This is a genomic window from Streptomyces sp. NPDC059169, assembly GCF_042755225.1.
In the GTDB taxonomy this organism is placed as follows: Bacteria; Actinomycetota; Actinomycetes; order Streptomycetales; family Streptomycetaceae; genus Streptomyces.
Genome location: NZ_JBHZCF010000004.1, coordinates 349,709 through 406,454, shown reverse-complemented (window position 1 = coordinate 406,454; position 56,746 = coordinate 349,709). Strand labels below are relative to the sequence as shown.

The window sequence follows — 56,746 nt, the reverse complement described above, 5'->3', positions numbered from 1 at the left end:
CGTACTTCAACGGACGAGGAACGACGTCGGCGAGCCCGGTCCCGCGCAGCGCCTCCAGCGCGGCCCGCTCCGGAGCGGTCACGTGCGTCATGCCGTCGAAGAAGGACGGATCCCACACGTCGTCGTCGGTCGGAGCGATGTTGTAGTCGCCGAGCACCGCGAACGGTCGCTCACCCACGGCGTCCTCGGCGACGGCTGCCTTCAGCGCCTCGAGCCACTCCAGCTTGTACGCGTAGTGGTCATGGGTGACCTCGCGGCCGTTGGGCACGTAGACCGACCACACGCGGACCGGGCCGCAGGTCGCGCTCAGCGCACGCGGCTCCTGGACACCGCCGTAGCCCGGGCCACCGGGAAGCCCCCTGACCACGTCCTCCAGGCCCACCCGCGAGACGACCGCCACGCCGTTCCACCTGCCGTCGGCGTTGACCGCGCTCTCGTAGCCGACCTCCTTGAGCGCGTCGACGGGGAACTGCTCCGCGGTGCACTTGGTCTCCTGGACGCACAGCACGTCGGTGCCGCTGCTCTCCAGCCACGCGAGCAGCCGCGGCAGCCGGGCGGTGATCGAATTGACGTTGAACGTGGCGATGCGCATGCGGCAAGCCTAACCGCGGGGTGTGACAGTCAGGGAAGGGTCACAGGTCCGTGCACTCTCCGGGCGCGAGCCTGCGGTGCTCCGCACCGCCCAGGTTGCCGATGTGGGTGTCGTAGATCGGGCGTGCGAGATCGGTCAGCAGCGCGTCGTGGATGTCGATCGCGCGCCGTGGGCCCACCTCGCGAACGTAGTCGATGACCTCGGAGACCTTGCTCCACGGGGCCATCACGGGGAGCATCAGCGTGTCCACGGGGGTGCCGGGCACCGTCAGCGCGTCGCCGGGGTGGAACACCGAACCGTCCACGAGGAAACCGACGTTGGTGATCCGCGGCAGCTCCGGGTGGATCACCGCGTGCAGCTCGCCGAACACCTGCACGGCGAAGCCGGCCGCCGTGAAGGCGTCGCCGTTCCCGACGGTGTGCACCCGGCCGGGGTAGGCCGTCGAGACCCGGTCGGCGACGCTCCGCAGCGTCCAGACCTCGACGGCCGGATCGGCTTCCAGGGCGGCCCGAAGCCGCGCCTCGTCGAAGTGGTCGGGGTGCTCGTGGGTGACGAGAACGGCGTCGGCACCGACCGCCGCGTCCACCTCGCTGAAGGCCCCGGGGTCGATGACGAGCGTCCGCCCGTCCTTCTCCAGCCTGATGCATGCGTGCGACTTCTTGGTCAGCTTCACTGGCGGCCTCCTCCGGTGTCTACCACGCCGCGCCCGCGGCCGGCGGGCTCCCCCGTGATCGCGACCCTACCGCCGACGGCGCCGGCGGCCGCCCGGACACCGGACCTCACTCCCGGGGCGTGGTCTCCTCGCGTATGACGGCCTGGGCGACGCGGAAGGCGGAGTTGGCTGCGGGGACGCCGCAGTAGACGGCAGCCTGGATCAGCACCTCTCGTATCTCTGCCGGGGTGAGCCCGTTGCGCAGGGCCGCCCGGGTGTGGAGGGCCAGCTCCTCCAGGTGCCCGCCCGAAACCAGGGCGGTGAGGGTGACGACGCTCCGGGTACGGCGGTCCAGGCCCTCACGGGCCCAGACCTCGCCCCACGCGTACCGGGTGACCAGCTCCTGGAAGCCCGTGGTGAAGTCATCGGCGGCCGCCATGGCCCGGTCGACGTGCGCGTCGCCCAGGACCTCGCGGCGGACCTTCATCCCTTCCTCGTACGGGTCCGGCCGGGTCACCCCGACCGCCCGGGGCTGTGCGGCGGCCGGGGCGATCTCAGCCGCCGGGGTGACCGGCACGGAGACGAGGGGCACCTGCGGGGCGGGGATCGCGTGGAGCGTGTCCTGCCACGCCAGGGAGAAGTGCCGCACGAGCAGATCCGTCACGGCCGCGGGCTGCTCGACGGGGGCGAGGTGCGAAGCGCCGGGCACCAGGGCGAGTCTCGCGTCGGGTATGCCCGCGACCAGGGTGCGGGCCTCGGCGGGCCCGGTGAGCTGGTCCTCGGAGCCGACCAGTACCAGGGTGGGGACGCCGACCCGCCCCAGATCGGCCCGTACGTCGAACGCGGCGAGCGCCTCACAGGCCGCGATGTAGCAACCGGGGTCGGTGGTCCGCACCATCTGGACGGCCCATTCGACGATCGCGGGCTGAGCGGCGGCGAAGGCGGGGGTGAACCAGTGCTCCGGCGCGCTGCGGGCCATCGGGTCGAGGCCGTTGGTGCGGACGATGACACCGCGCTGGCGGAACTCGTCGGCGGTGGCGAACCGGGGCGAGGCGGCGACCACCGCGAGCGAGGCCACGCGGTGCGGAAGCCGCAGGGCGAGGTCGATGCCGACTGCCGCGCCGATGGAGCAGCCGGCGAAACCGAAGCGCTGCACCCCCAGCGCATCGAGCGTGGTGACCAGGCGACCAGCGAGCTCGGACACCGCGTCGGCGGGGTGCGCGGGGGCGCCCCCGTGGCCGGGCAGGTCGAACCGCAGGACGCGCCACTGCCGGGACAACTCGGGTATCTGCCGGTCCCACATGTGCCAGGTGGTGCCGAGGGACGGCCCGAGGACGAGGACGGGTGCGTCGTCGGGGCCGTCGATCCGGTACTGCAAGGTCTTCGCGTGCGTCGGCATGTGCGTCTCACTCACCCGCTCCACAGTAGCGAGCGGAGGGGTCTGCTCCGGATCAGGGGGTCGCGGTCGAGACGACGAACACCACGGGCGAGGACGGGTCGGCCAGGTCCGCGGTGATGTCCTGGGTGGGCCGGGGATCGGCCTGTTTGTGGGTGGTGCCCGCCCAGGCCGCGCGGGCCCCGAAGGCCCAGCCGACGGTGTCGGCGTCTCGTGCGCTGATGGTGACCTCACTGGTCGTCAGCCTGGACCGGCTGGTGCCGACGTCTGCGAGGAAGGAGTCCAGTCCCGTGGCGGTGGTACGGAACTTGACGTACAGCCTGCTGGACTTCCAGTTGCTGGTCTCGTAGTAGGCGACCTCGGTGGCCCTGGCCGGGATCGGCACCTCGAAGACGCGGCGCTTCATCTTGGAGGGCCAGCCGTTCCGCAGTCCGGTGGCGGACGACTCGGCCTCCTTGTCCCGGCCGCTGTCCCTGCTCTGCTCCGCGGAGATCACCAGGTACCCCGCGGGGATGCCGATGAGCAGCACGATCACGATCGCCGTGAGCCAGCGGCGACGGATCATATGGCGCCGGTCCTCGGTCGGCGGCAGCGTCTCGTCCGGGGGCGTGGACTGTCGGGGCACGGTCATGTCGATGGGTCCTGGGGGGTGGTGCGGGTGATGGTGCCGGTACGGAGGGCCTGGGCATAGCGCTCGTACCTCTCGTAGCGCTCGACGCGACGGCGCTTGGCGCGCCGGAAGCGCCGGGCCACCAGCCGGGCCAGATCGGCAGCGCCGACCATACCGGCCTCCGGACCGAGCTGCGCCTTCGCGATGCTTGCCTCCGGCCGGTAGCCGCGGCCGGTGAGGTGCCGTCGGAAGGCGTCCCGGGCGGGGCCGATCAGCAGGTCGTCGGCGGCGCTCACACCGCCGCCGATGACGAAGCAGGAGGGGTCGAGGGCGGCCGCGAGGTTGGCGATGCCGACGCCGAGCCACTGGCCGATGTCCTGGAGCAATTCGACGCACATCGCGTCGCCCTCACGGGCCAGTTCGGTGATCAGCGGTCCGGTGATGTCGGGGATGTTCCCCTTGACCCGTTCGATGATGTTGTACGCCACCGGGGAGTCGGCGGCGGCCAGCTCGCGCGCCTCGCGGACCAGGGCGTTCCCCGAGCTGTACTGCTCCCAGCACCCGCGGTTGCCGCACGGACAGCGGTGCCCGCCGGGCACGACCTGCATATGACCGAACTCACCCGCGACGCCGTACTTGCCGCGCTTGACCTGGCCGTCCTCCAGGATGGCCCCGCCGATACCGGTCCCCAGCGTGATCATGACGAGGTGGTCCTCGCCGCGGCCCGCGCCGAAGCGCCACTCGGCCCAGGCTGCGGTATTGGCGTCGTTGTCGACCATGACGGGGACGGCGAGGCGGTTCTGCAGGGAGTCGCGCAGCGGTTCGTTTCGCCAGGCGAGGTGCGGCGCGAAGAGCACCTTGGACCGGTCTGCGTCGACCCAGCCGGCCGCGCCGATGCCCACGGCGTGCACGTCGTGCCGGTCGGAGAGGTCGAGCACCAGGTCGACGATGGTGTCCTCGACGACCTTCGGACTCTTGGACTTGTCGGGCGTCTCGGTGCGGACCTTCTCCAGGATGACGCCGTCCGCATCGACGACTCCGGCCATCACCTTCGTGCCGCCGATGTCGATGCCCACGGTCGGGACCCGGGGGGCGGTCAGGTGGGAGCGGCGCTCCCGGGTGCCGACGGTCCGCAGGACGGTGGCGCGGGCGGAGCCTCGATGGGCGAAGTCGCGGTACGTGCTCAAGGCGTCCCTGCGGGGTGTACGGGCGGTCCGGATCACCGGAGGCGGGCGGCGCCCGCCGAGCCCGATTCTGCCATCCGGGCAGCCGGCCGTCCCTTCGCGGCTACCGGCGCACGCCGGGCGCGCCGCGGGCGGCCCTCAGGCCGGGGCGTGGTCGTGACCGCTGCCGATGCCTTGGCGGTCGGGGATGAGCGCCGTCGCCCTGCGCACGGGGTCGGGGAAGGAACGCGCCACAGCTCCGTCCAGCAGACGCAGCTCCGTGTGCACGGCGGCGTGCTGCCGCTCGGGGAGTGCCGGGAGGAGGCCCTCCAGCAGGGCGCGCAGCCGTCGGCAGACCTGCAGGGAGCCGGCTCCGTACTCGCGGATCTCGGCCACGGCCAGCTGCAGGAAGTCCTCCCAGGCCCGTCCGGGGAGGACGAGTCTGGGCAGTCCGCGCTCGTCGTACAGGGTGTAGCTGCGGCTCAGCTCGAGCCTGCCGATGGTGTGCAGGAAGGCTTCGATGTGGTTGAGGACCTGCACGGCGGTCGTGGGGTCGTTCACGGCGGGCGACAGTGCCCTGATGGCGACGTCGACCAGGACGCGCAGGGCGTAGGCGGGATCTTGCTCGATGGTGCGCTCGATGCCGAGGGCGACGAGTCCCGCCAGAGCCCGGGGATCGGGGGGTGACGCCCCGTGCACCTCGATCAGGCGGGCCCCGGGGGGCACGAAGTCGCCGATCGGGTGCGCGAGCACCAGCAAGCAGTCGTGCCGCTCGGCGGCTGCCCTCAACCGCTCCACGTGGATGCCCTGGATCGCTCCGCCGCGCCCCGCACGGACCACGCTCACCTTCCCGCCGGGCGGCCGCTGTGCGGATTCCGCGCCGCGCAGTTCCCCCCGCGCGACCAGTGCGCTCCCCCGGGCGACCAGCCGCTCGCCCGCGCGCACCACCAGGGAGGCGATGGCCACCGGCCTGAGGTTGTGGATGAAGCGGTTCAGGTAGATCAGCAGGAGCACGAGGCTGACGGCGACCGCCGCACCGGCCGTGGTGATGCCGATGTCGGGCACGAAGTCCGTCTCGATGCTGCGCAGCAGGGAGAAGGCGAAGGCGAAGGTGCCCGTGAAGGTCGCGAGCACGGCCTTCTGCAGCCGGTCCCGGTACCACAGCCGCATGTAGCGGGGTGACAGCGTCCCCGTCGCCTGCTGGACGACGAGGATGCCGATGGTCACGACGAAGCCGAGGAGCGCGATCATGGCGCCGACGATGGAGCTGAGGATACTGCTCGCCGTCGCCGCGGAGTACTTCCAGCCCGACGGCGGGTCCACCGTCTCGTCGACCCACACGGCCGCATCGGCGAGGACCGTGCCGAGGACGATGCCGAGGAGCGGGACGATCCAGAGGCTCGCCTTGGCGTACTGCCGCAGTTGGAAGGCCGTCGCCCAGGACATCATCGCGTGCGCCCCCAGGTTCCGGTCGGGCGTTCTCCGTTCGCCTCCCACGCTAAGGCCGGGCAAGGTTATGCACGAATCATCATGAAAAGCCTGTAATGCACTGTTTGCTCGGCTCACGGCGGTGATACCCCGGGACCCGGGATGAAAGGGGCACGCGATGGGCGACTACGCACTCATCGAGGACCACGGACTGATCGGCGACCTACAGACCGCTGCGCTGGTCACCAACCACGGCACCGTCGACTGGTTCTGCTGCCCGCGTTTCGATTCGCCGAGCATCTTCGGCAGCCTCCTGGACAGCGAGAAGGGCGGCTACTTCAAGATCGCACCGACGGACGCGACGTACTCCACCAAGCAGTTGTACCTGCCGGACACCGCGGTGCTCGTCACCCGTTTCATGACGGAGGCGGGCGCCGGGGAGGTCGTCGACTTCATGCCGGTCACCGGGACGAAGGCCACCGACCGTCACCGTCTCGTACGGCTACTGCGGTGCGTACGGGGGAGCCTGCAGTTCCAGGTGGACATCGTTCCGCGTTTCAACTACGGCCGCACGCCACACGAGCTGCACTACACCGAGCACGGAGCCGTCTTCGTGACGGACGACCTGCAACTGACCGTCCACGCGGTCCGCGAGACGTCCGACGTACGGCTGGTCCCCAGCGACCTGGGCGACCACGACGTGCACTTCACCCTGACCCTCCAGGCGGGCCAGGAACGCGGCGTCATCATCGAGTCCGCCGCGGACGGCCCGCCGCGGCAGATCCACCACGCCGAGTACGTGGAGCTCTTCGACCAGACGGTGCAGTACTGGCGCAACTGGCTCGGCCAATCGGGTTACGCCGGCCGGTGGCGCGAAGCCGTGGAACGGTCGGCGGTGACGCTGAAGCTCATGACGTACGCACCGAGCGGTGCGCTGGTGGCGGCCCCGACCGCGGGGCTGCCCGAGCAGCTCGGTGGCGAACGCAACTGGGACTACCGGTTCACCTGGATCCGCGACGCCTCCTTCTCCGTGTACGCGCTGCTCGGACTCGGGTTCACCGAGGAGGCCGGCGCGTTCATCGGCTGGCTGCGCGACCGGGTGCACGAGGAGGCCGCGGGGACCGGCCGCGACTCCGGCCCGCTCAACATCATGTACCGGGTCGACGGCTCCTCCGACCTGTCCGAGGAGGTCCTCGACCACTGGGAGGGCTACCAAGGATCCAACCCGGTGCGCATCGGCAACGGCGCGGCGAGCCAGCTCCAACTGGACATCTACGGCGAGGCGCTGGACAGCATCTACTTCGCCCACCAGCGGGGCATCCAGCTGGACCACCGTGGCTGGACGTCGCTGCGGACCCTCCTCGACTGGCTCAGCGACCACTGGGACCAGGCCGAGGAGGGACTGTGGGAGACCCGGGGCGGACGCCAGGACTTCACCTACGGCCGGGTGATGTCCTGGGTCGCCTTCGACCGGGCGCTGCGGCTCGCGACGGCGAGCGGCCGCCCGTCCTCGCTCACCCGGTGGAACAGCGAGCGGGACAGGATCTACGAGCAGGTGATGACGCGTGGCTGGGACGCCAAGAGGCGGGCTTTCGTCCAGCACTACGGCAGCGACGTACTCGACTCGTCGCTGCTGCGGATGTCCACGGTCGGCTTCATCACCCCGGACGACCCGATGTGGACCTCCACGCTGAACGCGATGGACAAGGAGCTCGTAACGGACAGTCTGGTCTACCGCTACAACCCGGAGGCGTCACCCGACGGTCTGCGTGGCTCCGAAGGCACCTTCTCGCTCTGCACGTTCACCTACGTGGACGCGCTCGCACGGGCGGGTCGTCTGAACCAGTCGCGACTCGTGTTGGAGAAGATGCTGACGTACGCCAACCACCTCGGTCTGTACTCCGAGGAGATCGACCTGACCGGACGGCAACTGGGCAACTTCCCGCAGGCCTTCACCCACCTCGCCTTCATCGACACGGCGATCACGCTGGACGCCGCACTCAACAAGATCAAGACGAACGGGTCTCGGGAGGTCCGGGAGCTGTCCCGCATCGTCTGACGGCCGAGACCTCACCCCCCGGCCGGGAGGGGGGTCGCGGCGACCGGGGCGGGGCCGAGCGTCACGACCCTGTCCGCGGGTCCCGGGACCACGGGGCGTGCGCCGGTGACGGCCTCCAGCCGGCCGTCAGCGCCCACGACGAACAGGGCGTCGTGTCCGGCCGGGACGCCACCACCCGGCGCGGTCAGCATGAAGCGCGCCCCTTGCTCGTAGCGCAGGGCCAGGGCCTGCCGCACGAGGTCCCCGCCGAACAAGACGTCCCGGTCCGAGCAGTGGGCGACGGCGCCGGGGCTGTCCTCCGGCGGGCCGACCCGGTGGACCGGCCCGTCGACGCTGTCCTCGACCACGATCGAGAGCAGGGCGTTGAAGTCGTCGTCGTCCGTGAGCAGGAAGACGGCGGTCACGCCTTCCAGTTGCGCCCCCGGGGCCGTGGCCGTGGCCAAGAGCTCCCCCGGCGCCAGGGCGATCCCGGCCTCCGTGATGCGCTCGCGCTGTTCGTCGGGTCCGGCCCACATCAGCACGTCCAGACCCGCCGACTGGAGGCAGCTCCCGAGCGCCACGACCCAGGGTTCGCCGCCCACCAGCAGGGGCCTCGTCCGCGCCGACCGCACGACGCCGAGCCGCCGCGCCACGGGCACCGCCGTCAGCGCGTACACGACGACCGTGCCGACGATGACCAGGAAGGTGATCGGAAGGATCGCCGACGCACCGTCAAGGCCCGCACCGGCCAGGGTCCCGGAGAAGGCCGACGCGGTGGAGGCGGCGACAATGCCGCGCGGGGCCATCCAGCCGATGAACGCACGTTCCCCGCCGGCCAGTTCGCTCCTGGAGGTCGAGAGGAAGGCGACCAACGGACGCACGACCAGGACGAGCAGCGCAATGAGCACGAGCGACGGCAGCAGTACGGGCTTCACCGTCGACAGGGCGACACCGGCCGAGATGGACACGAACAGCAGACCGATGATCAATTGCACGAGGGTCTCGAAGAACGGCCGACGGGCTGGCATGTCGAGACCGCGCAGGTTGGCGACGGCCATGCCGGTGACGATCGCCGCGATCAGGCCCGTGTCGTCCCGCAGGACGTCGCAACAGGCCGATACGGCCACGACGGTAGCCAGCTGGGCCAGGGTACCGAGGGTCTCGCCGAGCCGCAGCGTATGCAGGGCGAGCCACAACAGCGCCGCGCCCACCACTCCGCCCGCCAGCCCGACGGCCGCACTGATGCAGAACTCCCCCAGGTGGAAGGCCCACCCGGCCTTGAAGTCACCGGACATGAGCGAGTGGAAGACCAGCGCCCCGAGGATGGCTCCCACCGGATCGACGAGCGTGCCCTCCCAGATGAGGACGCGCCGCACCTCCTCCGACGGCCGGATGTAGTCGAGGAGCGGCCCGACCACCGTCGGACCCGACACGACGAGGATGACGCCCAGCATCACGGCAACGGCGACCGGAACGCCGAACAGCACGGGCCCGACCCCGCAGACAGCAGCCCAGGTGATCGCTACCCCGAGCACCAGCAGCCTGCCGACCACCGCGCGCCTGCCGCGCGGCAGATGTCGAAGATCGAGGCCGAGACCGGCGTCGTAGAGGATCACCGCGACGGACAGCGAGACCAGCGAGGAGAAGTGCTCCGGCACCAGGTTGCCCGGCCGGACGACGTCGGTGAGCGCACCCGCGATGAACCCGGCGGGCAGGAGCACGATCAGCGCGGGGACGCGCAGCCGGTTCGCCAGGACCTGCGAGCCGACGGCGAGCGCCACGGTCAGGGCGATGCCCAGGAGGAACTCGTCGTCGGTCAGCACGGCTGCGGCCCGTCACTCACCGTCGGGCGGGCCCTCGGCGCCGGCCTGTCCCAGCTCCGCGTCGGAGAGGGATTCCAACTCGCCGTGCGTGTCCAGCCAGTACAGCAGGAAGACGGCGGGGCCCACGAGAATCACCGCGACGAGCGTGACGAAGGCGAGCCAGACCAGGGTCGTGGGATCGCCCGCGGCTTCCGACACCGTCAGCGACCTGGGGACGAGGTAGGGACGCTGGGCGACGCCCCACGCAATGACGGCTGCGGCAACCGCACCGACCGCGGTCGTACGGGCGCCCCGTCCGTCGGCCCCGAGCAGCAACCAGCCGGTGGCCACGGCGAACGCAGCCGCCACGATCACGAGCGCGAGCCCCGCACCACTGGTCAGCCCGCGCCACACGTGGGGGGCGTCGCCACGGGTGACGGCGAGCGCGGCCAACCCGAGCAGCACCGCGACGACGAGGCTCGCGAGGGCACGGACGCGGAAGTACCCGACGAGGTCGGGTGCGTCGAAGCGCGCCGCGTCCGAGGTGAGGAACACGGCCCCGAGGAATGCGGTGGCGCCGATCGTGAGCAGCCCGAAGAAGATGGAGGTCGGATTGGCCCAGACCTCGGCCGAGGCCTCCGTTCCCGGCGCCGCACGACCGGAGGCGACACCGCCGACCGCAGCCCCGAGGAAGAACGGGGTGAGCAGCGAGGCGACCGCGAAGAGGGCCCCGTACACACGGCGCCCGGCCACCCGGCGCATGGGCTTGCGCAGGGCGAATCCGGCTCCCCGGAGGACGAGGCCGACCGCGGCGAGCGCCAGCGGCAGCCACATCGCGGAGAACACCGTCTGGAACAGCACTGGGAATCCGGTCCACATGATGACCAGGATGAAGATCAGCCAGACGTTGTTGACCTCCCACACGGGCGCCATCGCGTGGTCGATCAACCAGCGGGGCCGCTTCCCGCGTTCCGCGCCGCCCGCGAAGAGGTCCCAGAAGCCCGCTCCGTAGTCGGTGCCGCCCGCACAGGCGTAGGCGGCGACCGCGAGCAGCAGGACGAAGGCGATGAGGTCCGCGGTCGTCACGGCGCACCCCCCTGGTCCGGTCCCCCGCGCCCGGAGGCCGTCGCTGCCGGAACACCGCTGTCCGGGGTCTTCGGGCGGGGCCCGTACGGGGTGTCCGTCTCCGGTCCTTCCACCGGGTGCCCCTTGGCCCGTTCGACGTCGGCGAGCCTCCAGCGCGTGCGCATCTTGAGCAGCAGCGCGAGGAACGAGCAGAAGATGACCACGTAGACGGCGATGACCAGGGCGAACATCGTCCACAGGGTGGAGGACCGGGTCGCGGTCACGGCCTCGGCGACGCGCATGTTCTGGTAGACGATCCACGGCTGGCGTCCCACCTCCGTGGCGATCCAGCCGCATTCGACCGCCGCGACCGAGGCCACGCCGGCGCACGCCGCGCCGCGGTAGAACCAGCGGGAGACCGGCATCCGGTGGCCCCGCAGGCGGTACCAGGCGTACCACAGCGCGAGGAGCAGCAGGAGCGAGCCCAGCACGACCATGATGTCGAAGGCCCAGTGGACGATGGTGGCCTGCATGGCGTTCGGCCGGTCCGAGGCGGGCACCGACGTCAGCCCGGTGACCTCGGTCGACGGGCTGAACCCGGCCAGGATCGAGTCGAACTGGGGGATCTTGATGCCGCCGGAGATGCTCCCGTCGGGGTGGAGCCGGCCGAAGATGTACTCCGGCACGTGGGTGTCCGTCTTCCAGACGATCTCCATGGCCGCGAACTTGATCGGCTGCTTGTGGAAGACCGACCGCGCGATGGCATCGCCGAGCACGAACTGCACGGGGGTGAGCACCGCGGCCAAGGCGAACGGGACGGTGAACCCGAGCCGGTGGTAGTGGTTCCTGCGGCCGCGGAGCCATCCGACGGCGTAGACGCCCGCCACGACGTATCCGGCCGTGAGGAACATCGCCACCACGAAGTGCCAGTACTCGGGCCCGAACATCGGCGTGAAGATCGCCTTCCAGACGTCGACGTCCACCGGGTTGCCCGCGTCATCAAGGGTGAATCCCCGAGGCGTGTTCATCCACGAGTTGGCGGCGATGATGCCGAACGCGCCGAGCAGCGCGGCCAGCGGCAGCGGCACGCCGAGCAGGAAGTGGGTGCGCGGCTTCAACCGCCGCCAGCCGTAGAGGTAGATGGCGATCAGGACGGCCTCGAGGAAGAACGCCCAGGCCTCGACGCCGAACCCGATGCCGAAGACGTCCCCCCACGTGCCCATGAGTCCCGGCCAGAGCAGGCCGAACTCGAAGGAGAGGACCGTGCCGGTCACCACGCCGACGGCGAACTGGATCGCCATCACGGCCGACCAGCGGCGGGCCAGCAGCAGCGCCACCGGATCCTTCGTCCGCAGACCGCGGTAATGCATGATCAGAGTGATCAGCGGAAGCGCGACCCCCATCGGCACCAGCAGGATGTGGGAGGCCAGGGTGAACGCCATGAGTTCCCTGGCGGGGAGCAGTTGCGCGGGGGCGTCGGCGAGCAGGTGGACCGAACTGTGCATGCGTGCCTTCGGTGGTCGGGGCCCTGGGGATGCGGACGCGGGTCAGCCGCCCGTGGCGAATCCCGGGAACAGCGTCATCCCCCCGTCGACGTAGAGGGTGGCCCCCACGACGTAGTCCATGAGGTCCGAGGCCAGGGCCACTGCGGCCTTGGCGATGTCCTCGGGCTCGCCCACCCGGCCGTAGGGAATGAGCCTCAACAGGTCCTTCTCTGCCTGTGGGGTCTCCCAGGCACTCGTGTTGATCGGGGTCTTGATGGCTCCCGGCCCGATGGCGTTCACCCTGATCTTCTTCGGCGCCAGTTCCTGGGCCAGGGTCTCCATGAGCATCTGCACGCCCCCCTTGGAGGAGGCGTAGTTCACGTGACCGGACCAAGGGACGATCTGGTGCACGGAGCTCATGCAGATGATCTTCCCCGCGGAGCACGACACCTCGGGGACCACGCCGCGGCGCAGGAACTCCTTGGTCGCTTCCCTGGCGCAGAGGAACTGGCCGGTGAGGTTGACGTCGAGCACCTTCTGCCACTGGGCGACCGTCATCTCGGGGAACGGCGCATCCCGCTGGAGCCCGGCATTGGCGACCATGATGTCGATGGTCCCGAACTCCGCGACCATGCGGTCGACCATCGCCACGACCTGGTCCTCCTGGGACACGTCAGCCTCGTAGGCCGCGGCACGCACGCCGAGCCCCGCGATCTCCTCGACGACCTGCTCTGCTGCTTCCGGCCCCGCGACGTAGTTCACCACCACATCGGCACCGGCACGGCCCAGAGCGATCGCGGTGGCTTTGCCGATACCGGAGTTGGCTCCAGTGACCAGGGCTTTCTGTCCTTTGAGCAGCGGGGGCACCGGGTACGACGCCGTGGCGGCCTGGGAATTCACGATGCCTCCTGGGTACGAGCCTCGGGTCCCGCGGGGCCGGAGCGAGTGGCGCTCGGCGGCCCGCGCGCCACGGAACCACCGCGAGACGTCGTGAGGCGGGGCAGCGCACGGGCCGTTGGTCCATTGGGCGGCCGATCTTCCCCCGGTCGGCTCAGCCTCGCAGTCGCTGGAGGATGTGGTCCCCGACACGCAAGGCGTTGGCCATGGCGGTGAGCGACGGATTGACCGCGCCGATGCTCGGGAAGAAGCTCGTGTCGACCACGTACAGGTTGTCGAGGTCGTGAGCCTTGCAGTTGACGTCCAGCGCGGAATGGGCGGGGTCCTCTCCGAAGCGCACCGTGCCGGCCTGGTGCGCGGTCGCCCCGATGGGCATGCCCTTGTGCAGGTAGATGCTGTGCGGGAGCAGATGGTGCTCGTGCATACCGAGACGGCCCAGCATGTGCTGCAGCTTGTGGCGGAGCCGGTTCAGCCCGGCGATGTTGTTCTTCTCGTCGAGGGCGAGGTGGATCCCGCCGTCCTTGTCGAGGGTGACGCGGTTGTCGGGTGCGGGGAGGTCCTCCCCGCAGAGCCAGAAGTCCACCGCGTGGTGCGCCAGCACCTCGAACGGCATGTTGGGTGACACGGCGCCGGCCCAGCGGGGGGCCTCGCCGTGGATCTGTTCGGCGTCCGACTTGCCGAGCATCTGGATGCCGCCCAGCGGATAGTCCCAGTCGTCGGCGCCGAGGTACCAGTCGTGCAGCGCGAGCGTCTTCTGGAACTGGGTGTCGTTGGGTTCCTTCGAAATCGCCATGAGGGCGAGGTTGTTGTGCCGCATGTAGTGGCGGCCGACGACGTCCGAGCTGTTGGCGAGCCCGCGCGGGTGCCGGTCGTTCGCCGAGGCCAGCAGCAGTACCGCGGAGTTGACGGCGCCGCAGGCGACGACGACGACGTCGGCGGAGAAGCGGGCCGGCGAGCCGTCGCCGACCTCGGCCACAACCGTGCTGACGGTGCGTCCGGTGGAGTCGGTTTCCAAACGCACCACGCGGGCGTTGGTGATCATCTCGACGTTGGCGTGCTCGAGTGCGGGTTCGACACAGATCACCTGGGCGTCCGACTTGCCGCGGACCAGGCAGGGGAAGCCGTCCACCCGGTTGCAGCGGATGCAGACGCTGGAGTGGGTGGCGCGCCCCACGGCGTCCTGCTGCAGATCGACGCCGATGGGGAGGTGGAAGGGGTGCAACCCCTGCTTCTCGAGATCGTCGCTCAACTGCTGGATGCGCGGCTCGTGCTCGACCGGCGGGTACGCGTACTGGCGGCTCGCGGGCCCCTCCGTGGGGTCCTCTCCGTGCCTGCCGTGGACGAGGTACAGGTGTTCGGCCTCGGTGTAGTACGGCTCCAGGTCCTCGTAGCGCAGCGGCCACGCGGGCGACAGGCCGTCGTGGTGGCGCAGTTCCCCGAAGTCCTCGGGGCGCAGCCGGAACAGGGCCGCTCCGTAGAACTTGGTGTTGCCGCCGACGTAGTAGTTGACCTCGGGCGGGAAGGAAGTACCGTGCCGGTCGAACCAGAACTCCGGAGCACGGTACTTGCCCTTGACGAAGACGGCGGTGGAGTCCCAGTTGTCGCGCTCCCTGGGCAGGAAGTCACCGCGTTCCAGCAGAAGAACCCTCTTGCCCGACGGTGCGAGCCGGTGGGCGAGGGTGCCTCCGCCCGCGCCGGTGCCGATGATGATGACGTCGTAGTGGGGGGAGTCGCCCACGGCAGCCACCGTCCTCACGGTTGCGGGCCCGGGTCCGCGCCGTCGGGCCGCCCCACCCACGGAAAACCACTGATCATGTCGAACATAACCGGGGTTCGGGTGCGCGGCGACCGGGGCCACCTTCCCGGGGCTCCGCCACCGTGCCCGTACCGCGGACCGCGGCACGGGGTCACAGCACGGCGATCGGGTTCACCGGGGAGCCGGTGGCCCTCGGGACCCGGAGCGGCGCGACCACGCACAGGAAGCTCCAGCGGCCCTCCCGTTCGCACACCGGAAGGAGCTCCTCGAACTGCAGGTAGTCCATCAGGTGCATGCCCATCGCTTGGACGGCGAGGACGTGCACGGGGAAGTCGACCCCGTGCACCGCGCTGGGCGCGGTGTCGTTGTTGCTGTCGCTGCCGAGCACCGCGACCTGCCGGTCGGCCAGGAATTCCATCGCCTCCGGGTGGAGGCCGGCTCGGGTCCGTGCGGCGTCCCAGGCCCCGCGTTCCCGACGGCGGCGACGGTGACCCACCCGGACCAGCAACAGGTCACCCGCACCGACGCGGACGCCCTGCCGTGCCTCGGCCGCGGCGAGTTCGGCTGCCGTGACCTGGTCACCGGGCTCGAGCCAGGGCACGCCACGCAGTCCGGGGACGTCCAGGAGCACCCCACGGCCCACGATGCCGTCCCGCACGAGATCGACGGTCAGTGCCGTGGCGCCCTCGGCCGTCACACTGCGCGCCGGTACGCCGTTGTAGAGGGCGCCGTCGTACAGCACATGGCAGAGCGCGTCGAGGTGGCTGTCCGCGTTCCCGTGCACGTTCATGGCGATGCGGTCGAGGGCGAAGTGCAGCCCGTCCGCGTCGACATCGGCGGCTGCCGGGCCCGTCATCCGGTGGGCCGCAGGATCCGGGCTGTCCGGGCCCTTCCGCAACTCCACGGGTGCCGCGAGCGACACGGACCGTCCCGACCTGACCTCGCGGGCCGCGGCCGCCACCCGGGCCGGTGTGATGTGGTTCAACGTACCGCGCCGGTCGTCCGGCGCCTGCCGGGACCTCTCACGCAAACGCTCGTAGAGGGCCCGGAATGCCTCCGGGGACATCCGCGCGCTCACGGCCGGCCCTGCTGCGTCGCCGCTGCCGGTTGCGGGTGCCGCTCCCGGGCCGGGACGCCGGGCCCCGGCGGGAGCAGTTCGGTGGTGATGAACGCGACGACCGCCGCGAGGATCACGACGGGCACCATGCTGATGCTGCCCAGCAGCATCACCACGAGCACCACGCTGCTGACCGGCAGCCGGAGCGCAGCGGCCGAAGCCGCCGCCATTCCGGCGGCCATCCCGGGGATGATGCCGAAGCCCGGGAGCGGCGCGACCAGCACTCCGGCCGCCGCACCGAGGAACAGGGTGGGGAAGACGGGGCCGCCGCGCAGGCCGGCGAGGCACAGGGCGAACGCGGCGCCCTTGAACACGAGGACGGCGATCAGTGCTCCGACCCCGAAAGCGTGGGGTGTCTCGGACAACTGCACCATCGTCGCCTGGCCCGAGGATGCGACGTCCTCCGGCGTCCTACCCGTGATCACCGTGTAGAGCGCCGCGCAGACCCCGGCGCCCAGCGCGCACAGAACGGTCGTACGGAAGGTCTTCGCCGCGACCAGGACGGCGAGGAACCGTCCCGCCGCGAAGACGTAGTGGACCAGGACGCCGATCACGAGGGCGATGAGCAGCGACCACACCACGTCACCGGCGTCCAGGCGGGGGAACGGCTGGGTCAGGTTCAGCCGGAGGCTCGCGGTGTCCAGCCCCGTCCAGCGGCCGAAGCCCGTGAACACCAGGGCCCCGACGCCGCTGGAGAGCAGGGCCGGCAGCATGATGGCGAAGAGTTGCGGTCCGCCCACCCCGACGACTTCCATCAACAGCACGGCGCCGATGAGCGGATTGCCGAAGATCGCCGCGATCGCCGCCGCGGCACCGGCCGAACCGAGCAGCACGATGCCCTGCGGGGTGGCTGGTGCCCGGGTGAGTTCGCGGAAGAGCAGTGCGAGGCCGCCGCCGAGGGCGATCAGGGGTGCCTCCGGGCCGAGGGTCGCACCGAGCGGCAGGCTCGCCAGCGCCGCGATGATCACGCCGGGCAGGGCCTTCGACGTGGCGCCGCCCGGCTGCAGGCCGTACGCGGGGACGTGCCCTCCCGCGCCCGGCAGGTGGATGACGACGAGAGCGACCACGACGCCCGCGACGGGGAGCAGCACCAGCGGCCACCACCAGGGCGGGACCGACCAACCGAGGGTTTCCGGCAGGGTCGCCCACATGAGATGTTCCAGTTGGTGCAGCGCGACGAGGAACCAGAAGGCGGCAAGCGACACGGGGATACCGACGAGGGCGCTGAGACCGAGCGACTTCAGATAGCCGGGACTGCGCAGCATGTCGCGCAGCCGGTCCGCCTCGGGGGGCTGCGTACCACCGGCGCCGGAGGCGGCCGAGCCGGCGGCCCGTGGCTTTGGCTGCGGCTGTGTCATGGAGGCTCGTCCCTTCGCGGCTCCCCGCATGCGGTGTCGGGCCTGGAGGCACCGTTCGCCGGCCTCGTGTCGGTGTCCCACTCCCGTGAAGCACCGGGGAGGGGCTCCGGTTCAGCCGAGCACCTTCCTCTTCTCGGCCGCGAACTCCTCTTCGGTGAGGATCCCCTGGTCCTTCAGCTCACCCAGCTCCTTGAGCTTGTCGATCTTGCTCGTCATCTCGTCCTCGGGTGTGAGCACGGTCTCGCTCGCCGCCGCGGCCTGCGGCTGCTGCGGCTGCGGCTGCGCGTCCGGCTGCTGCGCTTCCTGCTGCGCCCACCGGCCCTGCTGACGCCGCGACACGCGGTTGGACACCGCGGTGGCGGTCCCGGCGATGACGGCCGTGCGGGCAACACCACGGATGAGGCCTGGCATGGTCTTCTCCCAGTCGTGTGAAGGGGGCGTCCCTGGCGGTCGTGTGATGAGGGGGCGGCCCTCCTACCGGGACCGGTTCACGCCGCGGACGTCGTGCCCTGGTCCGTCATGCCTTCGACGGCGTCGAGTGACGCGAGCAGCGCCTGCACGGGAATGCGGCCGCCCGCGACCAGTTGCGCACCGCTGCGGCGCATCGCGCGTGCGAGCGGGGCGGCCCAGGTGTTCTCGTACACCAGGATCGCTGCCGAGTTGCCCGGCTCGATGACTGCCCCGGCCTCCTCCAGGTCGTCCGGGCCGAGCAGGCCGGAAGAGACCCCCTCGAAGACGGTCAGGTCGAGTTCCCCGTCACTCGCCTCGGACAACTCCATGACCGTGATGGATCCGTCGGTGTCCTTGCGGACGAAGAGCAGGTCGAGGATGCGGATGATGTTGCGGTCGACCAGATCGACCAACAGGGGGAACCCCTCCCCCGTCATACGGTTGCCGGGAAACTCCACGACCAGGTAGTCGACGGGTCCCATTTCTTCCACGTCATTGGCCATGACCACTCCTTGCCAGCGCGTCGGCGGTCCGGGGCGCCTTCCGTGGCCACGGCGCGGCCCCTCTGCGGACGCGCGGCCCCTGGAGTCATTGCAGCACTCGGTGGGAGGCTTCGCACCTTCGGCATCCGGCGGGGCGCCCCCGACCGGCGCGCCCCGCCGAACGGGTGAACGCGGCCGGGCGGAGGCTCAACTCGTCAGTTGGTAGATGCTGTTGCCGGTCAGCCACAGCCCCAGGAGGAGACAGCCGAGGACGATGGCCTGCTCCTGGTGGCGTTGCAGCCACGCCCGCAACCGCTTCAGGCGAACCTCGGCCGCCGCAGGCGCGAACACCATGTACAACTCGGCCGTCAGCAGGCTCGAGGTGGCGAGGAGACAGAAGCCGAACAGGGCCGCGTACGTCGCGACGTGGGACAGGTCGGCGTCGACGACCACGGTGGCCGCCGCGGCGACCGCACCCCAGGGCTGCAGGAGGACGGCGACGCCCGCCGCCGACCACGGCGACGCCCGGTCCATACGGGAGGTGATCGACGACGACTGCTTGGCGGGGTGCTTGTGCGGCACGCCGTGCCGGCGCTGCCGATGGGCCCCGTACAAGATCAGGCCGACCCCGATCAGCAGTTTCGCCGCGAGGGCGCCCGTCGAGGGCGGTGACCTCGGAGGTGGCGGATTGCCGCCGGTGAGCAGCAGCACCACGGCGATCACCGCCACCAGGCCGGCGAGCCAGGACAGGATGAAGGCGAGGCCCTTCCAGAGCCCCTTGTCCGTCGCCAGCACCAGGACGATGGCCATGATGGGCAGCGGGTAGAGCGTGATGGCCAAACCGATGAGGAGCAAGTCGAGGACCATGACGCTCCCCTCCGCAGGGTTTCCCGCCCCGACCCGGCGGCCGGGGTCGGGCGGCGCTCCGGTGCCGGTGCCCGTCGCCCGTCCATGGTCGCTCCCGGTGACCACGCCCCGCAAACACAGCGGACCTTCGAGCACACGACCGGCGGTACTCCGAGATGCCGGGGCTGGGTCCGTCCCCCACGCTGGGGTCCAGGGAAGGAGCACCGCCATGACGACCACCGTACGGGTGCCGCCGGCCGAGCTCGGTGCCCCGCGGGATCCGGGTGCCGCAGCGGTCCACTGATGCCGCCGTCCCCCGGGGGAACCGGATCACCGCCGCACCGCCGGGCATTCCTCCGCGCGTCGTGGTGGACGGCCTGGCTCGCGGCACGCCGTGACGGCGCACGCTCCTGGGCCGCACGCGCGGAGACCCGCTTCCCCGTCGTGACCCACCTGACAGCACGCATGATCACGGTCAACATCTTCGACTCCGCCACCCGACTGGCCGCCCAGTGCTTCCTGACCGCAGTCCCCCTGGTGTTCGTCGTGGGCTCCTTCGCGCCGCAGGCCGTACGGAGCCAGCTGATCAGCTCCGTGAAGGCGGTCTTCGGTATCACGGGTGCGACCGCGGAACAGTTGGAGGCGGTGTACAAGTCCACCGACGGGGGGCTGCGCGAGGTCACCGGCGTCGTCGGTGGCCTGATGGTGCTGCTTTCCGCCACCGCCGTCAGCCGAGCCATGCAACGGCTCTGCAAACGCGCCTGGTTGATCCCGCGGACCGGCGTGCGGATCGCCCCGTGGCGCTGGCTGGCATGGATCGTCGTCTGGCTGTGCGCCCTTATCGTGCAAGGTCCGGTCCGGGACGGATTCGGTGTCGGACTGTGGCTGGGGGTGCCGGTCACGCTGCTGACGCAGAGCGCGCTGTGGTGGTGGTCCCAACACCTGCTGCTCGGCCGGCTGGTCCCCTGGCTTCCGCTGCTGCCGGGGGCGTTGCTCACCGGCCTGGCCGCCACCGCGATGTCGGTCGGCAGCCGGTACTACATGCCCCGGGCGCTGGACCGCAGTCTGTCCGAGTACGGATCCCTCGGGCCGGTGTTCACCCTCCTGTCCTGGCTGATCGTGCTCTGCGTGACCATCGCCGTCGGGATCACCGTGGGCGCCGTCCTGGCGAAGGAACCCTGGCTGGCCCGGCGCCTCGGCACCCCCGAGCACCTCGGATCCGGCTCGCTGGGCCGTCCGGATCCGGGCGACTAGGACGGGCAACGGTGCCGGCGCAGGCGCCGGGTGGTTTCAGGGCTGCTTCCGCGTCGTTCGCCGTGGACGGTGCGGGCTTGGCGTCGGCGTCGGCGGGGTGACCGGTGTCAGCGGTCCTCCACCGGTGCCGGTCGGGGTGCGTCGGTTCCCGCCGGGTGTGAAGTCGACCGGACACCACAGCCACCTAGCACACGGCTCCCCGCAGTGGACGTCCGCCGCTCCGCAAGTCGGTGCATGTTCGGTGACCGCGGCTCGGCGGTAAGGCTGCCTGGTATCGACGTCCGATACCGAAGCCGATGAACTCTTCAGGAGGACGCATGTCACAGGCCGTCAACTCCCCCTCGTCCCGGCAGTCCTTCCGGCACCGCTCGGTGGACACCCCGGGTGGGCGCATCCATCTGGTGGAGCAGGGCACCGGTCCCTTGGTCCTGATGGTCCATGGGTTCCCCGAATCCTGGTACTCCTGGAGGAACCAGCTTCCGGTGCTCGCCGAGGCGGGGTACCGCGCTGTCGCCATCGACGTGCGCGGCTACGGACGGTCGTCCAAACCGGTCGAGCCGGCGGCGTACGGGATGTTGGCGCACGTCGCCGACAACGTGGCGGTGGTGAAGGCACTCGGCGCGGAGACCGCGGTGATCGTGGGCCACGACTGGGGTTCGCCCATCGCCGCCAACACCGCCCTGCTGCGTCCCGACCTCTTCAGCGCGGTGGCACTGCTCAGCGTGCCCTATTCGCCCCGCGGCGGGACCCGTCCCACGGATACCTTCGCCCGGCTCGGGGGGACCGAAGAGTTCTACATCAGCTACTTCCAGGAACCCGGCCGGGCGGAGGCGGAGATCGAACCGGACGTCCGTTCCTGGCTGGCGGGCTTCTACGCCGGGGCGTCGGGTGGTGCGGAGCCCCCTGCAGACGGCGGCTTCCGCCACTCCGTCGCTCCGGGAGGGCGGCTGTCCGACCGCTTTCCCCGTGGCCCGCTCCCGGCCTGGCTGACCGAGGAGGACCTCGACTTCTACACGGGCGAGTTCGAGCACGGGGGCCTGACCGGGCCGCTCAACCGCTACCGCAACGTCGACCGGGACTGGGTGGATCTCGCGGCCTGGGACGGGGCGCCCATCACCCAGCCCTCGCTGTTCATCGGCGGCGAGCACGACGGCCCGACCCTGTGGGCGGCGGACGCCATCAAGGCCTACCCCACCACGCTCCCCCGCCTGGTCTCCTCCCACATCCTCGACGGATGTGGCCATTGGCTCCAGCAGGAGCGGCCCGACGAGGTCAACGCACTCCTGGTCGACTGGTTGCAGGCGTTGCCGGGCACTCCTTCCCGGAGTCGGTGAACGGGGCCCGTCGGGGAGCCACGCCCCGGCCGGGCACCGCCGCGGGCGGAGCACCCACCGTCGGCGCCCGCCCCCCGAACGCCGCCGACGGCCGTGCGCTCTGCGGCGGCCCCGCCCGTGCGCAAGCGCCCCAGCTCATCGGGGCCGCCCGCGAGCAGCGGCGGCGCGGACGGCCGCCCCTGCCCGCGGCCCCGGACGACCGGTGCCTCAGGGGCGGGGGTGACCGGGCCGGCCGCCGTGGTCTCCGGGCAGGACACCGTTCTCCGCCGCCTTGAGTATGGCGTCGGCCTGCTCCTGGGTGAGCTTCTTCTCGGACACCGCCTTCTTGAGACGCTCCGACAGCCGCTTCTCGCGCTCCGCCTTGTGCTCCTGCTGCTTCTCGCTCCGGATCTTCTCCAGCGCGGTCTTCACCTTGTCCTCGGACACGCCCAGTTCCTTCGCAAGGGCGGCGGCGAGGTCGTCCTGCCGCTCCTCCAGACGGTCCTGCCTGTGCTCCCGGCGGTTTTCCCGCTGGTCCGCCTTGTCACCGGACGACGCGGTCGCCCCGGTCACGGTCGCCGAGCCGCTGTCCTCCGCCAGGGCCACGGCCGGGAACAACAACCCCACGCTCGCGACTCCTGCGAGGGCAAGGCCCACTCGGGCTCTCTTCGTCATCATCGAACTCTCCTCCGGATCCGGATTCAGCGACGTGATCGACGATGGGGTACCGGGCTGTGCTGGGGGTGGGAATGACATGAGAATCCCCTGTGAATCTCCGCCGCGTCCGTGGCGGGGTCGCACCGTCGCACACGAACGGCTTCGGGCGCGCCCGCTCCGGAAGGAAGCGAAGAGCGCACGATTCATTCGTCTTCACGCTCGAATCGTTTGATTTTGGGTTTCTAAGCAGCGCAATCGACTGTATGCTCAAACAGATCCGCTGCTGAGGAGGCCGCACCCATGTCCATCGACCGCACCCGACTCCAGGAACTGCTCGCCCGCGAGACCGCCGAGGCGACGTCCGGCAACCCGCGCTCGAAGGCCGCGTACGAGGCCGCCGAACACCTCTTCGGACGAGTACCGATGACGTGGATGAACAAGAACGCGGGCGCCTTCCCCCGCTACCTCGCCGGCGCCGGAGGCGCTCGGGTGACCGACATCGACGGCCACGAGTACATCGACTTCTGCCTCGGCGACACCGGCGCCATGGCCGGTCATTCCCCGGCACCCGTGGCCGACGCCGTCGAGCGCCGATTCCGCGAGCAGGGCGGAGCCACCGCGATGCTGCCCACCGAGGACGCCGCATGGGTGGGCGCCGAGCTCACCCGCCGCTTCGGGCTGTCGCGCTGGTCCTTCTCGCTCACCGCGACCGACGCCAACCGCTGGGCCATCCGACTCGCCCGAGCCGTCACGGGCCGCCAGAAGATCCTCTTCAACAGCTACTGCTACCACGGAAGCGTCGACGAGTCCCTCATCGTCACCGGCCCCGACGGACGCGGGGGCACCAGCCGGCCCGGCAACGTCGGCGCCCCCTGTGACGTGACTCTGACCAGCCGCGTCGCCGAGTTCAACGACCTGGATGCCTTGGAGCGGGAGCTGGCGCACGGCGACGTCGCCGCCGTCCTCATGGAGCCGGCGCTCACCAACATCGGCATCGTCCTGCCCGAGCCCGGCTACCTCGACGGCGTGCGCGAACTGACCCGCAGGCACGGCGTGCTGCTCATCAACGACGAGACCCACACCTTCTCCGCCGGCCCGGGCGGAGCGACTGCCGCCTGGGCCCTGGAACCCGACGTCCTCACCATCGGCAAGGCCATCGCCGGCGGTGTCCCTGCCGGTGCCTACGGGCTGTCCGCAGACCTCGCCGACCGCCTCCTCCGCCGCGGCGACCTCGACCTCGTCGACATGGGCGGTGTCGGGGGCACCCTGGCGGGCAACGCCCTGTCCGTCGCTGCCATGCGCGCCACTCTGGAGCACGTGCTCACCGAAAGCGCCTTCGCGGCCATGTCCGCGCTCTCCGCCCGATTCGAGCGCGGCGTCCTGGACGGGATCGCCAAGCACGGCCTGCCCTGGTCGGTCAGCCGTCTCGGCGCGCGCACGGAATACCGCTTCGCGTCGCCCGCGCCACGCACCGGCACCGAATCCGCCGCCGTATCCGACCCGGAGCTCGAAGACTTCCTGCACCTGTGGATGGCCAACCGCGGCGTCCTCATGACGCCGTTCCACAACATGGCATTGATGTGTCCCGCCACCACCGAGGCCGACGTCGACACCCACACGACCCTCTTCGCCGACGCCCTGACGGAACTGGCAGGCTGACACCCGTGGACGACATCGACCGCGCCATCCTCCGCGAACTCCAGACCGACGGCCGCATCCCCTACGCCGACCTCGGCCCCAAGGTGGGACTCTCCGCGTCCGCCGCGCGGCAGCGCCTGCAGCGACTCATCGACGCGAAGGCCGTCCAGGTCGTGGGCGTCACCGACCCGATGGCCATGGGCGGCCAAACCATGGCCCTGCTCGGCATCCGGGTCGACGGCGACCCGCGAGCGGTCGCGGACATCCTCTCGGGCCGCGACGAAGTCGTCTACGCCGTCCTCACCGCCGGGGACTACGCCCTGTTCGCCGAGGTCGTCAGTCCCGGGCCGCCCGACCTGCTCGACTTCGTCAACGACGTCGTCCGCCCCATCGAGGGCGTGGCGGGCGTCGACACCTTCCCGTACTTCGGCATCCACACCCACCGCTTCCTGTGGGACGTCGGCTGACGGTCGGCCGACGCACGGGGGCACCGGACCCGAGAGGCGGTGGTCCCGACGGTGAGGGGCGGTCAACACGGGCCGCCGGCCTCCCGATCGCTCGATCCACTCCTCACGCACCCGGGAGACCTCAACCTCCCAGCCCGGTTCCGGACCCGGCTACATCCTTCGATGCAGCGGAGGTTCGTCCTTCGTCAGGACGATCGGCGGACCGGTCACGCCGACCATGAAGTACATGACGACGAGGGTGGGCGCTCCCGCGATCACCGCGGGTGGGAAGCGGGTGCCGTTACTGGACGTGCTGCGAGGGGTGGCGATCCTCGGCACGCTGATGACGAACGTGTGGGTCTTCACCGGTCCCGGTTCCGAGTGGGGCGTCGTGGAGGTCGGCGGGTGGGGAGACTTCTCCTCCGGGTCGTTCGGGGCCGTCGCCGAGAGGGCGTTCCGACTGGCCGCGGACGGCAAGTTCTTCTCGCTGCTGACGATCCTCTTCGGCGCCGGGATCGCCATCCAGTACGGGGCTGCCGAGCGTCGCGGGCAGCCGTGGCCGGGGCGGTACCGTCGGCGGGCACTGTTCCTGTTCGCCGAGGGCACCGTCCACTTCGTGCTGGTCTTCGCGTTCGACGTGCTGATGGGGTACGCGGTGACCGCGCTCTACGTGGCCTGGCTGCTGACCCGCCCGGAGCGGACCAGGTGCAGGGTCATGGCGTGGGCGATCGGACTCCACCTGACCGCGATGGGCCTGCTCACCGCAGCACTCGCCCTGGACGACGCGGCTGACGCGGAGGGTCGGGTACCGCAGCGGGTCGTGGACCTGTACGCACACGGGAGTTGGTTGGACCAGATCGGGTTCCGCCTGGAGAACGCCGGCGCCCTGCGCATCGAGCCGGTGCTGTCGTTCGGTCTGATGGTCTTCCTGTTCCTGCTGGGCGTTCGGTTGCTGCGGTCGGGGGCGTTCGAGGCGAGCGGGACCGGGCGGCACATCCGGGCGCGCATGCTGGCGTGGGGCCTCGGCCTGGGTGTACCGCTGAACGCGGCGTGCGCGGTCGGCGGCGCGGACTGGTTCCTGATGGGCCGGTACGTGGCCGCCCCGCTCGTCGCGATCGGGTACGCGGGTCTGGTCGGCGCCCTGGTCGACCGGGTCCGACGGCCCGGCGCGCTGATGGGCGCACTGACCTCGCTGGGGAGGATGTCCCTGACCGGGTACGTGCTCCAGAACGTACTGTGCGTCCTCGTCTCGTACGGCATCGGGCTGAATCTTGCCACCCGATTGGGTGACACATGGCACCCATGGTGGGTGATGGGGCTGTGGGCGGCGGTGTCCGCGGTCCTGTTGGTGGGCTCGACCCTGTGGCTGCGCCACTTCACGGCAGGGCCGCTGGAGTCGGTGCAGCGGTGGGCACTGCGGCACTGACGCAGGTCCGAAGGGTGTTCTCGCCACTCGCCACTCGCAGCTCGGTTTGCGACGGCGCGGCACCGTGGTCGTGCCGGGTGGAGCGGGTGCCCGCACGGCTCTGCGCTACGGCTACGGCCCCGTCCCGTTCGCCTCCGGCGCCAGGATCCCGCGCTCCAGGGTGCGGATGACATGCGCGGTCACGCCGTGCCGCGGCACCGTGCCCCGCTGGGCCGCCTCCGCGCCCGCGTACACCATCGCCCACAACACCTGCATGATCCACTCGGCGGACACTCCGGAGTCGAAGACACCCTCGAGCTGGCCGCGCGAGATGAGGGCAAGGACGAGGGGCTCGACATCGCCCTCGCCACCCTCCTCCGCGGCGACCTCCTCGATGAGCTGCGGGTCGCCGAAGACGAACAGCAGCCTGTCGCCCAGGCCGACCAGTGCGGTGGTGAGCCTGCGCATCGCCTCCGCCGGCGCGCCTTCGTCGGTAGCGGCGTCACGAACGGCCCTGTCGATCATCTCAAGCGAGTCCAGGGCTGCGGTGAGGACGAGCTGCTCGCGGTCCGGGAAGTAGCGGTGCAGGGTACTGCGGCCCACGTCGGCGGCCTTGGCGATGGCGGCGACGGGGGCTCGACGGTCGCGCGCCAGGACCGAAGCTGCGGCGTCAAGGATCGCGCGGCGGGTGCGACTGCGAGTGCCGGATTCCGCGTTCATGTCCCAAATATAGCAGTTGACTGCTCACCATGGAACTTTCATACTCAGAAATGGGACATCAGAGTCCCAAAAATAAAAACAACTGACCCATCGAAAGGGTCCACCGTGCCGAACCTTCGTCTTCTCTGGCCCTTCGTCCGCCCCCACCGCCGCACGCTCGCGCTCGGCCTCCTCCTCGGACTCCTCGTCACCGCAGCCACCCTCGCGACCCCGCTCGTCACCAAATGGGTCCTCGACGGACTGGCCGACTCGCGCTCGATCGCCCCGGCGGTCGTCGTGCTGTCCGGACTGCTCGTGGCCGGTTCGGGTGTGCAGGCCGTGCAGTGGATCCTGCTCGGACGCATGGGAGAACGGGTGGTGCGCGACGCCCGCGTGACGTTGGTCCGACGCCTCCTGCGCCTGAAACTCGGCGAACACGGCGCCCGGACGAACGGCGAACTCGTCGCCCGCGTCACCTCCGACACCGTGCTGATGCGCGAGGCCGCCGCGTCGAGTCTGACCCAGTTGGTCAACGGCACGATCGGGCTGTTCGGCGCCCTTGTACTGATGGCGCTGCTCGACTGGGTGCTGTTCGCCGTCACCCTCGGCAGCCTCGCCGTGGTCGCCGCGCTGGTCGCCGCCCTGATGCCGCGCCTCGCCACGGCCCAGCGCTCCGCGCAGGAGTCGGTCGGCCGCCTGGGCGCGGCGCTCGACGGTACGCTGCGCGCGATACGCACGGTCAAGTCCGCGCGCGCCGAGGAGCGGGAGTCCCTACGGATCGCGGCCGAGGCGGACGCCTCCGCGCAGCACAGCGTCAGGGCAGTGCGCATCGAAGCGGTGGTCTGGTCGGCCACCATGGCCGGAGTACAGCTGGCGATCCTGCTGATCCTGGCGATCGGGGCCATCCGCGTGGACGCCGGCGCGCTGCCGGTGTCCAGCCTGATCGCCTTCCTGCTGTACGCCTTCCAGTTGATCGACCCGGCCACGGAACTCGCCCAGGAGTTCGCGCAGTTGCAGTCCGGCGTCACCGCCGCCACGCGAATCGCAGAACTTCAGGAACTGGAGCTGGAGGTCGGCCACGCCCGCCAGGCCGTACCGCGCCCGGCCCGCCCGGCCGCAGCGCCCGCCGACGAGCACGTCCTGACCTTCGAGGACGTGACCGCGCGCCACACCCCCGACGGCCCCCCGGTTCTCGACGGCATCAGCTTCGGCGTACCGCGCCGCGGTCACACCGCGATCGTCGGACCCTCCGGTGCGGGCAAGACCACCGTCTTCTCCCTCATGCTGGAGTTCCTGCACCCGGAGAGCGGCCTGCTACGCCTCGACGGCATCCCGCTCGACGCCTGGCCGGCGTACGAGTCCCGCCGCCGCATCGCCTACGTCGAGCAGGACGCTCCGCTGCTGCCCGGCACCCTCGCCGACAACCTGCGTTATCTGCGCCCGGAGGCCACCGACGCCGAGCTGTGGGCCGCTCTGGACGCGGTCGGCCTGACCCGCCGCGCCGAGGCACTGCCCGAAGGACTCGACACGGTCCTCACCGACACCGCGGTCTCCGGTGGCGAACGCCAGCGTGTGGCACTCGCCCGCGCTTTCGTCGCCGACCCGGAGGTCCTGCTGCTCGACGAGGCCACCGCACAGCTCGACGGGCTGGCTGAGGCAGCGGTCCAGGCTTTCGTCCGCGACCGTGCCGAGCGGGCAGCCGTGGTGACGATCGCGCACCGGCTGTCCACGGTCGTGGAGGCGGACCGGATCGTCGTCCTGGAGCAGGGCCGGATCCGCGCCACGGGAACCCACGCCGACCTGCTGACGACCGACTCGCTCTACCGCGACATGGTCAGGGCCCTGCGCGTGGCGACGACAGCGGACCGCACGGACGAGCCCGCTCGGAGCGGGGATCCGTCAGCCGTCGGCTGAGGTGAGCCGGACGGGAGGCAGCAGATCCCCCTCGGGACGCCCGGCGCACTGCCCCGGACCCCCACGCGGCCGATGCGGCAGACCTGGCGCACACCGGACCCGAGGGGCAGTGGCCGCGACGGTGAGCGGGCAGGCGGGCAGGCGGGCAGGCGGGCAGGCGGGCAGGCGGGCAGGCGGGCAGCACGAGCGCTACCGGACGGCAACGCCGGTTGGAGCCACCACCGGCATCGAGGTCCTCATCGGCCACGGGTTCCCGACGACCAGCCCCAACCGCAGCCCTCACGGCCCCGGTGCTAGCCGTGTCCCAGGTCATGACCGCCGACATGACGCGGGGCCGGTGCCCGTTCCAGTTCGTGCCGCAGGTCGTCGAGTTCGCTGCCGCCCGCCATCTGACGGGTGAGCTCGTCGAGGGTGATCTGCTGCTTGGTGTACCCGCCGACCATGGTGCCGCGCTTGAGCAGCACGAACCGGTCGCCGACCAGATAGGCGTGGTGCGGGTTGTGGGTGATCAGGACCACGCCCAGTCCGGCGTCACGGGCAGCAGCCACGTACTTGAGCACGACGCCGGACTGCTTGACGCCGAGCGCCGCGGTGGGCTCGTCGAGGACCAGTACCTTCGCACCGAAGTAGACGGCCCTGGCGATGGCCACGCACTGCCGCTCACCACCGGAAAGGGTACCGATGGGCTGGTCGACGTCGCGCAGGTCGATGCCCATCCGCAGGAGTTCGGCGCGAGTGGTCTCACGCATCATCTGAACGTCCAGGCGCCGCAGCGGCCCCCGGCCCTTCGTCGGCTCGGACCCGAGGAAGAAATTGCGCCAGACCGGCATCAGCGGAACGACGGCGAGGTCCTGGTAGACCGTGGCGATCCCCCTGTCGAGGGCCTCACGCGGCGAGGTGAGGGTCGTCTCCTCCCCCTCGATGGAGAACCGGCCCGCGTCGTGCTGGTGGAGCCCAGCGATGATCTTGATGAGGGTGGACTTCCCTGCGCCGTTGTCTCCGAGGACGCAGGTGATCCCGCCGGCGTGCACGTCGAGGGAGACGCCCTCCAGTGCACGGATGTTGCCGTAGTACTTGCTGACGTTGTCGAGCTCGACGAGAGCAGTCACTGTGCCTCCTGGTTCTCTGCCGGGGCCACCGAACCGGGGCCACCCCCAACTCCGCCCACACGGCGCAGCAGTGCAGGCACCACACCCGTCCGCGGCCCGGCGGCCGCGTGCGCGTCGCTCACCACACCCCCATTCGCTTCTCCGCCCACACGGCGCAGCAGTGCAGGCACCACACCCGTCCGCGGCCCGGCGGCCGCGTGCGCGTCGCTCATGCCGTCGCCTCCGCCCGCTTGCGCACCCACGCGTTGAGCAGGGTGGCCAGCAGGAGCATGGCGCCCAGGAAGAACTTGAACCAATCGGGGTTCCACTCGGCGTACACGATGCCCTTGCTGGTCATTCCGAAGATGAAGGCGCCCACCGCGGAGCCGATCGCCGAGCCGTAGCCGCCGGTGATCAGACAGCCGCCGATGACGGCCGCGATGATGTAGATCAGCTCGTTGCCCACGCCCTCGCCGGACTGGACGACGTCGAAGGAGAAGAGCAGGTGCTGGCCGCTGATCCAGGCGCAGAGGGCCACCCCCATGTAGAGGCCGACCTTGGTCCTCGCGACCGGCACGCCGACCGCGCGAGCCGCACCCGAACCGCCGCCGCTTGCGAAGATCCAGTTGCCGGACCGGGTGCGCAGCAGGATCCAGGTGGCCACGGAGACCAGTCCGAACCACCACAGGATGGTGACTTTGAGATCGACGCCGCCGATGGTGAGCTGGGACGCGAACACCGCCTTGGCCGAGTCGAAGCCTTCCATGTCGGCGATGGTCTTGGTGGAAACCGTGCCACTGATCAGTTTGGTGAAGCCGAGGTTCAGCCCCGTCAGCATCAGGAAGGTGCCCAGCGTGATGATGAAGCTCGGCAGCTTGGTCCTGATCAGCATGAAGCCGTTGAAGGAGCCGATGGCCAGTGTGGCCAGCAGCGAGACGAGGACGCCCACCCAGACGTTCGTCGTCATCTGGTAGCTGAACATCGAGGAGATCAACGCGGAGCTGGTGACCAGCACCCCGGCCGACAGATCGAACTCCCCGCCGATCATCAGCAGCGCCACGGGCACGGCCATGATGCCGATCGTGGAGGCGGCGTAGAGGATCGTGCCGAGGCTGGACGCCTGGAGAAAACTGTCGGCGACGACGGAGAAGAAGAGGAAGACGGCCGCGGCGCCGACGACGGAGCCGAGCTCCGGGCGGCCGAGGAGCTTCTTCAGCGGCGACGTGTGCAGCAGCCTCTCGTCGGCCGCCCCGGTCTTGTCGTTCGCGGGTGGTGCGGTCGCGGTCATCGGGTCCCCCGCTCCGTGTAGTCCAGCAGTTCGGCGGCGTCCTCGCCGGTGATGATCTGAGGTCCGGTGAGGACGGGTCGTCCGCCGCCGAGGACATCGGCGTTGAAGCGGTAGAGCCAGAGCAGGTCAACGGCCTCGTAGCCCTGGAGATAGGGCTGCTGGTCGACGGCGAAACCGAGCCTGCCGTCCTTCAGGGCGGTGGCGACCTTGGCGTTCAGGTCGAAGGTGTCGATCTCGGCCTTGCTCCCCGCGGTCTGTCTGGCCTGCACCGCGGCGTCCGCGAACGGCGCACCGAGGGTGACCACCGCGTCGATCGAATCGTCGGTCTGTAGCTTCGCCTCGATGGACGCCTGCACGTCGGGCATGTTGGTGCCGTCGACGTACAGGTTCTCCATCGACCCGTCGAAGGTCTTCTTCGCCCCTGCGCAGCGCTGCTCGTGGCCCACGTTGCCCTGCTCGTGCAGTACGCACAGGGCCTTTTTCTTGCCGCGCTTGTCGAGCTCGTCGCCGACGGCCTCGCCCGCGACCGTCTCGTCCTGGCCGATGTGGGTCAGGGCGCCGTAGGCCTTGGACTGCTCGGAGCCGGAGTTCACGGTGATCACCGGGATGCCTGCCCTGGTCGCCTTGGCCACGGCGGCCTTCATCGCATCGGGCTTGGCGAGGGTGACGATGAGCCCGTCGACCTTCTTGTCGACGTAGGTATCGACGAGCTGGGCCTGCTGCTGGCCCTCGTCGCTGTTGGCGTACAGGAAGTTGATGTTGTCCTTGTCGGCAGCCTGCCGGGCGCCCTTCTGGACGATGTCCCAGAACGTGTCGCCGGCGCCGGAGTGGGTGACCATGGCGAAGGTCCAGCGCGGCGTGCTGACGGCCGGGCGGCCCTCTTCAGCGGCGGCCTTCCGGGCGTCCTCGGCCCGCTTTCCGCCGGTGGCGCTGCACCCCGCGAGCGAGGCTCCGAGCACCGCCGCCAGCAGCGCACCGACCGTGCGTACACCTGTCCCAACCCTTGCCACGACGCCGTGCCCTTCTCGCTGTGCTCGCCTGACTCCGGGGTAAGTATCCCTGAGTCCGATCACGGGGGCGGTGGCCAGGTAGGTGTTCGTGTTCGTCATCGGGTGCCGTCGGCCGTGAGCTTCTCCAGCGCGGGGACGTCCTTCTCCGCCACCAGAGCAGGTCCCGTGAGCACCGGCTTGCCGCCGCCGATGACGTTACCGTTCGTCTTGTTGAGCCAGAGCTCGTCGATGGCGAGGTAACCCTGGAGGTACGGCTGCTGGTCGACGGCGAAACCGACCTCCTTGGCCTTGAGCCGCTTGACGACCTCGGCGTTCAGGTCGAAGGTGTCGATCTCGGCCTTGCTCCCCGCGGTCTGTCTGGCCTGCACCGACGCCGCGGCGAAGGGGGCACCCAGGGTGACCACCGCGTCGATGTCCTTGCTGCTCTGCAGTTTCGCCTCGACGGAGGAAGTGGTGCCCGGCATGTTGGTGCCGTCGACATTGAGGTTCTCGACGGACCCCTTGAAGGTCTTCCTGACCCCCGCGCAGCGCTCCTCGAGCGAGACGTTGCCCTGCTCGTGGATGACACAGACCGCCTTCTTCTTGCCCCGCCTGTTGAGCTCCTCGCCGACGGCCTCGCCCGCCACGGACTCGTCCTGGCCGATGTGGCTGAGCGCACCGACCTCGGCCGAGAACTGTCCGCCGGAATTGATGGTGACGACGGGGATGCCGGCCGCAACGGCCTTCTTGACCACGGCCTTCACGGCTTCCGGCTTGGCCAGCGTGACGACGATGCCGTCGACCTTCTGGTCGATGTACGCCTGGACCAGACTGGCCTGTTCCTTGCCTTCCTTGTTCGCCGCGTAGAGGAACTCGGCGTTGTCCTTCGCCGCGGCGTCCTTGGCGCCGCGCTGGACGATGTCCCAGAAGGTGTCGCCCTCGCCGGAGTGGGTGACCATGGCGAGCTTCAGCCGTGGCGTCGACGCCGCCTTGCCGCCGCCAGAGGCGCCGTCGGCCTTCTCCTGTGAGCCCTTGCCGCCGGTGCTGCTGCATCCGGCTGCGGCGAGTGCGATCGCGGCAAGCAGGACTGCTGCCGTGCGGGGTGTGCGCATGGTGGGTCCGCCTTACTCTCCCGGCCGCCCGATTGCGGCTGGGTGAGTTTCTACGGGGGCACAACGAGCCCGTCAATACTTTGTCCGAACATTCTTACGCAGGGCTTGCCCCGCAAGATCCTTTACGGACGGACCAGCAGCTGGAATTCGAAGGCGTAACGCGACGCCCGGTAGACGTGGGAACCGAACTCGACCGGTCGCCCCGTGTCGTCGAACGTGGTGCGCTGCATCGTCAGCAGCGGGGCGCCCTCGACCTCGGCCAGCAGCCCGGCCTCGTCGGCGGTGGCGGCGCGGGCCCCGACCGACTGACGGGCACTGTGCAGGGTGATCCCGGCAGCCCTCATCATGCGGTACAGCCCGGTGGACTCCAGCTCCTCCGAGTCGAGCGGCAGCAGCCCGGCAGGCAGGTGGTTGCGCAGGTGGGCCATCGGCTCACCGTGCGCGGACCGCAGCCGTTCGACCAGATGGACCTCGCTGCCCTCGGCGATCCCCAGGGCGGCCGCCACCTCGGCGGTGGCGGGCTCGATGACATTGCCGAGCACCCGGGTGGCGGGGCGCTGACCGGCCGCCTCCAGGTCGTCGTAGAGACTGCTGAGCTCCAGCGGACGCTTGACCTGACTGTGCACGACCTGGGTCCCGACGCCTCGCCTGCGCACCAGGAGCCCCTTGTCCACCAGCGACTGGATGGCCTGTCGCACGGTCGGCCGGGAGAGCCCGAGCCGCCCCGCCAGCTCTATCTCGTTGCCGAGCAGACTGCCGGGCGTGAGCGTTCCGCATTCGATCGCCGCCTCCAGCTGCTGGGACAGCTGGAAGTACAGCGGGACCGGACTCGTCCGGTCCACGCTCAGCTGGAGCGACACCGTGGCTTCCGTGATTCCTCTGGGCTGCTTGGGCACGCTGCGAGAGTAGTCGCCGGGCCTGTTGACGGGAAGTTGTGTCGTTCGATTGTCAGGACAAATGCTTGACAGGGCTACGGGGTGCACCTCACCTTGGGGCCATGCGCATCGGACTCATCGGAACCGGACGTATCGGCGCCTTCCACGCTGACGTCCTCAGTCGCCACCGCGAGGTCGGCGCCCTGGTGGTCGCGGACACCGACGCCCAGCGGGCGCGGGAGGTCGCGGCCCGTATCGACGCCACCGCGGCCCCTTCCGTCGACGAGGTCTTCAAGTGGGGCGTCGACGCCGTCGTCATCGCCTCCGCCACCTCGGCCCACGCCGATCTGATCAGCCGGGCCGCCCGCGCCGGGCTCCCCGCCTTCTGCGAGAAGCCGATCGCGCTGGACCTGAACGGCACGCTCGGTGCGCTGCGCGAGGTGGAGAGCGCGGGCACCGTACTCCAGCTCGGCTTCATGCGCCGCTTCGACGCGGGCTACGCCAACGCCCGTGACCTGGTCCGCTCGGGCCGGCTCGGTCGTCTGCACACCGTCCGGGCCATCACCTCCGACCCGGCTCCCCCACCGGCCGCCTACCTGCCGCTGTCGGGCGGGCTCTACCGCGACTGCCTGGTCCACGATTTCGACGTCCTGCGGTGGATCACGGGGCGCGAGGTCGTGGAGGTGTACGCAACCGGGTCGGACGCCGGGCCCGGGATGTTCCGGGAGGCGGGCGACGTCGACACGGCGGCGGCCGTACTGACGCTGGACGACGGGGTCCTGGCCTCGGCCACGGCCACCCGCTGCAACGGCGCGGGCTACGACGTGCGGATGGAGCTGTGCGGAGAAGCAGACACCGTGGCCGTGGGGCTGGACGACCACACGCCCATCACCTCCACCGAGCCCAAGGGCCCGCCGCCCGCGGACAAGCCGTGGCCCGGATTCCTGGAACGCTTCGCCCCGGCCTACGAGGCCGAACTCGACGCGTTCATCCAGGTCGCGAGCGGGGAACGGGACAACCCGTGTGACGGGCGCGAAGCCCTGGAAGCCCTGCGCATCGCCGAGGCCTGCGAGCTGTCGCGGCGGGAGCACCGCCCGGTGCGGCTCGAGGAGATCCCCGGCGTCTGAGCCGGTGCGCACCCCGGGCGCCGGACTCCCGGTGCCCGGGGCCGTCACCAGCGGCGCCCGGGGCCGTCACCAGCGGACGGGCAGCCGGCGCACCCCCCGCATCAGCATCCCCGGCAGCCACTCGGGCCGTTCGCCCGAGTCGAGGGCGAGCCCGGGAAGGCGCTCGAGAAGCGTGCGGACCGCGACAGTGCCTTCCAACCGGGCGAGCGGTGCGCCCAGGCAGTAGTGGATGCCGTGTCCGAACGCGAGGTGCCCCCCACCCCGAGCACCCGTTCCGGCGCGGCGGATGTCGAAGTGGTCCGGGTCGGGGAAGCGGGTGGGGTCGCGGTCGGCGGACGCGAGACCGACGAGGACCACCGCGCCCTGCGGGACGACCACGTCTCCGTAGGGGACGGGTTCCCGGGTGAAACGCAGGGTGGCGTTCTCCACCGGGCCCTCGTAGCGCAGCATCTCCTCGACGGCGCCGTCGATCAGGCCGAAGTCGGCGCGCAGGGCGGCCAGCTGGTCCGGATGGCGGAGCAGTGCCCGCATCCCGCCCGCGATCAGGTTGACCGTGGTCTCGTGGCCCGCGATGAGCAGCAGGTGGGCCATGGCCCGCAGTTCGGACGCCGACAGCCGGTCCCCGTCCTCGGACCGGGACCGCAGCAGGGCCGAGACCAGGTCGTCAGTCGGCGGGGCGCAGCGCTTGTCCTCGATTAACTCATCGAGATAGCAGGCGAGTTCACGGCGGGCGGCGTTCCGGCTCGCGGGACCGGTCGGGGCCACGATCTCGTTGGACCACCGCCTGAACCGGTCGCGGTCCGCCGCCGGGACGCCCAGGAGCTCGCAGATGACGATGACGGGCAGGGGGAAGGCGAGTGCATCGACCAGGTCGGCGCGCCGGGCGGGGAGCATGCCGTCGATCATCTCGTCCGTGATCTGCTGGACGCGCGGTCGCAGTGCCTCGATCCGGCGCCCGGTGAACTCCTTGGCGACGAGCCGCCGCAGTCTGGTGTGGTCCGGCGGGTCGGCGAACAGCATGTGCCGTTCGACCAGCTCCCTGTCGGGAAAATACACCCCCGGGGTGTCGGGTGACTTCACCAGCCGGGGGTCGGTGAGCGCCGCCCGGGCCTCCGCATGACCGACCACGAGCCACACCCGGTCGCCCTCCGGTGTGATCACCTCGTGGACGGGACCGGCGTCGCGCAGCTTCGCGTAGTAGGGGTAAGGGTCGGCGGTGAAGTCCGCCCCGAACTGCCTGAGATCGATGACCGGCATCACGTCACCCTAGGACGCGGCCCCTTCGTCGAGGAACCCGGCGTCGTGGACCAGCAGCGCGATCTGGACACGGTTGTTGAGGCCGAGTTTGGCCAGGATCCGCGACACATGGGTCTTCACGGTCGGCACGCTCATGTACAGGGTCGTCGCGATCTCGGCGTTGGATCGGCCGCGGCCGACGGCTCTGGCGACCTCCCGCTCTCGACCGGCGAGGACGGCGAGCCGCTCGCGGGCCCTCTCGGGCCGGTCTCCGGGTACGGGCCCTGCGACGTGCGTCATCAACTGCCGGGTGATGGCCGGTGAGAGCACGGGATCGCCGGCGGCAACCCGGCGCACGGCGGCGACGATCTCGGCGGGCGGGGTGTCCTTGAGGACGAATCCGGCCGCCCCCGCCCGCAGCGCGCGCAGCACCTGCTCGTCGGCGTGGAAGGTGGTCAGGACGATCACTTCGGCGGTCTCGGGGCCGTTCCGCAGCCGCTCGGTGGCGGTGAGCCCGTCCACGTGCGGCATCCGGATGTCCATCAGGACGACGTCGGGCCGCAAGCGGTCCACCAGTTCGGGGACTTCGAAGCCGTCGGTTCCCTCACCCACGATCTCGATGTCTTCGGCTCCGCCGAGCATGAAGGTGAGTCCAGCACGGACGAGTGGGTCGTCGTCGACGATGAGCAGCCGGATGGTCATGCAGGCCACGGTAGCCAGGATCGTACGGCGAACCCACCGTCGCCCGTCGGCCCGTGCTCCAGCCGGCCGCCCGCGAGCATGGCGCGTTCGGTCAGTCCGATCAGGCCCTGACCGGAGCCGGGGACCCCACCGCCCGGGCCGGCGGGGGCTGGATTCCATACGGCGACGGTGACTCCCTCGCCGGGGCCACCGGTCACGGTGACGGTGACTTCGGCACCCGGCGCGTGCTTGCGTGCGTTGGTGAGGCCCTCCTGTGCGATGCGGTAGACGGTGCGGCCAGTGGACGCGGGGACCGCGGTCGATTCCTCGATGGAGTTGTCGAGGGCCACGTCCATGCCCGCCAGGCGGGACTCGTCGACGAGCGCACCCAGCGTGGCGAGGGTGGGCTGCGGTCGGTCGGCGTCCTCCCGGTCGTCGTCCGAGCGGCGCAACACGCCGATGATCTCGCGCAGGTCCTGGAGCGCCTCGTGGGCGCTGTCCCGGATGACGCCCGCCGCGCGGGCGATCTCTGCGGTGGGTGCGTCGGGGCGGAACTCCAGGGCGCCGGCGTGGACGCTGAGCAGGGTCAGCCGGTGGGCGAGCACGTCGTGCATCTCGCGCGCGATGGCCTCACGGGCGAGCCGCTGGGCCTGCTGGGCGCGCAGTTCCGCCTCGGCTTCGGCACGGCGGGCCCGTTCGCGGAGGGCCACCACGAGTTGGCGCCGGGAGCGCACGAGCATGCCCCAGCCCAGGACGAGCAGGAGCAGCACGATACCGCCGACGATCTCCGCCAGCACGGCAGCACCCGTCTCGGGCCGTACGAACGGCTGGGCGACGGAGGACACCACGGCCAGCGCGGCGACGGCGGCGACCGGTCGGAACGGCCGGTGCACGGCCAGGCTGAACAGGCTGAACAGGAACGCGCCCCCGGCGAGCGGCACCAGCATGGACGCCACACTCAGCGCCACGGCGAGCTGCACGGGCCACCGGCGCCGCAACCACACCGCGCAGCAGGCCGCAGCGCCGACCAGTTGGTCGGCCACCGCCATCACCGTGTGGGTACCGCCCTGTTCGGCGGCGTCGACCACGAGCATCCAGACGCCGACCGAGAAGAGGAAGGCGATCGTGTCCACGATCCAGTCGCGCACGGTACGCCGTGGCCGCTCCCTGCCCCGGTCGCCGGGCAGCTCCTGGGTCAGTGGATCGGCGATGGCCGACGGCAGCAGCCAGGGGTATTCCGTGCTGGTCATGGCGTCCCACCCTACGCAGCCCGGGACGGCTCGGCCGCCCCGCGCCGGCAGACGGCTACCTAAGCGGCGGCAGGGGCTACCAAAGTCGCAGGTGCCGGGACTTCCGTCGCGGCGGAAACGGTCCGCCGACGGTCACGGGGCCCGGCCCTCGGTTGGCGACGATCGCGCCGTGCGGAGGATTCTCGAGCCCATCGGTCCGGCCCTGCTCGTCACGGACGGCTTTGGCGTGATCCGCGAGCTGTCCGACGGCCGGTTGGCCTTCCCGGGGTCTCCGCTGCGATCACGCACTCACCCGGCTTGGCCGGCCGGGAGGTCTTCGTCCGCCTGGTCCCCCGCCTCCTCGCCTCCCCGGTGGTCGCGGACCGCAGCCGGAGGGGCTGCGGACCCGAGGCGCGCGAGCTGTCCCGCGGCGCTGTCGATGAGCATGTCGAGGGTCGCCGGATAGGCGCTGACGTTCATCTCCTCGATCAGGTGCGGTGCTGCCGGGGCGATGTGCGGATGGGTGTCGGCCGGCAGTGCGGCGTACGTCGCCCGCCACACGGTCTCGTCCGACCGGCGGGCCGCCTCCGGCAGCGCCAGCGTCGCGGCGTCCAGAGCGGCGAAGGCCAGTGCCTGGTCGATGAAGCAGTGGTAGACGCGGACCGCGACCGGCGTGGGGAATCCCGCCCCGTGCAGCACGCCGAGGATGGTCTCGTCCGCCGCGATCTCGTGGGCGCGGCCCGAGACCCTGCTCGCCGTGAGCACGGCGGCCTGCGGGTGGGCCAGGTACGCCGCGTGGATGCGCAGGCCCAGCTCGCGCAGGTCACGCTGCCAGTCGCCGGTGGCTGCCCAACCGCGCAGGGCGCGGCCGATCAGCTCGTCACCGACCGCCAGGGTCAGCTCGTCCATGCCGCGGAAGTAGCGGTACAGCGTGCTGGGATCGGCGCCGAGGGCGACGCCGAGCCGGCGTGCGGTCAGCCCGTCTGCGCCGTGCTCACGCAGCATCCGCAGCGCCGTCGTCACGATCAGCTGCTCCGAAAGGACCACACCCGTCTTGGTGGGACGACGGCGACGGCGCTCGGACTCTGCGACCACCTTCTTCGGCATTGGCCTGGCCTTTCTCCGTCACGCGATTCTTACGCCAACAGCATTGACGATACCAGTCGCCGGTGAGTTTCATCGGTGCACCGGGAGAGTCCTCGGAACACAGGGAAGGGACCTGGTTATGCGCATCTTGCTGATCGGCGCCGGTGGTGTGGGTTCGGCCATCACCCGGATCGCCGCCCGCCGCGGATTCTTCGAGCGGATGGTCGTCGCCGACTACGACGAGGCCCGTGCCGAAGCCGCGGTGGCCGCCGTGGCCGGCACCGCGACGGGCGGGGGCGACCGGTTCACCGCCGCCCGCGTCGACGCGTCGGACGAGGCCGCGGTCACCGCACTGCTGGAACAGGAACGCTGCGACGTCCTGCTCAACGCGACGGACCCGCGGTTCGTCATGCCGCTGTTCCGCGCCTCGCTCGCCGCCGGCGCCCACTACGTGGACATGGCCATGTCCCTGTCCCGCCCACATGCGGAGCGCCCGTACGAGGAGTGCGGGGTCAAGCTCGGCGACGAGCAGTTCGAACTGGCCGGCAGGTGGGAGGAGTCCGGGCGGCTGGCCCTGGTGGGCATGGGGGTGGAGCCTGGTCTGTCCGACGTCTTCGCCCGGTACGCCGCCGACGAGCTCTTCGACTCCATCGAGGAGATCGGGGTCCGGGACGGCGCCAACCTCACCGTCGAGGGCTACGACTTCGCACCCTCGTTCAGTATCTGGACCACGATCGAGGAGTGTCTCAACCCTCCGGTGGTCTACGAGACCGGCCGCGGCTGGTTCACGACGCCGCCGTTCAGCGAACCGGAGGTCTTCGACTTCCCGGAGGGCATCGGACCGGTCGAGTGCGTCAACGTCGAGCACGAGGAAGTACTGCTGATCCCCCGCTGGGTCGAAGCGGAGCGCGTCACGTTCAAGTACGGACTCGGCTCCGACTTCATCAACACCCTGCAGGTCCTGCACCAGGTGGGCCTGGACAAGACCGATCCGGTCACGGTGCGCAGCGAGGGGGGACCGGTCCGGGTCTCACCCCGCGACGTCGTCGCGGCCTGTCTACCCGACCCGGCCACGCTCGGCGACCGGATGCGCGGCAAGACCTGCGCGGGCACCTGGGTCAAGGGCACCAAGGACGGCGAGTCGCGCGAGGTCTACCTGTACCACGTCGTCGACAACGAGTGGTCGATGCGGGAGTACGGCAGCCAGGCCGTCGTCTGGCAAACGGCCGTCAACCCGGTGGTCGCCCTCGAGCTCGTCGCGACCGGGGCGTGGGCGGGGAAGGGCATCCTGGGCCCGGAGGCCTTCGAGGCGCGTCCGTTCCTCGACATGCTGGAGGCGTACGGCTCCCCGTGGGGCATGCGCGAGCAGTAGGACACGGCACGGGGCGGCCCGCACCAGGGCCGCCCCGTGCCCACCCGCCCGGCGGGGCGCGCCGCTCCCTGCGCTCCCCGTGGCGTCAGACCAGCACGTTGAGCGCGCCGGGCTGCACCCGCACCGTCACCGGGAGCGTGGCGTCCACCTCGCCGTCCGCGCCGTAGGGCACGGGCCGGTCTGCTTCGATGCGGACCTCCTTGCCGCGGAGCACCTCCACCTCCGGGCGCCTGAGGTGCTCGCCGGTCCTCAACTCGTTCATCATGGCGAAGAACAGCCGCTTGGGTGCCTGCCGGATCACCACGACGTCCAGCACGCCGTCGTCGAGACGGGCGCCGGGCGCGATGTTGCGACCGAAGCCGTAGTAACCGGAGTTGGCGGCGACCACGGTGTAGCCGCGGCGCTCGTACTCCTCGCCGTCCACCGTGATGCGGTACGCCGCGGCCCGCCAGCCCACCACCGCCCGCAGGCCGCCCGCGTAGTACGAGGCGGCGCCGCGCAGCAACCGGGAGGTGTTGGCGTACCGGTTGGCGACCGCGTCGACACCCGCGTAGACGCTGCCCAGCACGGACGTCTTCGCGTGCACGGCCGATTCGACCTCGATGGCGTCGACGGCGCGGGGCGCGCCGTTCAGCAGCACCTCGGCAAGGGACGGGGCATCGGTGGGAAGCCCCAGCGCCCGGGCGAAGTCGTTGCCCCGCCCGGCGGGAACCAGGCCGAGCACGGTGTCCGTGCCGCTGAGCGCCCCGCCGACCCCGCCGGCGATGCCGTCGCCGCCCACGGCCAGCACGACGTGTCCGCGCTGACCGGCCTCCCGTGCCAGCTCCCGGGCGTGCTCCAGGCTCCTGCTGTACTGCGTGTCGAGCGGGGCTCCGGCCTCCCTGAGGAGTCGGGCAAGCGGAAGCAGGGCCGCCGTACCGCTGGACCCGCCCGCTGTGGGGTTGACGACGGCGGTGAACTGTCGCATGTGCGCGCCTTTCGGAAGGCAGGAGCCGGTCAGCGGACGGGGATGAGCACGCCGGGATTGAGGGTCCCGGACGGGTCGATCTCGGCCTTGACGGCCTGCAGCATACGGATCCCGAGCGGGCCGACCTCACGGGTGTACCAGTCGCGGTGGTCGGTGCCGACGCCGTGGTGGTGGCTGATGGTGCCGCCGGCTGCAAGGATCGCGTCGTTGGCGGCCGCCTTCGCCGGGGCCCAGTGCGCGACGGGATCCTCGCCCTGCGCTGAGACGACGGTGAAGTACAGCGAAGCGCCGTTCTCGTAGACGTGTGAGATGTGGCACATGACCAGCGGCGGCGTACCCGTGTCGGTCAGCGTGGTGGTGAGCGCCTGGCGCACCGACGCGTACAGCTCCGGCAGGGCGGACCAGAAGGCCGCGGTCTCCAGGGTCTCGGCGAAGGCGCCCGCGTCGAGCAACGCGTCACGCAGGTAGGGGGCGTTGTAACGGCCGTGGGCCCACCGTTCGCCGGGCTCCTCGCCGACGAACTCGCCGCCGCAGGCGAGGAGCACCTCGCGAGCGCGGGCCCGGCGGTCCGCGGTGTCCTCGGGCGTGCCCTCGTAGCCGGCAATGGCCATGCACCCCGCTGCCTGGGGCGCGTCCGAGCTTCCGATCTCGTCGGGCTGCGCGAGGCCGATGAAGGTCTCGGTCTCGTCGGACAGCCGCAGAACCGTGGGGCGCGGTCCGTCCTGGGCCAGCGCACGCAGGGCCGCTGCGCCCGCCTCGAAGGACGCGAAGCGCCAGCCCTCGTAGACGCGGGTCTCGGGCAGCGGGCGGATCCGGACGGTCACGGAGGTGATCACCCCGAGGGCGCCCTCGGAGCCGAGGACCAGCTGTCGCAGGTCGGGGCCGGCCGCCGAGCGGGGTGCGCGACCCGTCTCCAGCGTCCCCTCGGGCGTGGCGACCGTCAGCCCCAGCACCATCTCGTCGAAGCGCCCGTATCCCGCCGAGGCCTGACCGCTGGAGCGGGCCGCGGCGAAGCCGCCGATCGAGGCCCATTCGAAGGACTGCGGGAAGTGGCCCAGGGTGAAGCCCCGCTCGTTGAGCAGTGCTTCGGCCCGGGGCGCTCGCAGACCGGGCTGCAGGGTGGCGGTGCGCGAGACCTCGTCGAGGTCGAGCAACTGGTCGAGCCGGCGCAGGTCCAGTGCGACGAAGGAGCGCTTGCCCTGCGGGGCGAGCCCGCCGACGACGGAGGTTCCGCCGCCGAAGGGCACCGCGGCCAAGCCGTGGTCCGCGAGGACGCGCAGGACGGCAAGCACCTCGTCGTGGCTTCCCGGGAGCACCACGGCGGCCGGGACGTCCGCCACCTCGCCCGCGCGGATGCGCAACAGGTCGGGGGTGGACTTGCCCCGGGTATGGCGGATGCGGCTCTCCGCGTCGGTCCGCACGTGGGCCTCGTCACCGAGGCAGTCGGACAGTGCCTGGCGGGCGTCGTCGGCCAGCGGGGACTCGGGCACCTCGATGGCGTCGATGGAGGCCGGACCCGTCTTTCGCGGGATGACGCCGAGCAGGTCGCGCAGCAGGCCGATCACCGAATCGGGCAGCGGGGTCGCCTTGGCCGGGTCGCCCCAGCCGCTCCACAACATGTCCACTTGGGTTGTTTCCTCACCGTCGGTTTCGCGGGCGCCGCGCCACGCGGCCTGCACTGGCATTACACTGTGACAGATGACGCCCATTCGTCACAACCATTCGGACGGAGATGCCGTGCTCGACGCGGCACGCGACTGCGTCCTGGCCGTCGGAGTCCGCCGGACCACGCTGACCGACGTGGCCCGGCGCGCCGGGGTGTCCCGGATGACCCTCTACCGCCGCTGGCCCGACGTACGGACCCTGGTCGGCGATCTGATGACGCGGGAGTGGATCGCCCTCGCCGTCGGCACCATGCAGGAACGCGTCCCGGGCGAACCGACCCGGGCGCGGTTGGTGGACGGCCTCGTCGCCGGGGTCGCGGCGTTCCGCGCCCATCCGCTCTTCCACAAGATCCTGGACGTGGACCCCGAGCTGCTCCTGCCGTACGTGCTCGACCGGCGGGGCGCCAGCCAGGACGCCCTCCTGGGGCTCATCACCGGCGCCCTGGAAGAGGGGCACTCCGACGGTTCTGTCCGCGCGGTCCACCCCGACCTGCAGGCGCGCTCCCTGCTGCTGATCGTGCAGTCCTTCACCCTCTCGCTGCGCACCATGACCGACGAGGCGGACCCCGAACTCACCGACGCGGCCTTCCTCGAAGAGCTGCGGACCCTTCTGGAGAGGACCCTTTCGCCATGAGCCGCCCGAGCCGCCCCTCCCGGGCCACGTCTTCGCTGAACGCCTCCCGCCGTACCGAGGAGTTGTCCGGACTCGCCGACGGCACGCAGGTCGACGTCCTCGTCGTCGGCCTCGGTGCGACGGGCGCCGGAGCCGCCCTCGACGCCGCCTCGCGCGGACTGACCGTCGCCGCGATCGACGCGCACGACATGGCGTTCGGCACGTCCCGGTGGAGCTCCAAACTCATCCACGGAGGGCTGCGCTACCTGGCCAACGCCCAGCTCGACGTGGCACACGAGAGCGCCGTGGAGCGCGGTGTGCTGATGGAGCGCACCGCCCCGCACCTGGTGCGCGCCCAGCCGTTCGTCCTGCCGCTCACCCCGCTCGTCCCCCGCGCCCAGGCCGCGCTGGCCTGGGCGGGCTTCCGGGCCGGCGATCTCCTGCGGGTCGCCGCCCGTACCTCACGCTCGACGCTGCCCGCGCCGCGCACGCTCTCCGCGGTGGAGACCCGGCACATGGCACCCGCGCTGCGGCCGTCGGGGTTGCGCGGGGGCCTGCTCTCGTGGGACGGACAGCTCACCGACGACGCCCGGCTGGTCACCGCCGTGGCACGGACCGCCGCCTCGCACGGCGCCCGGATCCTGACCCGGGTGCGCGCCCTGTCCCTCCACGGGGCGGGGGCCCGGGTGCGCGACGAACTCACCGGCGAGGAGCTGGACATCAGGGCACGCGCCGTCGTCAACGCCACCGGGGTCTGGGCCGGCGGGCTCGTCGAGGACATCAGGCTCCGGCCGTCCAGGGGCACGCACCTGGTCCTGCGCTCGGAGGCGTTCGGGGGCCTGACGGCGGGCCTGCACATCCCCGTCCCCGGGGAGACCAACCGCTTCGTCCTCGTCCTGCCCCAGGGAGACGGACGGGTGTACGTCGGGCTCACGGACGAGCCCGTCGACGGACCGGTGCCGGACGTCCCCGAAGTGCCCGAGACGGACATCGGCTTCCTGCTCGACGTCCTCGGCTCGGCACTCGACGTCTCCGTGGGCCGTGACGACGTGGTGGGGGCGTTCGCCGGGCTGCGGCCGCTCCTGGACGCCTCGGGTCCGGAAGGCTCCGGCCGCACGGCGGACATCTCGCGCAAACACGCCGTGCTGACGTCGCCGGACGGCGTCGTCACCATCGTCGGAGGGAAGCTGACCACGTACCGGCGAATGGCCCAGGACGCGCTGGACGCCGCAGTCGCCGCACGCGGACTGGGCGCCGGACCGTGCCGCACGGCGTCACTGCCGCTGGTCGGGGCCGCCCGGCCCGGCACGCTCGCGACGCTCGACGCGCCCCGGCGCCTGGTGCGCCGCTACGGAGCCGAGGCTCCGGCCGTCCACGCGCTCGGCCTCGAGGACCCTGCCCTGGCCGAGCCCGTGGTGCCCGGTCACCCGGTCACCGGCGCCGAACTGGTCTGGGCCGTCCGCCACGAGGGGGCGCTCGACGTGTCCGACGTCCTGGATCGGCGCACGCGCATCGGTGTGGTCCCGCGTGACCGCGAAGCGGCCGCCGCGGCCGCCCGCGAGGCACTGGACCGGTGCTCCTGACGGACCGGCAGGCACAGGGCGCCGGCGCTGCGCGCAGCACCGGGCGGCGGGGCGGAACGGGGTCGGGCGCGCCCCGCTCCGCCCTCACTCGCCGGGTGCGAACGTCCCGTACTCGGGCCGGCCCGCGGTCCGGTAGGTGTGGATGGCGACGCCCTTGCCCGTGGTCGACGACGAGATGGATGCGAAGCGGGTGGGCGGCGTGCCGTCCGTGAACAGCCGCATCCCGCTGCCCAGCACGACCGGGAAGACGAGCAGGTTGAGCTCGTCGATGAGGCCGTGGGTCATCAGCGACCTGGCGAGCGCGCCACTCCCGTGGATCTGCAACTCCCCTCCGGTCCGCTCCTTGATCCGGGCGACTTCCTCGGCGACGTCGCCGGAGACGACCGTCGAGTTGTTCCAGTCCGCCTTCCTGAGGGTCCTGGAGACCACGTACTTGGGGAGCGCGTTGAGGCGCGCTGCCACCGGGTCCGTCTCGTCCGTCACCTTGGGCCAGTACGCAGCGAAGATCTCGTACGTGCGGCGGCCCAGGAGGAACGCCCCCACACGGTCGAAAACCCCGGAGACGAAGCGACCGAAGTCCTCGTCCGCGAAGGGGAAGCTCCAGCCGCCGTGCTCGAACCCTCCCCGCCGGTCCTCGTCCGGACCGCCGGGCGCCTGGTACACGCCGTCCAGGGTCAGGAACTGGGTGAAGGTGAGCTTTGCCATGGTGGTCGCCTTTCCGTCGGTGCCGGCGGACGCCGTCGCTCCGGACGGCCCGGCCTGCGTCGCCCCGGTGCACTCTCGTTCGCTGACTCCCCCGCCCCGCAGGAGTCATCGGTGACCGGTCACCGCCAGCGTGCCCTCCCCGGCCCGGCCGGCACGGGTGCCACGGCGACGCGTCGACGGCAGACGGCCGAACGAGGGGGGTGACGGACAGGCAAGGGGGGCGGACGCCGAGGTGGCACGGGTGACCGCCGGAAACGGGGTACGCGGGGCGTTCGCCCCGCGGGACCCCCGCCGGGTTCGGACGCGATCACCTGCGGGCGGGCGAGGTGGGCCGTGCAGAAGATCGGGCGACGAACGACCGGCCGCGCGCACAGCGGGCCCTCCCGACGGAATCCGTCGAAGCCGCGGACGCGGCTCTCGGCACCGCCGAAGGGGCCGGACGGCCGGGCCTCCGCCGGTGCTGCGCGCGCCGACAGCGCTGACCGCGCGGGACCGGTTCCGCGCCCCCCGGGGAGGCGACGCACGTGGTGGCGCCCCCGATGAGCACCGGGTCGTCGTGGCGGCCCGGGCACGGAGTCGCCCGTCGACGACCGTCACGCTGCCCTGACGGTTGCGCGGGGTGCCCCGGCCACGGGTCCGGAACACCCCCGCACGTCACCTCTCGTGGTGCGCTCGTCGCCTGCGACGGTTCAGCCGCCGAGCTCTTGATGACGGGCGGTCAGGCGCGCCGCGCCCTCCTCGGTGAGCGAACCGTGCAGTCGCAGCCGTGAGAAACCGCCGTCGGGGAAGATGTCGATCCGCACGTGGGTACCGGCCACCGGCGCGTCCAGCACGAAGCGGTGGTTGGTGTCCGGCTGGAGGCGGGTGCGCGGCAGGAACTCCGTCCACTGCGTGTTCTCGCCCGCTCCCTCGTCCCGGATCGACAGGGATGCCCAGCCCGCCGCGTTCCCCTTGAGGTACGCGGTGTCGATCTCGACGGCACGAATCTCGGAACGGGCGACCAGCTGGTAGCGGATCCAGTCGTTGCCCCGGTCCCGACGGCGGGCGGTCTCCCAGCCGTCGTCCATCTTGCGGGAGCGTCCCGGGCCGATGGTGTTGGCGGGAGGCGAGTAGAAGCGGTTGGAGGCGTCCTCGACCGAGCCCCCGTTCTCCAGCGCGACCACGTCGAAGGTGCCCAGCGCGGCGAGCCACCGGGGGTCCGGTACGACCTCGCCGTACACCCGCAGCCGCGCGATGCCGCCGTCGGGGTGCTGGCGGAGACGGAGGTGGGTGAAACGCTGTTCGACGGTGACCTCGAATCCGTTCGCCGCATGCCCGCCGACCGGAGTGCGCGGGACCAGGGTCGTCCACTTGACCTCGTCGGAGAGCAGCTCGTGTGAGGTGGGGGTCCCCTCGACACAGGCGCCTTCGACCGACACGGCCTGCGGCATGTTGCCCCGGAAGTGGGCGGTGTCGACGACGATGCCGCGGACCACGCCGGGTGCACCGAGGCGGATCAGGGCCCAGTCGTGGTCGTCGTCCGTGGGCCACGGCTGCTCCGCCGAGGCCCCGCGGCGCCGGCGTGTCTCCCAGCCGTCCATGACCTTGCCCTTGTGACCGAAGTGTTCGGGGTCGAACACGGCCGGCTCGGGGATCAGGAGGTTCTCCCGCTGGGCGAAGAACTCGTCGTTGGCGGCGATGACGGCCGCGCCCAGCCGGCGGTCGGCGAGGTTGGCGCAGTCCGCGAACGGGAAGTCCGCGGTGCGGTAGTCGGCGTACGGGTCGCCGCCGCCGTAGGGCTTCGCGTTGCCGGAGAAGGACGGTATCGCCACGATGTCAGTCGTTCCTTTCGAGGAGCCGGCCGGTGGGCTCGGCGAGGGTCCCGTTCTCCACGATCCGCTCGCCGCGCAGCCATGTCGACTTCACGACGCCGTGCAGGGTCTTCCCCGCGTAGGCGGTGACCTGGTTGCGGTGGTGGAGTTCGGTGGGGTCGACGGTGAAGGTCTCGTCGGGGGCGAGGACCACGAAGTCGGCGTCCCGGCCCGCCTCGACGGCCCCCTTCCGGGCGAGGCCCGCGAGCCTGGCCGGAGCGTCCGACATCCAGCGGGCGACGTCCTCCAGGGTGTGTCCGCGTCCACGGGCTTCGGTCCAGACGGCCGGGAGTCCCAGCTGGAGCGAGGAGATTCCGCCCCAGGCCGAGGCGAAGTCGGCGGTCTTGAGGTCGGTGGTGCACGGCGAGTGGTCGGACACGATGCAGTCGATCGTTCCGTCGGCCAACCCCTGCCAGAGGGCGTCCCGGTTCGCCGCCTCGCGGATCGGCGGGCAGCACTTGAACTCGGTGGCACCGTCGGGGACTTCCTCTGCCGTGAGGGTGAGGAAGTGGGGGCACGATTCGACGGTGATCCGCACGCCCTCCGCCTTCGCGGCGGCGATCAGCGGCAATGCATCGGAGGACGAGAGGTGGAGCACGTGCACCCGGGCATCCAGCCGCCTTGCCTGGGCGATCAGGTGGGCGATCGCGGTGTTCTCGGCGTCGCGGGGGCGGGAGGCGAGGAAGTCGGCGTACTTGGGGCCCTGGCGCTGCGGCGCGGCGGCCAGCTGGTGCGGGTCCTCGGCGTGCACGATCAGCAGACCGCCGAAGCCCGCGATCTCCGTCATGGAGCGTGCGAGTTGTTCCCGGTCGAGCTCGGGGAACTCGTCGACGCCGGACGGCGACAGGAAGCACTTGAAGCCGAAGACCCCCGCCTCGTGCAGCCCACGCAGATCCTTGGTGTTGCCGGGGACGGCACCTCCCCAGAAGCCGGTGTCGATGTGTGCCTTCGGCCGGGCCACCTCCTGCTTGGTGCGCAGGTTGGCGACCGTGGTGGTCGGCGGGAGGGAGTTCAGGGGCATGTCGAGCAGCGTGGTGATCCCGCCGGCCGCGGCGGCACGGGTGGCCGTCCAGAACCCCTCCCACTCGGCGCGGCCGGGATCGTTCACGTGGACGTGCGTGTCGACGAGGCCGGGGAGGACCACGTGGTCACCGACGTCCTCGATCCGTGCCCCGGCCGGGATCGCGGCGTCGTGCGGCAGCACGGCCGAGATCCTCCCGCCGGCGACGGCGACCGATGCGGCGCGCGTGCCCCCGGGGGTGATGACACGCGTCGAGCGCAGTACGAGGTCCACGTCCGGATCGGACACGCTGCCCCTCACTTCCGTCACGTCCGCACCAGCGGAATTCAACGAACTGTTGAAGAAGTCTTCTCCTCGGGCCCCACCCCGTCAAGGCCCCACCCCTTCGAGCGGGCCGCTGCGCACAAACCTTGGACAGTTCCACAAAGTGGAATGTAGATTCCGAAGAAAGAGACGTAGCTCCGTACGGCGGACCGCCAGGAGGCTCTGCCCCGGGGAGTGTGTGACACCGGGACCGGCTTCGCTGACCGGCGAGGACGGGCCCAGCACGAGCGGTGTGCACCCCACCCCTGCCCGGTAGGCTGCTGCCTCGCCCGCCCGCCTGAAAGGACCGTTGACGTGTCGACGTCCAGCGCCAGCACCCCCGACGCCGCCAAGCCCGCCGCCAACAGCGGCGGAGTGCAGTCCCTCGAGCGTGCCTTCGACCTGCTCGAGCGGATGGCCGACGCCGGGGGCGAGGTCGGATTGAGCGAGCTCTCCGCGAGCAGCGGACTCCCGCTGCCCACCATCCACCGGCTCATGCGCACACTCGTCGCCTGCGGATACGTGCGCCAGCAGCCGAACCGGCGCTACGCCCTCGGGCCCCGGCTGATCCGTCTCGGCGAATCCGCTTCCCGGCTGCTCGGCACCTGGGCGCGCCCCTACCTGGCCCGGCTCGTGGAGGAGACGGGGGAGACGGCGAACATGGCGCTCCTCGACGGCGACGAGATCGTCTACGTGGCACAGGTGCCCTCGAAACACTCGATGCGGATGTTCACCGAGGTCGGTCGACGGGTGCTGCCGCACTCGACCGGTGTGGGCAAGGCGCTCCTCGCCCACACGCCGCCCGAGGAGGTGCGCGCCCTGCTGGCGCGCACCGGCATGCCGGCCGCCACCGAGAAGACGATCACCACTCCTGAGGAGTTCCTCGGCGCCCTGGAGCAGGTCCGCCGCGCCGGCTACGCGGTGGACGACAACGAGCAGGAGATCGGCGTCCGTTGCCTGGCGGTCTCGGTGCCCGACTCTCCCACCGCCGCGGCGATCTCCATCTCCGGCCCGGCGGGCCGGGTCACGGAGGCGGCGACGGAGAAGATCGTCCCCGTGCTACAGACGGTGGCCAAGGAACTGTCCGCGGCACTGGCGAGCACGACGGCGCCACAAGGCTGAGGCCGTAGCGGCCGGACCGGGCCGGATGGCGCGGACCGCACAAGGCCGGCGCCGGACCCGACGGCCCACGCCGCTGCAGGGCCGGGTTCAGGACGCAGCAGGCCGGCGCAGGCGCCCGTCCGCCATCGTCACCACCTGGTCGGCCCGGGCGGGGTGGCTCGGGTCGTGGGTGACCAGGACCGTCGCCGTGCTCCGTTCCCTGGTCAGGGTGGCCAGCAGATCGAGGACCGCAGCACCCCGCTCGTGGTCGAGGGCGCTGGTCGGCTCGTCGACGAGGAGCACCGACGGGTCGTTCATCAGGGCGCGGGCGATGTTGACGCGCTGGCGCTGACCGCCCGAGAGCTGGTGGGGGCGGCGGTGCGCCTGCCCGGCCAGGCCGACCGCGGCCAGCAACTCCCGTGCCCGGTCAGCCGCCCGACGGGGTTTGCGGCCGGAGAGGTGGGCCATCACCAGGAGTTGTTCCACGGCCGTGAGCGCGGGCAGCAGATGGGGCTGCTGGAAGACGATCCCGATGTGCTCGCGGCGCAGTACGGCCCGGTCCGCCCGGCTCAGCACGGTGGCATCCGTACCGGCCACGACGACGCGTCCGGCGTCGGGGGTGACGAGTGTGGCCGCGACAGCGAGCAGGCTGGACTTGCCGGAACCCGAGGGGCCCACGACAGCGGTGAGCGAACCGGGCGGGACGTCCAGGGCGACCGAGTCGAGCGCGGTCAGTCTCCCCTCGCCGTCCGGGTAGGTGAGGGTGATGCCGTCGAGCAGCAGGGTCATCGGGCGCTCCCCAGGGCGGTCAGCGGGTCGACGGCGGTGATCCGCCGCACGGACAGGGCGGCCCCGAGCATTCCCAGGACGATCATCACCAGTGCCGGCAGCAGGACCGTCGACGTTTCCTGGACGAACGGCACGTCCCCGCCGCCGACCAGGGCACCGGCCCCCAGGGCCAGCGCCGTTCCGGTCAGCGTGCCGGCGCCCAACATCACTGCCGCCTGCCCGAGTGCGTCCCGCAGCAGGTACGGCGTCGGTGCACCGAGCGCCTTCAGCACCGCGACGTCGGCGCTCCGCTGGATGGTCCAGACGGTGAAGAACGCGCCGATGACGAGGGCGGAGATCGCGAACAGGAAGCCGCGCATCAGTTGGAGCGAGCCGTTCTCGGCCTGGTAGGACCCGATCGCGGTGAGCGCCTCGTCGAGGGCCAGGGTCCGGGTTCCCGCGGCCCGGTCCGCGGCCCCGAGGTCGGCGCTGCCGTCCGTGCGCAGGGCGACGACGGTGGCCTGCCCTGCGGGGACCGTCCCCCCGTCGGTGCCGCCGCCACGACCGAGCGCCTGCCAGTCCTCGAGGGAGGTCCACACGACGGGGGTGTGGCTGTACGAGGCGTCGCCGGACACGTCCGCCACGATCACGGTCCGCGGACCGAGCCGTACCGCGTCACCGACGACGACCCCGAGGTCCGCTGCGGCCCGCGCGGAGAGCACGGCCCGGCCGGGGGCCAGCCGGCCGGGGGCGATCATGCCGTGCGGCTCCACCCCGAAGGCCGACACGGCCGCGGTACGGTCGTCCGAGGTCGCGTCGAGCGTTCGGATCCCGACCGGTTCGGCCGCACGTACGCCGGGCTGTCCCGCCCAGGTGCGCCACGCGCCCTCGCCGACCACCGAGTTGGTGAACGACACCGCGCGGCCGGACGGCGGCGCCGCGAAGGCGAGGTGGTCGACCGGGAGGCCGGTGACGGCCGAGACGTTCTCCCGGGCCAGCCCCGCCGTCAGCCCGGACAGCAGCCCGACGAGCAGCGTGATCAGCACGATCACGCTGCCCATCAGGGCAAACCGCCCCTTGGCGAATCTCAGGTCTCTCAATGCCACGAACATGGCGACCAGCCTGCCTGCCGGGGGCTGCGACGGGCATCGCGCAAGGGTTTGCTCAGGAATCAACCTTTCGATGGATCCCGAGGCGACGTGTCGCCCCGGACGCGCCGGACGGCAGCGGCGAGCCCTGTCGGCGCACCGGGACGTGGGACCGCTCGACCGGCGGCACCGACCGCGATTGCGGCGCGCCCTCCTCCCCGACCTCCCCGACCCCCGCGTGGACGACGCCGCAGGTCGGTCGGGTCGGCTGGTTGTCGTCGCGGGCTGCCCTCCCGCCCGGTCCGCCGCGAACGGCCCGTCCTACGAGGACCGCACCGCGCAGGAGCGTTCGGGGTCGTACTCCGCGTCGTTCCAGGCGTAGTCGGCGAAGGTGCGCGGACCGTGCGGTGCGCCCCACGCGTCACGCACGGCCTCGGCGGCGACCCCGACGGCCACGCCCGGGCGGCCGGGCGCGGCGAGGCCGGCATCCCGTCCGGTGTACGGGCGGGGCAGTCGGCGTCGGGGAGCAGGGCCGTCGGCAGGGGGGCCGTTCCGGAGCAACAGGGCATGACCCAGCACCGCGCGGGCGGCGGCCACCTCGGCGCGGGTCACCGGCCGCGCGGCGCCCCCGACGGCCCAGTGGACGGTGACCGACGCGTCGAGGTCCCTCGCCAGGCGCAGGGCATAGTCGGGCCCGGCCGCGTCCCAACTCTCGCTCGGCACCACGTCCGGTGCCGCGGCGCCGGGGTGCGCGGCGGCGAACTCCCTGAGGACCGCGTTGGCGAAGTACGCCTGCGCGGCCGCCGCCGCGGCGGGTCCCGTACCGAAGGCTCTGCGGTCGGACCCGTTGCATCCGACCAGTGGATCCGCGCGGTCGAACGACACCGCGAAGGTACGCACGCCGATCCCCCACAGTGCGCCGAACTTGGCGCTGAGGGCTGCTGCCTCGGCGGGGTCCGAGCAGCGGAGGGAAGGCCCAGGGGACACGACGCAGCGGACGTCGATGTGATGGGAGCCGGCCCGGCGGACGAGCTCTCCGAGCCGCGCCAGCTCGTGCGCGGGATACGGTGTGCGCCACGCGGCGTGCAGGTACGGGTCGTCCTGCGGCGCGTGGACGTAGAGGTTCAGCTTGTTCCGGCCCATCCAGTCGAGGCAGGCGAGACGCTCGGCGTGCGACCTGGGCGGGCCGGGTGGGCCTTCGGTGATGCCGCGCAGCCGCATCCCCGGCCAGTCCCGGATCTCGACGGCGGGGAGCCGACCGCGGGTCCCCGCGGGCCGGCTCCGCAGCAGAGTCCTGAGGGTCTGGGCGGCGTAGTACGTGCCCGCGGCATCTGCTCCCGCGAGGACGATGCGGTCGTTCCGGACGACGAGGACGTAGCCTTCCGCGGCCATGGCCTCCGCCCCTTGCACCCCGAGCGCGTCGAGGGACGCGCGCGTGGCGGCGTTCTCCTTCGCCCCGCCCACGAGGACGGCGAGGCCGGGCCCCGGATCCGTACGGTCGTCGATTCGGCGGACCACCCGTACCCCCGCGGCGTGCAACGCGTCCTGGAGCACGTCCAGCGCGGGAGCGTCGGTGGCGGATCCGACCACCGCGGTGACGCGCTCGGGAACGGGCACGGTGCCCGGGAGCCAGCGCACCGAACGCGGCCTGGGCACCAGGCTCGAAGGATCGGAAGGCGACGCCGGCGACGCGGTGGGGCCATCCGCTTCGCGGGCCGCGGGATCGGCGCGGGAGGTCACGGCTGCGGAGCGGGACGCTCCGCCGTGCCTCGGCGGATTCAGCAGCAGGGCCATTGCTCGGGCGGCGCGCGTGCGCCACGTGGCTTTCGTGTTCGGGGAGATCGAGCCGAAGGTCATCGACGCGCGGCCTCCTCCCGCCGACCGACCGGCGGCGGTACGAATGGGGATGGCCAGAGGACTCGACCATGAACGAGACATCGTTGTCAACGCCCTGTTCCGACATTCCCCCAGATCCTGCACATCCGGACGCCTCCGTACTGCTTCGGCACAGCAAGGTCGATCAGGACCGGTCATCGCCGAACCGACCGGGCGGCCCCGCACCGCGCCGTGCTGCCCCGTGCCGTGCTGCCCCGCACCATGCCGTGCCGTGCGCCGACGAGTGCCCTCGCCGGGGCGGAGCGACCACCGGACCACCGGCACGACGTGCGCCGACCCGTTGGTCCCCGGCCCGGCCCCGGCCGGGCAGCGGCGCTGCCTCGGCTGCGCGGTGCCTCGCGCGGACCGGTTGCGCACGCCACGCACGGGAACGCTCCTGGGGCGGGCCGCCGCCCAGGTGCGCGGACGGATCCAGCGGCGACCACGGCGGGCCCAGCGGCCCGAACCACCGCCCACGGGTCCGCCACCGCCGCGGACGAACCGGACCGGAGGGGATTCGCCGGCAGCATGCGGCCTACCCTGGAGCGGCCATGGATCCCCGCACTCTGACCCCCGCCCTCCGCGTCCTCCGCGTCTGTCTGCACCTGCTGCTCGCTTGCCTCCTCGTACTCGCCGCCCTACGTGCCGTCGCCGTCCGGGCACCGGACACCGCGGCCGTCGTCGCCGTCGCCGCGGTGACCGGCGCCGTCTACGCGGCCGGATCCTTCCTGCCGACCGTGCGTACATCCCGGTCCGGCGCCGCACGGTGGCTCGCCGCCCTGTGTTCCGCGTGGCTGCTCCTCCTGTGGCTCACCCCCGACGCCCTCTGGTTGGCGTTCCCGCTGTACTTCCTCCAGTTGCACCTGCTACCCGTCCGCTGGTCCCTGCCCGCCGTCACCGCGACCGCGGGCGCCGCGATCCTGTCGTACGTACGGCACGGCGGGCCGCTCAGTCCGGGCGCCTTCATCGGGCCGCTGCTCGGGGCGGCCGTCGCGGTGGCGACCGTGCTCGGCTACCAGGCCCTGTACCGGGAGAGCGAGCGGCGCCGCGAACTCATCGACGAATTGGTCGCGACCCGGGCGGAACTCGCCGCGGCGGAGCGGCACGCGGGTACCCTCGCCGAGCGGGAACGGCTGGCCCGCGAGATCCACGACACCCTCGCCCAGGGGCTTTCCTCCATCCATCTGCTGCTGGGGGCGGCCGAACGGGTCCTGCCGCAGGGTTCGCCCGCGGCGGAGCACATCGGGCAGGCCCGGCGGGCCGCCCGGGACAACCTCGCGGAAGCACGGCGGTTCGTGCGCGCCCTGACGCCGCCCGACCTGGAACACGGCTCACTCGCCGGTGCGCTGGAGCGGCTCGCCCGATCCGGTTCGGGCGCAGGTGCGGGTCCCGGTCCCCTGGTCAGGTTCTCCGTCAGCGGCACTCCCGCCCCGCTGCCCACCCCGTACGAGGTGGCCCTGCTGAGGATCGCCCAGTCGGCCCTCGCCAACACCGTCCGCCACGCGTCCGCCGGGCGCGCCGAGATCACCCTGACCTTCATGCAGGACTCGGTGACCCTGGACGTAGTGGATGACGGCAAGGGCTTCGCCGCCGCGCCGCACCCGGCGGACGGCCTACCGGCGGGCGCGGCGGCGGACACGGACCCGCTGCGTCCGGCGGACGGGGGCTTCGGCCTCCCGGCCATGCGCTCCCGAGCGCAATCGCTCAACGGCACCTTCACCGTCGAATCGGCACCCGGCCACGGCACCGCAGTGGCGGTCACCCTGCCGCTCGCCCCCGCGACGCCGACGCCGTCCGCGGTGCCGCCCTCCCCGGCCGCCGCTCCACCAGCGGGCCGGCCGCCCGCCCCCGTGCCCCGTTCTCTCGGAGAAGCCTCATGACGATCCGCCTCCTGCTGGCCGACGACCATCCCGTGGTGCGGGCCGGGCTCCGTGCGGTCCTCGACACCGAGCCCGGACTCCGCGTCGTCGCCGAGGCTGCCACCGCGGAGGACGCGGTCGCTCAGGTCGGCGCCGGAGACTTCGACGTCGTGCTGATGGACCTGCAGTTCGGCTCCGGCATGCACGGGTGCGAAGCGACCGCCGCGATCACGGCCCTGCCGGATGCGCCCCGCGTCCTCGTCCTCACCACGTACGACACGGATGCGGACATCCTCGCCGCGGTCGAGGCCGGCGCGAGCGGCTACCTGCTCAAGGACGCGCCGCCGGAGGAGTTGGCCGCCGCCGTACGAACGGCCGCGGCGGGACGGTCCGCGCTGGCCCCGACGGTGGCACACCGTCTGATGGACCGGATGCGGGCGCCCGAGCAGGCACTGACCAAGCGCGAGCTGGAGGTGCTGCACCTGGTGAGCGAGGGTCTGTCCAACCAGCAGATCAGCAAACGGCTGTTCCTCAGCCAGGCCACGGTCAAGTCCCACCTGGTCCACGTCTACGCGAAGCTGGGCGTGGAGTCCCGGACCGCGGCCGTGGCGGCGGCCACGGAGCGTCGGCTGATCAGGCGCTGATCCCCATGGCCTTGCCGGGGCCGCACCGCCGGTGGCTGCCCTCAGTCCCGACGGCGGGCGGCGACCACCGCGCAGCGCGGACTCCCGTCGGGCCTGCGGCCGAGTCCGTCGAGGGGGAGCAGTTCCACCGCAAAGCCGGTCCGGTCCAGTTCGGCCAGGA

General features: G+C 71.5%; 51 protein-coding genes (2 of these 51 cut by a window edge). 14 read left to right on the top strand and 37 right to left on the bottom strand.

The window, feature by feature from the left end:
- The 6 genes from ACFXOM_RS10350 to ACFXOM_RS10325 all read right to left on the bottom strand — a co-directional run.
- Positions 1-592 carry the 5' portion of an exodeoxyribonuclease III gene (locus tag ACFXOM_RS10350; protein WP_384934430.1) on the bottom strand. Its footprint begins 188 nt before the window's first position, so only the first 592 of its 780 coding nucleotides appear in the window; it begins with the start codon at positions 590-592; its stop codon lies off the left edge, out of view.
- Positions 593-632: 40 nt separating this feature from the next.
- Positions 633-1,265 carry an MBL fold metallo-hydrolase gene (locus tag ACFXOM_RS10345; RefSeq protein ID WP_384934428.1) on the bottom strand — a complete coding sequence of 211 codons (633 nt, stop codon included), beginning with the start codon at positions 1,263-1,265 and terminating at the stop codon, positions 633-635.
- Between the two features lie 106 nt (positions 1,266-1,371).
- Positions 1,372-2,643: a 4-carboxymuconolactone decarboxylase gene (gene pcaC / locus ACFXOM_RS10340; protein ID WP_384934539.1), complete on the bottom strand. Its 1,272-nt coding sequence runs from the start codon at positions 2,641-2,643 to the stop codon at positions 1,372-1,374.
- A 52-nt stretch (positions 2,644-2,695) separates the two neighbouring features.
- Entirely contained in the window at positions 2,696-3,271 is a 576-nt protein-coding gene (locus ACFXOM_RS10335) for a hypothetical protein (RefSeq protein ID WP_384934425.1), read from the bottom strand.
- Positions 3,268-4,437: an ROK family glucokinase gene (locus ACFXOM_RS10330; protein ID WP_384934422.1), complete on the bottom strand. Its 1,170-nt coding sequence runs from the start codon at positions 4,435-4,437 to the stop codon at positions 3,268-3,270. The genes ACFXOM_RS10335 and ACFXOM_RS10330 overlap by 4 nt, the downstream gene beginning before the upstream one ends.
- Before the next feature lie 135 nt (positions 4,438-4,572).
- Positions 4,573-5,910, bottom strand: a complete 1,338-nt coding sequence (locus ACFXOM_RS10325) for a DUF2254 domain-containing protein (protein WP_385037620.1) — start codon at positions 5,908-5,910, stop codon at positions 4,573-4,575.
- A 109-nt stretch (positions 5,911-6,019) separates the two neighbouring features.
- Between ACFXOM_RS10325 and ACFXOM_RS10320 the strand changes: the two genes are divergently transcribed.
- Positions 6,020-7,900, top strand: coding sequence for a glycoside hydrolase family 15 protein (locus ACFXOM_RS10320; protein ID WP_384934417.1), 1,881 nt, complete (start codon positions 6,020-6,022; stop codon positions 7,898-7,900).
- An 11-nt stretch (positions 7,901-7,911) separates the two neighbouring features.
- On the opposite strand, the gene ACFXOM_RS10315 is transcribed toward ACFXOM_RS10320, so the two are convergent.
- The 10 genes from ACFXOM_RS10315 to ACFXOM_RS10270 all read right to left on the bottom strand — a co-directional run bounded on the left by ACFXOM_RS10315 (position 7,912) and on the right by ACFXOM_RS10270 (position 19,157).
- The gene (locus ACFXOM_RS10315) at positions 7,912-9,699 is read right to left on the bottom strand and encodes a cation:proton antiporter (RefSeq protein WP_384944415.1); all 1,788 of its coding nucleotides are present in this window, start codon (positions 9,697-9,699) and stop codon (positions 7,912-7,914) included.
- Between the two features lie 15 nt (positions 9,700-9,714).
- On the bottom strand, positions 9,715-10,767 hold the full coding sequence (locus ACFXOM_RS10310; protein ID WP_384934415.1) for a cytochrome d ubiquinol oxidase subunit II: 1,053 nt from the start codon (positions 10,765-10,767) through the stop codon (positions 9,715-9,717).
- Positions 10,764-12,251 (bottom strand): cytochrome ubiquinol oxidase subunit I, encoded by a 1,488-nt coding sequence (locus tag ACFXOM_RS10305; RefSeq protein WP_384934412.1) that lies wholly within the window; start codon positions 12,249-12,251, stop codon positions 10,764-10,766. The genes ACFXOM_RS10310 and ACFXOM_RS10305 overlap by 4 nt, the downstream gene beginning before the upstream one ends.
- 42 nt (positions 12,252-12,293) lie before the next feature.
- Positions 12,294-13,088: an SDR family oxidoreductase gene (locus tag ACFXOM_RS10300; RefSeq protein ID WP_384934534.1), complete on the bottom strand. Its 795-nt coding sequence runs from the start codon at positions 13,086-13,088 to the stop codon at positions 12,294-12,296.
- A gap of 193 nt (positions 13,089-13,281) precedes the next feature.
- The gene (locus tag ACFXOM_RS10295) at positions 13,282-14,865 is read right to left on the bottom strand and encodes a GMC oxidoreductase (RefSeq protein ID WP_384934409.1); all 1,584 of its coding nucleotides are present in this window, start codon (positions 14,863-14,865) and stop codon (positions 13,282-13,284) included.
- Positions 14,866-15,034: 169 nt separating this feature from the next.
- Positions 15,035-15,949: a cyclase family protein gene (locus tag ACFXOM_RS10290; protein ID WP_384934406.1), complete on the bottom strand. Its 915-nt coding sequence runs from the start codon at positions 15,947-15,949 to the stop codon at positions 15,035-15,037.
- 8 nt (positions 15,950-15,957) lie between these two features.
- A complete protein-coding gene (locus ACFXOM_RS10285; protein WP_384934403.1) occupies positions 15,958-17,358 on the bottom strand; it encodes a chloride channel protein in 1,401 nt (466 codons plus the stop codon).
- Between the two features lie 111 nt (positions 17,359-17,469).
- Positions 17,470-17,769, bottom strand: coding sequence for an SHOCT domain-containing protein (locus ACFXOM_RS10280; protein WP_384934401.1), 300 nt, complete (start codon positions 17,767-17,769; stop codon positions 17,470-17,472).
- Positions 17,770-17,846: 77 nt separating this feature from the next.
- Positions 17,847-18,311 carry a DUF6325 family protein gene (locus ACFXOM_RS10275; RefSeq protein WP_384934399.1) on the bottom strand — a complete coding sequence of 155 codons (465 nt, stop codon included), beginning with the start codon at positions 18,309-18,311 and terminating at the stop codon, positions 17,847-17,849.
- 186 nt (positions 18,312-18,497) lie between these two features.
- Complete coding sequence (locus tag ACFXOM_RS10270; RefSeq protein WP_384934397.1) at positions 18,498-19,157, bottom strand: GAP family protein; 660 nt, start codon at positions 19,155-19,157, stop codon at positions 18,498-18,500.
- Positions 19,158-19,580: 423 nt separating this feature from the next.
- Between ACFXOM_RS10270 and ACFXOM_RS10265 the strand changes: the two genes are divergently transcribed.
- Both ACFXOM_RS10265 and ACFXOM_RS10260 read left to right on the top strand, forming a co-directional pair.
- Positions 19,581-20,390 (top strand): YhjD/YihY/BrkB family envelope integrity protein, encoded by an 810-nt coding sequence (locus tag ACFXOM_RS10265; RefSeq protein WP_384934394.1) that lies wholly within the window; start codon positions 19,581-19,583, stop codon positions 20,388-20,390.
- Positions 20,391-20,707: 317 nt separating this feature from the next.
- Positions 20,708-21,724 carry an alpha/beta fold hydrolase gene (locus ACFXOM_RS10260; protein ID WP_384934391.1) on the top strand — a complete coding sequence of 339 codons (1,017 nt, stop codon included), beginning with the start codon at positions 20,708-20,710 and terminating at the stop codon, positions 21,722-21,724.
- Between the two features lie 207 nt (positions 21,725-21,931).
- Here ACFXOM_RS10260 and ACFXOM_RS10255 read toward each other — a convergent pair whose 3' ends face one another.
- Positions 21,932-22,381 carry a hypothetical protein gene (locus tag ACFXOM_RS10255; protein ID WP_384934388.1) on the bottom strand — a complete coding sequence of 150 codons (450 nt, stop codon included), beginning with the start codon at positions 22,379-22,381 and terminating at the stop codon, positions 21,932-21,934.
- A 279-nt stretch (positions 22,382-22,660) separates the two neighbouring features.
- Here ACFXOM_RS10255 and ACFXOM_RS10250 point away from each other — a divergent pair, with 279 nt between their 5' ends.
- The 3 genes from ACFXOM_RS10250 (at position 22,661) to ACFXOM_RS10240 (ending at position 25,870) form a co-directional block, all read left to right on the top strand.
- Positions 22,661-24,019, top strand: a complete 1,359-nt coding sequence (locus ACFXOM_RS10250) for a transaminase (protein ID WP_384934385.1) — start codon at positions 22,661-22,663, stop codon at positions 24,017-24,019.
- Between the two features lie 5 nt (positions 24,020-24,024).
- Positions 24,025-24,465: an Lrp/AsnC family transcriptional regulator gene (locus ACFXOM_RS10245; RefSeq protein ID WP_384934383.1), complete on the top strand. Its 441-nt coding sequence runs from the start codon at positions 24,025-24,027 to the stop codon at positions 24,463-24,465.
- A 226-nt stretch (positions 24,466-24,691) separates the two neighbouring features.
- Complete coding sequence (locus ACFXOM_RS10240) at positions 24,692-25,870, top strand: DUF418 domain-containing protein (protein ID WP_385037617.1); 1,179 nt, start codon at positions 24,692-24,694, stop codon at positions 25,868-25,870.
- A gap of 111 nt (positions 25,871-25,981) precedes the next feature.
- Here ACFXOM_RS10240 and ACFXOM_RS10235 read toward each other — a convergent pair whose 3' ends face one another.
- Positions 25,982-26,569 (bottom strand): TetR/AcrR family transcriptional regulator, encoded by a 588-nt coding sequence (locus ACFXOM_RS10235; RefSeq protein ID WP_384934377.1) that lies wholly within the window; start codon positions 26,567-26,569, stop codon positions 25,982-25,984.
- Positions 26,570-26,674: 105 nt separating this feature from the next.
- Here ACFXOM_RS10235 and ACFXOM_RS10230 point away from each other — a divergent pair, with 105 nt between their 5' ends.
- On the top strand, positions 26,675-28,462 hold the full coding sequence (locus tag ACFXOM_RS10230) for an ABC transporter ATP-binding protein (RefSeq protein WP_384934375.1): 1,788 nt from the start codon (positions 26,675-26,677) through the stop codon (positions 28,460-28,462).
- A gap of 293 nt (positions 28,463-28,755) precedes the next feature.
- Here ACFXOM_RS10230 and ACFXOM_RS10225 read toward each other — a convergent pair whose 3' ends face one another.
- From ACFXOM_RS10225 to ACFXOM_RS10200, 6 genes are all read right to left on the bottom strand, one after another.
- The gene (locus ACFXOM_RS10225; RefSeq protein WP_384934372.1) at positions 28,756-29,571 is read right to left on the bottom strand and encodes an ATP-binding cassette domain-containing protein; all 816 of its coding nucleotides are present in this window, start codon (positions 29,569-29,571) and stop codon (positions 28,756-28,758) included.
- Complete coding sequence (locus ACFXOM_RS10220) at positions 29,568-29,783, bottom strand: hypothetical protein (RefSeq protein WP_385037615.1); 216 nt, start codon at positions 29,781-29,783, stop codon at positions 29,568-29,570. Before ACFXOM_RS10220 ends, ACFXOM_RS10225 begins: the two co-directional genes overlap by 4 nt.
- A complete protein-coding gene (locus tag ACFXOM_RS10215) occupies positions 29,780-30,838 on the bottom strand; it encodes an ABC transporter permease (RefSeq protein ID WP_384934367.1) in 1,059 nt (352 codons plus the stop codon). The genes ACFXOM_RS10220 and ACFXOM_RS10215 overlap by 4 nt, the downstream gene beginning before the upstream one ends.
- Entirely contained in the window at positions 30,835-31,848 is a 1,014-nt protein-coding gene (locus ACFXOM_RS10210) for a sugar ABC transporter substrate-binding protein (protein WP_384934364.1), read from the bottom strand. The genes ACFXOM_RS10215 and ACFXOM_RS10210 overlap by 4 nt, the downstream gene beginning before the upstream one ends.
- 95 nt (positions 31,849-31,943) lie before the next feature.
- A complete protein-coding gene (locus ACFXOM_RS10205; RefSeq protein WP_385037613.1) occupies positions 31,944-32,939 on the bottom strand; it encodes a substrate-binding domain-containing protein in 996 nt (331 codons plus the stop codon).
- Between the two features lie 122 nt (positions 32,940-33,061).
- Entirely contained in the window at positions 33,062-33,781 is a 720-nt protein-coding gene (locus ACFXOM_RS10200) for a GntR family transcriptional regulator (protein ID WP_384934531.1), read from the bottom strand.
- Positions 33,782-33,936: 155 nt separating this feature from the next.
- Between ACFXOM_RS10200 and ACFXOM_RS10195 the strand changes: the two genes are divergently transcribed.
- On the top strand, positions 33,937-34,941 hold the full coding sequence (locus ACFXOM_RS10195; RefSeq protein WP_385037610.1) for a Gfo/Idh/MocA family oxidoreductase: 1,005 nt from the start codon (positions 33,937-33,939) through the stop codon (positions 34,939-34,941).
- 66 nt (positions 34,942-35,007) lie between these two features.
- Here the strand turns inward: ACFXOM_RS10195 and ACFXOM_RS10190 are convergent, their stop codons facing one another.
- The 4 genes from ACFXOM_RS10190 to ACFXOM_RS10175 form a co-directional block, all read right to left on the bottom strand.
- Positions 35,008-36,198: a cytochrome P450 gene (locus ACFXOM_RS10190; protein WP_385037607.1), complete on the bottom strand. Its 1,191-nt coding sequence runs from the start codon at positions 36,196-36,198 to the stop codon at positions 35,008-35,010.
- Between the two features lie 9 nt (positions 36,199-36,207).
- On the bottom strand, positions 36,208-36,879 hold the full coding sequence (locus ACFXOM_RS10185; RefSeq protein ID WP_384934352.1) for a response regulator: 672 nt from the start codon (positions 36,877-36,879) through the stop codon (positions 36,208-36,210).
- Complete coding sequence (locus ACFXOM_RS10180; RefSeq protein WP_385037604.1) at positions 36,876-38,108, bottom strand: sensor histidine kinase; 1,233 nt, start codon at positions 38,106-38,108, stop codon at positions 36,876-36,878. Before ACFXOM_RS10180 ends, ACFXOM_RS10185 begins: the two co-directional genes overlap by 4 nt.
- Before the next feature lie 288 nt (positions 38,109-38,396).
- On the bottom strand, positions 38,397-39,194 hold the full coding sequence (locus ACFXOM_RS10175; RefSeq protein ID WP_384934346.1) for a TetR/AcrR family transcriptional regulator: 798 nt from the start codon (positions 39,192-39,194) through the stop codon (positions 38,397-38,399).
- A 118-nt stretch (positions 39,195-39,312) separates the two neighbouring features.
- Between ACFXOM_RS10175 and ACFXOM_RS10170 the strand changes: the two genes are divergently transcribed.
- Positions 39,313-40,545 carry a saccharopine dehydrogenase C-terminal domain-containing protein gene (locus ACFXOM_RS10170; protein ID WP_384934343.1) on the top strand — a complete coding sequence of 411 codons (1,233 nt, stop codon included), beginning with the start codon at positions 39,313-39,315 and terminating at the stop codon, positions 40,543-40,545.
- Positions 40,546-40,630: 85 nt separating this feature from the next.
- Here ACFXOM_RS10170 and ACFXOM_RS10165 read toward each other — a convergent pair whose 3' ends face one another.
- On the bottom strand, positions 40,631-41,512 hold the full coding sequence (locus ACFXOM_RS10165; protein WP_384934340.1) for a YegS/Rv2252/BmrU family lipid kinase: 882 nt from the start codon (positions 41,510-41,512) through the stop codon (positions 40,631-40,633).
- Between the two features lie 29 nt (positions 41,513-41,541).
- On the bottom strand, positions 41,542-43,137 hold the full coding sequence (locus ACFXOM_RS10160; RefSeq protein ID WP_384934337.1) for an FAD-binding oxidoreductase: 1,596 nt from the start codon (positions 43,135-43,137) through the stop codon (positions 41,542-41,544).
- A 73-nt stretch (positions 43,138-43,210) separates the two neighbouring features.
- Between ACFXOM_RS10160 and ACFXOM_RS10155 the strand changes: the two genes are divergently transcribed.
- On the top strand, positions 43,211-43,810 hold the full coding sequence (locus ACFXOM_RS10155) for a TetR/AcrR family transcriptional regulator (RefSeq protein ID WP_384934335.1): 600 nt from the start codon (positions 43,211-43,213) through the stop codon (positions 43,808-43,810).
- Positions 43,807-45,372, top strand: a complete 1,566-nt coding sequence (locus ACFXOM_RS10150) for a glycerol-3-phosphate dehydrogenase/oxidase (protein WP_384934332.1) — start codon at positions 43,807-43,809, stop codon at positions 45,370-45,372. The genes ACFXOM_RS10155 and ACFXOM_RS10150 overlap by 4 nt, the downstream gene beginning before the upstream one ends.
- Before the next feature lie 84 nt (positions 45,373-45,456).
- Here the strand turns inward: ACFXOM_RS10150 and ACFXOM_RS10145 are convergent, their stop codons facing one another.
- From ACFXOM_RS10145 to allB, 3 genes are all read right to left on the bottom strand, one after another.
- Entirely contained in the window at positions 45,457-46,077 is a 621-nt protein-coding gene (locus ACFXOM_RS10145; RefSeq protein WP_384934329.1) for a dihydrofolate reductase family protein, read from the bottom strand.
- Positions 46,078-46,766: 689 nt separating this feature from the next.
- Positions 46,767-47,891, bottom strand: coding sequence for an allantoicase (gene alc, locus ACFXOM_RS10140; protein WP_384934528.1), 1,125 nt, complete (start codon positions 47,889-47,891; stop codon positions 46,767-46,769).
- 1 nt (position 47,892) lies between these two features.
- Complete coding sequence (gene allB, locus ACFXOM_RS10135) at positions 47,893-49,236, bottom strand: allantoinase AllB (protein ID WP_384934327.1); 1,344 nt, start codon at positions 49,234-49,236, stop codon at positions 47,893-47,895.
- A gap of 330 nt (positions 49,237-49,566) precedes the next feature.
- Between allB and ACFXOM_RS10130 the strand changes: the two genes are divergently transcribed.
- On the top strand, positions 49,567-50,373 hold the full coding sequence (locus tag ACFXOM_RS10130) for an IclR family transcriptional regulator (RefSeq protein ID WP_384944357.1): 807 nt from the start codon (positions 49,567-49,569) through the stop codon (positions 50,371-50,373).
- Between the two features lie 87 nt (positions 50,374-50,460).
- Here the strand turns inward: ACFXOM_RS10130 and ACFXOM_RS10125 are convergent, their stop codons facing one another.
- From ACFXOM_RS10125 to ACFXOM_RS10115, 3 genes are all read right to left on the bottom strand, one after another.
- Positions 50,461-51,141 carry an ABC transporter ATP-binding protein gene (locus ACFXOM_RS10125; protein ID WP_384944355.1) on the bottom strand — a complete coding sequence of 227 codons (681 nt, stop codon included), beginning with the start codon at positions 51,139-51,141 and terminating at the stop codon, positions 50,461-50,463.
- On the bottom strand, positions 51,138-52,232 hold the full coding sequence (locus ACFXOM_RS10120) for an ABC transporter permease (protein ID WP_384944354.1): 1,095 nt from the start codon (positions 52,230-52,232) through the stop codon (positions 51,138-51,140). Before ACFXOM_RS10120 ends, ACFXOM_RS10125 begins: the two co-directional genes overlap by 4 nt.
- A gap of 297 nt (positions 52,233-52,529) precedes the next feature.
- Complete coding sequence (locus ACFXOM_RS10115; RefSeq protein ID WP_384934316.1) at positions 52,530-54,065, bottom strand: beta-N-acetylglucosaminidase domain-containing protein; 1,536 nt, start codon at positions 54,063-54,065, stop codon at positions 52,530-52,532.
- Between the two features lie 569 nt (positions 54,066-54,634).
- Here ACFXOM_RS10115 and ACFXOM_RS10110 point away from each other — a divergent pair.
- Positions 54,635-55,963: a sensor histidine kinase gene (locus ACFXOM_RS10110; protein ID WP_384934313.1), complete on the top strand. Its 1,329-nt coding sequence runs from the start codon at positions 54,635-54,637 to the stop codon at positions 55,961-55,963.
- Positions 55,960-56,586 carry a response regulator gene (locus ACFXOM_RS10105; protein ID WP_384934311.1) on the top strand — a complete coding sequence of 209 codons (627 nt, stop codon included), beginning with the start codon at positions 55,960-55,962 and terminating at the stop codon, positions 56,584-56,586. Before ACFXOM_RS10110 ends, ACFXOM_RS10105 begins: the two co-directional genes overlap by 4 nt.
- Before the next feature lie 41 nt (positions 56,587-56,627).
- Here ACFXOM_RS10105 and ACFXOM_RS10100 read toward each other — a convergent pair whose 3' ends face one another.
- On the bottom strand, positions 56,628-56,746 hold the 3' portion of the coding sequence (locus ACFXOM_RS10100; protein ID WP_384934308.1) for a class I SAM-dependent methyltransferase. It continues 595 nt past the right edge of the window; only the last 119 of its 714 coding nucleotides appear in the window; the start codon falls outside the window, past its right edge; its stop codon occupies positions 56,628-56,630.

What these genes read in the sequence shown, in the direction of transcription:
- pcaC (WP_384934539.1), bottom strand. Translation starts at nt 2,643, where the DNA reads ATGCCGACGCACGCGAAGACCTTGCAGTACCGGATCGACGGCCCCGAC.
- ACFXOM_RS10335 (WP_384934425.1), bottom strand. Translation starts at nt 3,271, where the DNA reads ATGACCGTGCCCCGACAGTCCACGCCCCCGGACGAGACGCTGCCGCCG.
- ACFXOM_RS10320 (WP_384934417.1), top strand. Translation starts at nt 6,020, where the DNA reads ATGGGCGACTACGCACTCATCGAGGACCACGGACTGATCGGCGACCTA.
- ACFXOM_RS10305 (WP_384934412.1), bottom strand. Translation starts at nt 12,251, where the DNA reads ATGCACAGTTCGGTCCACCTGCTCGCCGACGCCCCCGCGCAACTGCTC.
- ACFXOM_RS10290 (WP_384934406.1), bottom strand. Translation starts at nt 15,949, where the DNA reads ATGTCCCCGGAGGCATTCCGGGCCCTCTACGAGCGTTTGCGTGAGAGG.
- ACFXOM_RS10285 (WP_384934403.1), bottom strand. Translation starts at nt 17,358, where the DNA reads ATGACACAGCCGCAGCCAAAGCCACGGGCCGCCGGCTCGGCCGCCTCC.
- ACFXOM_RS10280 (WP_384934401.1), bottom strand. Translation starts at nt 17,769, where the DNA reads ATGCCAGGCCTCATCCGTGGTGTTGCCCGCACGGCCGTCATCGCCGGG.
- ACFXOM_RS10275 (WP_384934399.1), bottom strand. Translation starts at nt 18,311, where the DNA reads ATGGCCAATGACGTGGAAGAAATGGGACCCGTCGACTACCTGGTCGTG.
- ACFXOM_RS10270 (WP_384934397.1), bottom strand. Translation starts at nt 19,157, where the DNA reads ATGGTCCTCGACTTGCTCCTCATCGGTTTGGCCATCACGCTCTACCCG.
- ACFXOM_RS10260 (WP_384934391.1), top strand. Translation starts at nt 20,708, where the DNA reads ATGTCACAGGCCGTCAACTCCCCCTCGTCCCGGCAGTCCTTCCGGCAC.
- ACFXOM_RS10255 (WP_384934388.1), bottom strand. Translation starts at nt 22,381, where the DNA reads ATGATGACGAAGAGAGCCCGAGTGGGCCTTGCCCTCGCAGGAGTCGCG.
- ACFXOM_RS10250 (WP_384934385.1), top strand. Translation starts at nt 22,661, where the DNA reads ATGTCCATCGACCGCACCCGACTCCAGGAACTGCTCGCCCGCGAGACC.
- ACFXOM_RS10240 (WP_385037617.1), top strand. Translation starts at nt 24,692, where the DNA reads ATGACGACGAGGGTGGGCGCTCCCGCGATCACCGCGGGTGGGAAGCGG.
- ACFXOM_RS10235 (WP_384934377.1), bottom strand. Translation starts at nt 26,569, where the DNA reads ATGAACGCGGAATCCGGCACTCGCAGTCGCACCCGCCGCGCGATCCTT.
- ACFXOM_RS10220 (WP_385037615.1), bottom strand. Translation starts at nt 29,783, where the DNA reads ATGAGCGACGCGCACGCGGCCGCCGGGCCGCGGACGGGTGTGGTGCCT.
- ACFXOM_RS10215 (WP_384934367.1), bottom strand. Translation starts at nt 30,838, where the DNA reads ATGACCGCGACCGCACCACCCGCGAACGACAAGACCGGGGCGGCCGAC.
- ACFXOM_RS10205 (WP_385037613.1), bottom strand. Translation starts at nt 32,939, where the DNA reads ATGCGCACACCCCGCACGGCAGCAGTCCTGCTTGCCGCGATCGCACTC.
- ACFXOM_RS10195 (WP_385037610.1), top strand. Translation starts at nt 33,937, where the DNA reads ATGCGCATCGGACTCATCGGAACCGGACGTATCGGCGCCTTCCACGCT.
- ACFXOM_RS10190 (WP_385037607.1), bottom strand. Translation starts at nt 36,198, where the DNA reads ATGCCGGTCATCGATCTCAGGCAGTTCGGGGCGGACTTCACCGCCGAC.
- ACFXOM_RS10185 (WP_384934352.1), bottom strand. Translation starts at nt 36,879, where the DNA reads ATGACCATCCGGCTGCTCATCGTCGACGACGACCCACTCGTCCGTGCT.
- ACFXOM_RS10180 (WP_385037604.1), bottom strand. Translation starts at nt 38,108, where the DNA reads ATGACCAGCACGGAATACCCCTGGCTGCTGCCGTCGGCCATCGCCGAT.
- ACFXOM_RS10175 (WP_384934346.1), bottom strand. Translation starts at nt 39,194, where the DNA reads ATGCCGAAGAAGGTGGTCGCAGAGTCCGAGCGCCGTCGCCGTCGTCCC.
- ACFXOM_RS10170 (WP_384934343.1), top strand. Translation starts at nt 39,313, where the DNA reads ATGCGCATCTTGCTGATCGGCGCCGGTGGTGTGGGTTCGGCCATCACC.
- ACFXOM_RS10165 (WP_384934340.1), bottom strand. Translation starts at nt 41,512, where the DNA reads ATGCGACAGTTCACCGCCGTCGTCAACCCCACAGCGGGCGGGTCCAGC.
- ACFXOM_RS10155 (WP_384934335.1), top strand. Translation starts at nt 43,211, where the DNA reads ATGACGCCCATTCGTCACAACCATTCGGACGGAGATGCCGTGCTCGAC.
- ACFXOM_RS10150 (WP_384934332.1), top strand. Translation starts at nt 43,807, where the DNA reads ATGAGCCGCCCGAGCCGCCCCTCCCGGGCCACGTCTTCGCTGAACGCC.
- ACFXOM_RS10145 (WP_384934329.1), bottom strand. Translation starts at nt 46,077, where the DNA reads ATGGCAAAGCTCACCTTCACCCAGTTCCTGACCCTGGACGGCGTGTAC.
- ACFXOM_RS10125 (WP_384944355.1), bottom strand. Translation starts at nt 51,141, where the DNA reads ATGACCCTGCTGCTCGACGGCATCACCCTCACCTACCCGGACGGCGAG.
- ACFXOM_RS10120 (WP_384944354.1), bottom strand. Translation starts at nt 52,232, where the DNA reads ATGTTCGTGGCATTGAGAGACCTGAGATTCGCCAAGGGGCGGTTTGCC.
- ACFXOM_RS10115 (WP_384934316.1), bottom strand. Translation starts at nt 54,065, where the DNA reads ATGACCTTCGGCTCGATCTCCCCGAACACGAAAGCCACGTGGCGCACG.
- ACFXOM_RS10110 (WP_384934313.1), top strand. Translation starts at nt 54,635, where the DNA reads ATGGATCCCCGCACTCTGACCCCCGCCCTCCGCGTCCTCCGCGTCTGT.
- ACFXOM_RS10105 (WP_384934311.1), top strand. Translation starts at nt 55,960, where the DNA reads ATGACGATCCGCCTCCTGCTGGCCGACGACCATCCCGTGGTGCGGGCC.